This window comes from Nocardia amamiensis (assembly GCF_015477605.1).
Classification (GTDB): domain Bacteria; phylum Actinomycetota; class Actinomycetes; order Mycobacteriales; family Mycobacteriaceae; genus Nocardia; species Nocardia amamiensis_A.
This window is the reverse complement of sequence record NZ_JADLQX010000004.1, coordinates 229,876-286,571: the sequence shown is the minus strand read 5'-3', so window position 1 is coordinate 286,571 and position 56,696 is coordinate 229,876. Positions and strand designations below refer to the sequence as shown.

The following is a 56,696-nucleotide window of genomic DNA, read 5'->3' as shown; positions in this document are numbered from 1 at the left end:
GCAGCACAAACCGCTGTTCGTCGCGACGCTCGTCGTCCTGGTGACCTCGCAGGTGATCTCCTACGCCAAGGCACGCGCCGAAGCCAGCGGGCTGTCCGCGGACGGCGGCCTCATCGAACGGCCGGACCGCCTGATCATCGTGCTGGTCGGCGCCGGATTCACCGGTATCGGCGGGCACTGGGGCATCGAATGGCTCACCTACGCCGTCCACGTGGCCATGTGGATTCTCGCGGTCCTCAGCATCGTCACCGTCGTCCAGCGGGTGCTCGCCGTGCGCAATTCGCCGGGGGCGCGAACCGTGATACCGGCCGCGCAGCCGCGGAATTCGAGCACGGGAACCGCCGACGCCACGGGGCTCCCGTCGTGACCTCACCCGGTGCCGGACGCCGACCTGTCGACGGTGGCGTCCGGGCATCCGTGCCGATGGATCGCGAACGAGGAGCGGGGCAGTGAGCATGAGTGGTCAGGCCCTGAGGCGGCAGCGCAGCGTGACCATGCAGGGCTCCGCTCATGCGCGAGAGGACACAGCATGAGCATCGGGGAGCAGCTCGGTGCCGCCGGATACGCGGCGGGCTGGCGGCTCGTGCGTGCGCTGCCGGAATCGACGGCCCGGCGCTTGTTCGACTGGGGCGGCGACCGGGTGGCCCAGCGCGCCAATCGGGAGTTCCATGCGGGGGGTGCGCCGAATCAATTGCGGCGCAATCTCGCCCGTGTGCTGGGCGTGCTGCCCGCCGACGTGCCGGACGAGCTGATTCGCGCCAGCATGCGGTCCTACGCCCGGTACTGGCGCGAGGCGTTCCGGCTGCCGGCAATGGACCATTCCGCGATCGACTACTTCGTCGACGGATTGTCGTTCCTCGACGCCGCGCTCGCCGAGGGCCGCGGCGTGATCTTCGTGCTGCCACACTCCGGCAACTGGGATATGGCCGGTGTCTGGTTGGTGCAGCACTACGGCAACCTGACCACCGTGGCCGAGCGGCTGAAGCCGGAATCGCTGTTCGAGCGGTTCGTCGCCTACCGGGAGAGCCTCGGCTTCGAGGTATTCCCGTTGACCGGCGGCGAGCAGCCGCCGTTCGGCCGGCTGGCGGCGCGCCTGCGACAGAACAAGATCGTGTGCCTGATGGGCGAACGCGACCTCACCGGCAAAGGGGTTCCCGTTCAGTTCTTCGGTGAGCGCACCTGGATGCCCGCGGGCGCGGCGAAGCTGGCCATCGAGACCGGCGCGGCGCTGATACCGGTGCACGCGTGGTTCGAGGTCGATGCCGACGGGCGCGAGAACTGGGGCTTGAAAACCGAGGCGCCGCTGGACGTTTCCGGTGGTGTCGCCGCGGCTACCCAGCAACTGGCAGACCGCTTCGCGGCGAATATCGCCGAGCATCCGGCGGATTGGCACATGCTGCAACCACTGTGGGAGAGCGACCTGTCGCCGCAGCGGCGCGCCATGATCGCCGCCGCGCAGGCGAGCATCCGGGCCGAGCAGGGGGACATAACCACATGAAGATCGGCATGGTCTGCCCCTATTCGTTCGACGTGCCGGGTGGAGTGCAGGCGCATGTCGTCGAGCTGGCGCGGGTGTTCATCGAACGCGGGCACAAGGTGAGCGTGCTGGCGCCCGCGTCCGACGGCACGCCGCTGCCGGAGTTCGTGGTGTCGGCGGGCCGCGCGGTCGCCATCCCGTACAACGGGTCGGTGGCGCGATTGTCGTTCGGGCCCATGGCCTACACCAGGATTCGCCGATGGATCGACGGCAACGATTTCGACGTGCTGCACATCCACGAGCCGAACGCGCCCAGTCTGTCGATGCTCGCGCTGAAGATCGCCGAGGGGCCGATCGTCGCGACCTTCCACACCTCGACGACGAAATCATTGGTGCTGAGCACTTTCCAGGGCGTTTTGCGGCCGTATCACGAGAAGATCGCCGGCCGCATCGCGGTCTCCGAACTGGCGCGGCGCTGGCAGGTGGAGGCGTTGGGCTCGGACGCGGTGGAGATCCCCAACGGCGTCGATGTTCCCGCGTTCGCCAGGGCGCCGATGCTGCCCCGCTATCCCCGCGCCGGGGGGACGGTGTTGTTCCTGGGCCGTTACGACGAGCCGCGCAAGGGGATGGAGGTCTTGCTCAGCGCGCTGCCCGATCTGGTGCGCAAGCACCCCGATGTCGAGATCCTGATCGTGGGCCGCGGCGACGAAGACCGGCTGCGCCGTGAGGCGGGTGGGCTGTCCGGGCACCTGCGCTTCCTCGGGCAGGTGTCCGACGAGGAGAAGGCTTCGGCGATGCGGAGCGCGGACGTCTACGTCGCGCCCAACCTGGGCGGCGAGAGCTTCGGCATCATCCTGATCGAGGCGATGGCCGCGGGCACCCCCGTGGTGGCCAGCGAACTGGACGCGTTCCGCCGGGTCCTGCGAGATGGCACGGCCGGCATGCTCGTCCCGGTCGGTGACTCGGCCGCACTGGCCGCCGCACTGCACACCGTGCTCACCGACGAGGTGCGCAGGGAGGCCTTGGTGCACACTGCGGCGCAGGTGGTGAGCGAGTACGACTGGCCGGTGGTGGCCGAACAGATCCTGCGCGTGTACGAGACCGTGACCGTCGGCGACATCAGGGTGCGGGCCGCCGGATGATCACCTTCTCCGCGACGACCGTTCTCGTTCTCGCGCTGATCGCCGCGGTGGTCATCGCGATCGGGCTGTGGGCGTACTCCACCGCCAATCGGCTCGACCGACTGCATGTGCGCTCCGATTTGTCCTGGCAGGCCCTCGACTCGGCGTTGGCGCGGCGTGCGGTGGTGGCCAGGGCGGTGGCCATGGCCATCGCGGGCCCGGTGTCCGATCCGAGACTGTCGGAGCAGGCCCGGCAGCTGTCGGCGCTGGCGGACCGGGCCGAGCGGGCCGGTCGCGCCGACCGGGAGACGGTGGAGAACCAGCTGTCGTCGGCGCTGTCGGGCGTCGACATCGACATGCTGCGTCCGCAGCTGGTCGCCGAGCTGGCCGACGCCGAGGCCAGGGTGCTGATCGCCCGCCGCTTCCACAACGACGCCGTGCGCGACACGCTCGCGCTGCGCACCCGCCGCCCGGTCCGCATCCTGCACCTCGGCGGCACCGCCCCGCTGCCGTCCTATTTCGAGATCACCGAACGGGCCACGCCCGCCGCGTCCACCGGCCTGGCGGTCGACACCATCCGCACCACCGCGCGCGTCGTGCTGTTCGACGAGCACGACCGGACCCTGCTCATGCGCGGCAACGACCCCAAGACGCCCGAGGTGTCGTTCTGGTTCACCGTCGGCGGCGGGGTGGAACCGGGGGAAAGCCTGCGCGTCGCGGCGGTGCGGGAACTCTACGAGGAAACCGGCTACCGCGCCGACCCGGACGCCCTGCGCGGCCCGATCTGGCGGCGGGTGGCGGTATTCCCCTTCAATGGTGAGCTGATCCGTTCCGAAGAGTTGTTCTTCGCCCTGCGGGTGCGCGGTTTCGAACCGCACGCCGCGAACCAGACCGCGATCGAACGCCGCTCCATCACCGGTAACAAATGGTGCACGGCCGCCGACATCGTCGCGCTGGACCGCGGCGGTGAGACCGTATACCCGTACCACCTGGATGAACTGCTCGCCGAAGCCGCCCAGGTCGCGTCGGGAACGACCGACCCCGAGGTCCGCTCCATCCGCTGACCGGATGTGTTGTGTTTCACGATCGTGATACCGTCGCGATGAATCAGCGCGCCGGAGGGTAGTGCTGTCGTCGGACGCGGAGGAATTCGGCGTCGTGGTCCCGGCAAGCGGGGCCGTTCCTGCTCGGTTGTGGAGGTAGTTGGTTCATGTCGTATCTGCTGTTCGATTTCCTGTTGCCGCTGCTCGGCCCCGCCGCCGCGGAGTACTGGGCGCAGTTGCTGGTGGTCGGCCCGCTGTGAGAAATACCGCGCCGGGACGGCACGCTCGCTGAGCCCTCCCGGCGTAGGTCACCTTCTGGCTGGATCACACCAGGCCAGTGCACTCCAACTGGCTATCAAGTGGCCTTTCGCGGCCGCCTAGAATCGTGGCGTTCGATTCCGAGCAACCAATTGGCGCACATGCCTGGAGGAGTTTGCCGTGACCACGCCCGAGACCACCCAGACCGTCGGCACCGCCCGCGTGAAGCGCGGCATGGCCGAGATGCTCAAGGGCGGGGTGATCATGGATGTCGTCACGCCGGAGCAGGCCAAGATCGCTGAGGACGCCGGAGCGGTCGCGGTGATGGCACTGGAGCGCGTTCCGGCCGACATCCGTGCGCAGGGCGGCGTGTCCCGGATGAGCGATCCGGACATGATCGAGGGCATCATCTCCGCCGTCTCCATCCCGGTCATGGCAAAGGCCCGCATCGGTCACTTCGTGGAGGCGCAGATCCTGCAGAGTCTCGGCGTCGACTACATCGACGAGTCCGAGGTGCTCACCCCGGCCGACTACGCCAACCACATCGACAAGTGGAATTTCACCGTGCCGTTCGTCTGCGGCGCGACGAATCTGGGTGAGGCGCTGCGCCGGATCACCGAGGGCGCGGCCATGATTCGCTCGAAGGGCGAGGCGGGCACCGGTGACGTGTCCAACGCGACCACGCACATGCGCAAGATCCGTCAGGAGATCCGCAGGCTGTCCTCGCTGCCCGAGGACGAGCTGTTCGTCGCGGCCAAGGAACTGCAGGCGCCGTACGAGCTGGTGCGCGAGATCGCCCAGACCGGCAAGCTGCCGGTCGTGCTGTTCACGGCGGGCGGCATCGCGACCCCGGCCGACGCCGCGATGATGATGCAGCTCGGTGCCGAGGGCGTGTTCGTGGGTTCGGGCATCTTCAAGTCCGGCAACCCCGCGCAGCGCGCCGCCGCGATCGTCAAGGCCACCACGTTCTACGACGATCCGGACGTGCTGGCGAAGGTGTCGCGCGGCCTGGGCGAGGCCATGGTCGGCATCAACGTCGAGGAGATCGCGCAGCCGCACCGGTTGGCCGAGCGCGGTTGGTGATCGCGGGCCGTTAGCTTCTGCCGCGTGGATTGCGGCAGCTGCGGTACTTCGTGGTGTCGGCGGAGGAGTTGTACTTCCGCCGCGCCGCGAAGCGGTTGTTCATTTCGGGACCGACACTCGGTCAGCGGACCGAAGTTCTGGAGCGGGAGCTCGGCGGTCCGCTGCATTCCGGCTTCCCGGGTTGGCCGCCGCACTGACGGCGGGACTGTCGCCGACGTAGCGCGACCCGCGTGTCGGCGTTGACCGTCCAACTCTCACGGCGGCCAGAAAGTAGTCTCAGGGTTCCCATAAACACGCTCAGTAGCTTCGCCATTCGATTGCCCATGGCCGTTTCGTGTCCTCGCATCGTCGGGGATCCTCCGAACGCAAAGGACGAACAGTTGAAGCTTCGTAAGACCGGACGTATTGCCGCCGCGGGGTTGGCTATGGCTGCCGCCCTCAGCCTGGCCGCCTGCGGCAACGATGAAACGAGCGAGTCGGATAAGCCGACGCGCACCACAACCGGCGTCGCGGCGACTGCCACCACACCCGCCCCGCCCACCGTCGACGAACTCAATGCCCTGCTGCAGCGTGCGCTGGATCCCGCGGTGCCGAACGAGGAAAAGCTCGACAGCGTGCAGGGCATCGAGGCCGACCCCGGACTGCCGAACCGCTTGGCGGAGGCGTTCCGGCAGTCCAATGCCACGGTCGTGGTCACCGGAGTCACCGCATTCGGCGACAGCGTCACCGCGCAGGCCAAGTTCACCATCAATGGCCAGGAGAATCTGGTCGACGTGCCCTTCGTGTTGGACGGCGGCAAATGGAAGGTCCAGAAGGCATGGGCTTGCCAGGCGCTGACCAACCTGAACCAGCAGTCCCCGGCCTGCGCCGCCTGACCGTTCCCGGCGCCAGGGCGCAGTGCGCTTCGCTCTACCGGTTTCGGCCCGGCAACGCTTCCGCGATTGCCGGGCCGAAACATTGGAGAGGGCGCCTACCCCGCGTGGTCGTCGTCGACTCGCAGTGCGGGGCGATCAGGGTGGTCCCAGCGGACAAAGTACGTTGGTGTATCAGGGTTTTCGGCATCGTGCCCGAGCAATGCGGGAATGGTCCACTGCGCGTCCGCGGGAGTGATGCGGCGGAGGGCGGCCGCGGACAGGTCCAGGCGCACGGTCAGGTCGGCGTCGAGGCCACGGCCGGACAGCATCGGTCCCGCGACGATGATCGTGGTGGCGGGCGGTGCCGTGCGGATCGCCGCACGTGCCGAGCGGTCGGCGGCTTCGTCCCAGAGAGCGGGCAGCCACCGGCCGTGGTCCCGCAGGGCGACGACGACCTCCCGGCGCACCGCCGCATAGTCGAACCACGCTGTGCGATAGGACATCTCGTCGGTGCGGCCGAACTCCATGCGCAGTGATGCGGGACGCACGTAGTCGTGCAGCGAGACCACGGCGGCGCTGCGTCCCGCGTCGCGCAGCGCGGCGGCGATCCGTGCGGCGAACGCGACGGGCCGCGCGGCGTCGGCGCCGTCGACGGCGATCACCGTGCAGGAGCGTGCGGTCAGGACGGGCCGGATCACCAGCTCGACGAGGCTGTCCACGGTGATCGGCAGAAAACGGGGCACCTGTCCATCTCAGCAAACCGCGACGTGCCGCAGGACGGTGAGGCGTCGCTGTTGCCGGGTGTTCACCGGTGGCCGCGGCGCGCGCCGGGCGGCGGCCGGGTTAGTCTCACCGCATGGCGACAATCGAAGAGGCGCTGGAGATAGAGCGGCTCGAGCGGGACATCTTCCGTGGCGCGTCCACCAAGACCCAGCTCCCGCGCACGTTCGGCGGACAGGTTGCCGGCCAGGCGCTGGTCTCCGCGGTCCGGACCGTGGAACCGCGGTTCCAGGTGCACTCGCTGCATGGATACTTCCTGCGACCGGGCAATCCGCAGGAGCGCACCGTCTATCAGGTCGAGCGCATCCGGGACGGCCGCTCGTTCTGCACCCGCCGGGTGACCGGCATCCAGGACGGCGCCGCCATCTTCACCATGTCGGCCTCCTTCCACGTCGGCGATCAGGGTCCCGTGCACCAGGACGTCATGCCCGAGGTGCAAGCGCCCGATGATCTGCCCGACGCGGAGACGACCATGACCCCCGAGCGGCTGTGGTTGATGCGCGAGTGGGAGCACTGGGATATCCGCATGGTGCCGCAGGAGAACGTGTCCCGCCGCGACGGTGTAGTCTCCCAGCAGCAGGTGTGGTTCCGCTACCGGCACCCGCTGCCCGACGATCCGCTGGTGCACGTATGCACCCTGGCCTACATGAGCGATATGACGCTGCTCGGATCCTCGAAGGTGATTCACCCCGACGAGCCGACCCAGAACGCCTCACTCGACCACGCGATGTGGTTCCTGCGCCCGTTCCGCGCCGACGAGTGGCTGCTGTACGACCAGTCCGCACCTTCGGCCGGTTTCGGCCGGGCCCTGACCGGCGGCAAGATCTTTACCCGCGACGGCACCCTGGTCGCCGCCGTGGTCCAGGAAGGGCTCATCCGCACTTTGCGGGACAGCTGAGCGTCGGTGTCGCCGATGCCTCTTAGACGGCAACCGTGAGCAGGACCACATCGGCACGGCTCGTAAGCTTTCCGGCGTGAACGCTACCTCGGTCGCCGCACCCGCCGCCGACACCGGCCCGGTGCGGTCCGGTCCCACCATCGGTGTGCTCGGGTTGCAGGGCGACGTCCGGGAGCACGTCGCGGCCCTCGAACGGTGCGGTGCGCGACCTGTGCTGGTCCGTCGCGAGTCCGAGCTCGCCGCGGTGGACGCCCTGGTGCTTCCCGGTGGCGAGTCGACTGCGATCAGCAAGCTGCTGGAGGCATTCGAGCTGCTGGAGCCGTTGCGCGCGCGGCTGCGCGACGGGATGCCCGCCTTCGGCTCCTGCGCGGGCATGATCCTGCTCGCCTCGGAGGTGCTCGACACCCGTCCGGACGCGAAGCACCTGTCCGGGATCGATATGACGGTGCGCCGCAATGCCTTCGGCCGGCAAGTCGATTCATTCGAGACCGACCTGCCATTCGCCGGACTCACCGGCGGTCCGGTGCGGGCGGTGTTCATCCGCGCGCCGTGGGTCGAGCGGGTGGGCGAGGGCGTCGAGGTGCTCGCCACCGTGCCGGACGGTCCCGCGGCGGGCCGGATCGTGGCGGTGCGACAGGGCACTGTCCTGGCGACGTCGTTCCATCCCGAGGTGACCGGCGACCTGCGGGTGCACCGGATGTTCGTCGACCTGGTCCGGGCGGCCTGAGCGGAGACCGCTTTGCGCGGTCGTAACGGACGCCCGAGTAGGCTGGGGAAGTTGTCCGCCCGGCCGTGCCGGTACGGTACACACCACCAGACGTGCCATCGACCTGAAGGAAGTAGGGAATGAGCGGCCACTCCAAATGGGCCACCACCAAGCACAAGAAGGCTGCGATCGACGCGAAGCGCGGCAAGCTGTTCGCGAAGCTGATCAAGAACATCGAGGTGGCGGCCCGGACCGGTGGTGGTGACCCGGATGGCAACCCGACGCTGTACGACGCCATCCAGAAGGCGAAGAAGTCGTCGGTCCCCAACGACAACATCGAGCGCGCCCGCAAGCGCGGCGGCGGCGAGGAAGCCGGCGGCGCCGACTGGCAGACGATCATGTACGAGGGCTACGGCCCCAACGGTGTCGCCGTGCTGATCGAGTGCCTCACCGACAACCGCAATCGTGCCGCGGGCGAGGTCCGGGTCGCGATGACCCGCAACGGTGGCAACATGGCCGACCCGGGCTCGGTGGCCTACCTGTTCCACCGCAAGGGCATCGTCACCTTGGAGAAGAACGGTCTTTCCGAGGACGACGTGCTGATGGCGGTGCTCGACGCGGGGGCCGAAGAGGTCAACGACCTCGGCGAGTCGTTCGAGATCGTCAGCGAGCCCGGCGATCTGATCGCCGTGCGCACCGCGTTGCAGGGCGCCGGGATCGACTACGACTCGGCCGAGTCCGGTTTCCAGCCCTCGGTCTCGGTCGCGGTGGACGCAGACGGCGCACGCAAGGTGATCAAGCTGGTCGACGCCCTCGAAGACAGCGATGACGTGCAAAACGTCTACACCAACGTCGACATCCCGGACGAGGTGCTCGCCCAGCTCGACGACTAGTCGATCAACCGCGCGTAGTACTCCTGCATGGCGGGGTAGTACGCGTCGAAAGCGGGGCGGTCGGTCTGCGCACGGGCCGCCCCGAGCATGTCCAGGTAGTACTCCCAGCCAGGGCCGACCTGGGGAAGCTGGGCGATCTCGGCATCGGTGAGCAGGTGATGGGTGAAGCGCAACTCCGTGGTGCCCGCCGACTCGCTCAGCGCCAGGTCCAGCCGCCACGAACCGTGCTCGTCGATCGCTGAGACCGCCAGCCGGTGCGGCGGTTCGCAGGCGTCGATGCGCAACTCCATCCACGGCTGCTCGTCCTCGAACGCCATCTGCACCTTGATCGTTCGTCCCGGTGCCGCCTCGCCTTCCCACGGGCCGAACCAGCGTGCGGTGCGGTCGGATTCGGTGACGCTGGCCCACACGTCCTCGATCGGGGCGCGGTAGGTGCGGACCAACACCAGGTCCTTGCCCGTGCCTACGGGGAAAAGCCGTCCGGTGGGTCGCTTGGTCATGCCGTGTTCTCCTGTGTCGCGTCCTGGCCACCGGAACGGCGCTCGCGCCTGGTCCGGTAGACCTCCGTCTCGAGTGCGTCGAGGTGGTGCGCCCAGTCCGTCGGCTGGTCGAAGCGTGCGAGCCACTCGGTGAGTTCAGACAGCGGTCTGGTGTCGAGCACGTAGAAACGCTGTCTGCCGACGAGTTCGTCGCGCACTAGGCCGCTTTCGCGCAGCACGCGAAGGTGTCGGCTGACGGCAGGGCGGCTGATCGCGAAATGCCCGGCGATCTCACCGGCGGTGCGCCGGGCGCCGAGCAGTAATTCCAGGATTTCCCGCCGAACTGGATCGGCGATCGCTCCGGCCACCTCGTCCACGCACAAAAGCGTAACCAGCCGGTTACGCTTTTGTCCAGCGCCGTGTGCGACGCATGCGATCAGCGCTTCATCGCCGGTCGGCGCGGCGCGCCGCCGACGGGAAGGCGCGTGGTCTACTCCGCGATCTCGGTGCGCTCCCACCACTCGTAGACGGGCAGTTCCCCTTCGGGCGTGACCAGGTGCCGCGAGGTGACTTTGAAATGTTCGTATCCGCCCCGGTACGGGACCTTGAGCTCGACCCCCGGCGGGGTGATCGGCACGATGCGCTGGGGCAAGCCTTCCGGCCCGCCCTCGAGGAAAGCCTTGACCGCATTGCTCATCCTCGGATGGTAGAAGCGGAGCGGCGCGGATCGTGGCAGATTCAGGGCACAGTGAGTACCAATTTGCCCACGGTTCGCCCAGTATCGCCCAAAGCGTGCGCCTTTGCCGCCTCCGAGAGCGGGAATGTTCCGGCGATGGTCGGCCGCAGCGTCCCGGCTTCGACCAGTCCGGCGAGCGCCGCCATGCCCGCGCGGTCGTGTTCCACCAGCATCCGGACCGCCCGGACCCCGAGCGCGTCCGCCTCGGTCGCGAGATCGCGCGGGCCCATGGCGCGCAATGTCACCAGCCGCCCGCCGGGACGCAGGGTGCGCAGCGAGCGAACGCTGTTGTCGTCATCGACCGAGTCCAGCACGACATCGACAGCACTCACCGCCTCGGCGACGTCGGTGCTTCGGTAGTCGATGACTTCGTCGGCGCCGATCCCGTGCAGGAAGGCGTGGTAGGGCGCGCTGGCGGTGCCGATGACGTACGCGCCGCGCGCCTTGGCGATCTGCACCGCGAAGTGGCCGACGCCGCCCGCGGCCGCGTGGATCAGCACACGCTGTCCCGGGCCCAGTGCGGCGACGTCGACCAGTGCCTGCCACGCGGTGAGCGCGGCGAGCGGGATGGCCGCGGCCTGCACATGATCGAGCACTGCCGGTTTGCGTGCGAACGCGCGGGCGGGGCCGACGGTGTATTCCGCGCAGGCGCCGTGGCCGCCCGGGTAGGGGAGCATGCCGAAGACCTCGTCGCCGGGGCGGAACAGGGTGACGCCGATGCCGACGGCGGCGACCTCGCCGGAGACGTCCCAGCCGAGAACGAACGGCGGCTCGGGCAGGAACAGTCCCGGGATGGCGCGGTGGAACCAGTCGGTCGGATTGAGTCCGGCGGCACGCACCCGGACCAGGATCTGGCCCGGACCCGGAACCGGTTGGGGGAGTTGCACTTCGGTGAGCACCTCGGGGCCGCCGAGGACGTGCTGGCTGATCGCGCGCATGGTCGCGGCGCTGTCGATTTCGGTCATGGCTGCCAGCCTGCCGGGCCCGCCAGGCGAAGAAAATGGCACGATTGCCATTCTTCGATATGATCGTGCCATGCTGGCGGATGAAGCCGCACCACATCGAGTGGTGGTGCTGGCATTGGACGGGGTGTACCCCTTCGAACTCGGCATCCCGAATCGCGTATTCGGCAGCGCCGCAGGCAGATACGAGGTGACCACCTGCTCGCTCGACGGTGGCCCGGTGCGCAGTGCCGCGGATTTCGCGATCGCCGTGGCGCACGACAGCCGCGCGTTGGATGCCGCCGAGACGGTCGTGCTGCCCGCCTGTGACATCTCGATGACCTTGTCCGGCGCGCTGCCGCAGCCGGTGCTCGACGCGTTCGCGCGGATTCGGCCTGGCACGAGGATCGTCGGGATCTGCACCGGAGCTTTCGTCGCCGCCGCCGCAGGGGTGCTCGACGGTCGCCCGGCCACCACGCACTGGAATCAGGCCGAACGGTTCCGCCGCACCTTCCCACGGGTTCGCCTCGATCCGGACGTGCTGTACGTCGACGACGGGGACGTCCTCACCTCGGCGGGCGCCGCGGCGGGTATCGACGTGTGTTTGCACTTGGTGCGCCGCGATCACGGCAGCGCCGTGGCGAACGCGGTCGCGCGCCGCTGTGTCGTCCCGCCGTGGCGCGACGGCGGCCAGGCGCAGTACATCGAACAGCCCGTTCCGCCTGCGACGTCGGCCGGCACCGCGGCGGCCCGGCAGTGGGCCCTGGAGAACCTCCGCTCCCCGCTCACCGTCGAGGAGTTGGCCGGACGGGCCCGGATGAGCAAGCGCACCTTCGCTCGGCGCTTTCGCGACGAGGTGGGCATGAGCCCGGGACGCTGGCTGATCCAGCAGCGCGTGTTCCGCGCCAGGCATCTGCTGGAGACCACCGACCTGACCGTCGACCGCATCGCGGGCGAGGTCGGATTCGCCACCGGTACCTCGCTGCGACAGCATCTGGCCGAGTCGATCGGCGTCTCGCCGCAGGCTTATCGGCGCACGTTCCGTGCTGACGCCGCCGCGCCGCGGCGAACGGTGGCCTGATCTGGGCATTCCTCTCGGGATCGGGGCAGAATACCGGCATGGCCGAACTGGTGCTCGTTCGCGGCGACATCACCGAGCAGGAGGTCGACGCGGTGGTCAACGCGGCGAATTCGTCGCTGCTCGGGGGCGGGGGAGTCGATGGGGCGATCCATCGGCGCGGCGGCCCCGAGATCGTGGCCGAATGTCGCCGACTGCGTGCTGCTCGGTACCGCGAGGGACTGCCGACGGGTGCGGCGGTCGCCACAACGGCCGGTCGCCTGCCTGCTCGCTGGGTGATCCACACGGTCGGACCGGTATGGTCGGCGGCCGAGGACCGATCCGCGGTACTGGCTTCCTGCTATCGCGAATCCTTGCGCGTGGCGGACGAATTGGGAGCGCGAACGGTCGCGTTCCCGGCTATCTCCACCGGTATTTACGGCTGGCCCATGGACGACGGCGCCCGGATCGCCGTCGAGACGGTGCGTGCGACCGAGACGGAGGTGGCGGAAGTCCGGTTCGTTCTCTTCGGTGAGCCCGCTTACGCGGCGTTCGCGGGGCGGGCCTCCGCAATCTGACACCGCGACGGAGCCGAACTTGTCGGTGCCCGCTGGCATAGTCGGGCCCGTGTCGTTCAGTACCCGTATCGAAGTCCGTGTGACCGATCTGGATCCGCAATTGCACGTCACCGGCGCGGCCTACCATCAGTTCGCCGACCACGCGCGTTTCGCGTGTGTCCAGGCGGCGGGCATCTCGGTCGACGACCTGATCGCGGCGGGGCTCGGGCCGGTCAACCTGGAGACCGTCCTGCGGTTCCAGCGTGAATTACGCGGCGGCGACGCCGTGGACGTGTCCTGTAGCTGGCAGTGGGGCGAGGGCAAGACCTACCGGGTCGAGCACATTTTCACGCGCTCCGACGGAGTTGTCGCCGCGACGGTGACCCACGTCAGCGGCCTGCTCGATTTGGCCGCGCGGCGCTTGGTCGCCGATCCCGCGCGGCAGTGGGCGGCATGGGCGAGCCGTCCCGAGTTGCTCGGGCTGCCGAATGCGGTGCGGGACATCGCGGCACTCGGTGGGTAGCGGGTCGTGTCGCTGGTCGGCGAAAGATCAAGCCTCCGCTAGACTCTCGAACAGTTGTTCGTGTCTGCGAGAGGGGTTGCCGTGCGGGTGATGGGCGTCGACCCCGGACTCACCCGGTGCGGCCTCAGCATCGTCGAGGGCGGGTCGGGGCGGCAGGTCACCGCCCTGGATGTCGGCGTGGTCCGCACCCCCGGCGACATGGATCTGGCCCAGCGCCTGCTCGCGGTCGCCGACGCCGCCGAACACTGGATGGACGTGCACAAGCCAGGAGCCGTGGCTATCGAACGCGTCTTCGCCCAGCACAATGTCCGTACCGCCATGGGCACCGCACAGGCGGGGGGAGTGATCGCGTTGTCCGCGGCGCGACGCGGGATCCCGGTCGCGTTCCACACCCCCAGCGAGGTGAAGGCGGCGGTCACCGGTAACGGCACCGCCGACAAGAAGCAGGTGACCGCCATGGTCACCCGCATCCTCGGCTTGCCTGCCGCCCCCACGCCGGCGGACGCGGCGGATGCGCTCGCGCTGGCCATCTGCCATTGTTGGCGGGCGCCGCTGCTGGAGCGGATGGCGCAGGCCGAGGCCAAGGCGGCCGCGGCGCAGCGACGATACCGGGAACGGCTGGCCGAACAACGGAAGGCGGTGCACAGGTGATCGCGTCGGTTCGCGGTGAGGTGCTGGAGATCGCCCTCGACCACGCAGTGATCGAGGCGGCGGGAGTCGGCTACCGGCTCAACGCCACCCCGTCCACGCTGGCCGGGCTCACCCGTGGTGCCGAAGCCAGGCTCTACACCGCGATGATCGTGCGCGAGGACTCGATGACGCTCTACGGTTTCGCCGACACCGAGGCACGCGACCTATTCGGTTTGCTGCAAACGGTCTCCGGCGTCGGCCCTCGGCTCGCGATGGCGGTGCTGGCGGTGCTCGAGCCCGAGGCGCTGCGCAAGGCGCTCGCCGAGGGCAACGTGGCAGCGCTGACGAGGGTGCCCGGCATCGGAAAGCGCGGCGCCGAGCGGATGGTGGTCGAACTGCGCGACAAGGTGAACCTCGTTCCGGTGCCGTCCGGCCCGCCCGGATCGACACCGGCCGCGGTGCCCACGCCGGTGCGCGATCAGGTCGTCGAGGCGCTGATCGGCCTCGGCTTCGCCGTCAAGCAGGCCGAGCAGGCGGTCGACGCGGTGCTGGCCGACCAGCCTGCCGCCGATACTTCTGTCGCCCTGCGCGCCGCGCTCGGCCTGCTCGGCAAGAACCGGTAAGGCGTCATGGACCATCCGGACGAACCCACCGAATCCCAAGTCAGCGCGGGTTATTTGAAGTCCGACGGGGAGATCGAGGCGAGTCTGCGCCCGAAGTCGCTGGACGATTTCATCGGCCAACCCCGGGTTCGCGAACAGCTCGCACTGGTGTTGCGCGGCGCCAAACAGCGCGGCGGCACGCCGGATCACGTCCTGCTGTCCGGCCCTCCGGGACTCGGCAAGACGAGCATGGCGATGATCATCGCCGCTGAACTCGGCACCGCTCTGCGGATCACCTCGGGACCCGCGCTGGAACGGGCCGGTGATCTCGCGGCCATGCTGAGCAACCTCGTCGAAGGCGACGTGTTGTTCATCGACGAGATCCACCGCGTGGCACGGCCTGCCGAGGAGATGCTGTACCTGGCGATGGAGGACTTCCGGGTGGACGTGGTCGTCGGCAAAGGTCCCGGCGCAACCTCGATTCCCCTGGATATCGCGCCGTTCACCCTGGTCGGCGCCACCACGAGGTCGGGAGCGCTGACCGGCCCGCTGCGCGACCGCTTCGGTTTCACCGGGCACATGGACTTCTACGAGCCCGGCGAGCTGCTGCGCATTCTGCAGCGTTCGGCCCACATCCTCGGCGTCGGCATCGAGGAGGACGCGGCCGCCGAGATCGCGGGCCGCTCCCGCGGCACGCCCCGGATCGCCAACCGCCTGCTGCGCCGGGTGCGCGACTACGCGGAGGTCCGCGCCGACGGCCGGATCACCCGTCCCATCGCGCAGGCCGCGCTGGAGGTCTACGACGTGGACGTACTCGGCCTCGACCGACTCGACCGCGCGGTGCTCGGCGCGCTGGTCCGCAGTTTCGGCGGCGGCCCGGTCGGCGTGTCCACCCTGGCGGTCGCGGTCGGCGAGGAGGCTGCCACCGTCGAGGAAGTATGCGAACCCTTCCTGGTTCGCGCCGGCATGATCGCCCGAACCCCGCGCGGCCGGGTCGCGACCGCCGCGGCCTGGGAGCACCTCGGCCTGGTTCCTCCCCCCGACCTGGTCTTCGGCTCGATCGAAGTGCGCGGCCGCGAGCCGCATCCCACCCTCGACCTCTTCGAATGACGCCGGGCTCCGCTGTTCGCGCTCGGGGCGATGGGCGCGGGCGTGGTCAGCGGCGGCCGCGCAGGGCGGCGGCGACCAGATCGAGGAATGCGTCGACCTCGTCGGGTTGGTAGCCGCGGGTGCCGAGGCGGGCCTCGGTGAAGCGGACGGCGCACACGTCATCGATGGTGAGGCTGCCGGGCCCGCCGTGCGCGAGGGTCGCGGCGACCAGGTCGAGGAACGCGCCGACCTCTTCCTCGTTGTAACCGCGCTGGCCGACGGGGGCCCGGGTGAAGCGCATCCGGTGCACGTCGTCGGGTGTGAGCAGGGCGTGTCCGTTGCCGTTGGCCGCAGGCACCGGCCGGACACCGCGCTGGCGGAATTCGAGCTCGACCTGGATCTGGTCGAGATACTCGTCCACCTGGTCGGCGTGGTAGCCGCGTTCGCCGAGCCGCGGCGCGTCGAAGCTGATGTGCCGCAGATCGTCGGCGGTGAGGGCACCGTGTCCGGCCAGGGTCGCGGCGACGAGCTCGAGGAAGGCGTCGACCTCGTTCGTGCGGTAGCCGCGATGCCCGAATGGCGGGGTCGCGAAACTGGTCCGGCGCACATCCTCGGGTGTCACGGGCGACATTCTGTCAGGCGGGATGCGCTGCGCCGGTCGAAAGCGAAATTTCGGACTCTGCTGGCCTTTTGCGAACAAGGGCCGTTCCTCTGGTGAAACGTCGGATCGGTGCGCCTCACCCTAACGCCAGTGATCCGGTCAGGGGGATTGGCACGTTGCTCAGTCCTTGCGGACGCCGTCGACGAGCAGGCGGCGGATCGCTTCGTTCAGCCGGGTGATCGACGCTTCGTCGGGTTCGCGCAGCGAGTACACGATGCCGGCGATGAGCATGCCGGTGACCGCCCGTGCGGTGTTGACGGTGTCCAGGTCCGCACGCAGGTAGCCGAGTTCGACACCGTGGTCCAGATACCCAGCCGTCAGCGCGTCGGCGGTGTCGAGCAGGCCGTACAACCGCTGGGTGAGCTCGTCGTCGATGCCGGTGGCGTGGAACAGCAGCAGCTGGGCCACCCGGCGATCGGCGAGCAGGATCTCGGTGAGGGCGACCCCGATGCGGTCGATCTGCGCGCGGTATTCGTCCAGTGTGCTGGCGGCATCCGGGGCGTTCTCGGTGCCGAGGGCGGCGATGATGCGTGCGGACAGGTCGTCGATGACGTGGTCGATGATGTCGCGCTTGTTGCTGAAGTAGCGATAGAAGGTGCCGTGCCCGATGCCCAGCTGGCCTGCGATGTCGGCGATGCCGGTGGCGTGATAGCCCTTCTCCGCGAAACAGACGAAGGCCGTGTCGATGATCTCCTGGCGCAGTTCGGCCTTGCGTCGCTCCGCACGCGTGGGTGGCTTCGTCACCAGGCCGATGATACAGTCGTCCGAAACGGAATGATATGTCATTCCGTGATAAGCGGTTCAGTTAGCAGGAGGTTCGGCGTGGCGCCTCAATACGACGCGGTCGTGGTCGGTGCGGGATTCGGGGGTATGGGGGCGGGTATTCAGCTCGACCGGCTCGGCTCGAGCAATTACGTCATCCTCGAACGCGAGGACGATCTCGGCGGCACCTGGCACGTCAACCACTATCCCGGCCTCGCGGTGGACATCGCCTCGGTCACCTACTCCTACTCGTTCGAGCCGAACCCGCGTTGGTCGCGGCTGTTCGCGCCCGGGGCGGAGCTGAAGAAATACGCCGAGCACGTCGCCGACAAGTACGGTCTGCGCCGCCGGATGCGCTTCGGCACCGTCGTCGACGGCGCGCGGTGGGACTCCGAACACGAGCAGTGGGTGGTCTCGCTGGCGGGCGGCGAAACCGTCACCGGCCGGTACCTGCTCACCGCGACGGGGTTCCTCTCCCAGCCCTACACACCGCCGTTTCCCGGTATCGACTCGTTCGCGGGCAAGATCCTCCACACCACCGCGTGGGAGGACGACTTCGACCTCACCGGCCGCAAGGCCGCGATCATCGGCACCGGCGCCACCGCCGTGCAGCTGGTGCCCGAGGTGGCCAAGAAAGCGCAGGAGCTCACCGTCTTCCAACGCACCCCGATCTGGGTGGTCCCGAAGGTCGACACCGCCATCCCCGCGCCGGTGCGGAAACTGTTCGAGCGGGTGCCCGCGACGCAGAAGGCCGCGCGAGTGATCAACACCAGCCTGCTGGAGGCGCTGATGGTGGTGGGCGTGCTGCACTTCAGGCAGGCCAAACTGATGAACAAGGGCGCGGGCGTGCTGGCCAAGGCGCATCTGCGGGCGTCGGTGCGGGACAAGGAGACACGCAGGCGCCTCACGCCGCACTACGACTTCGGGTGCAAGCGGCCGACCTTCTCCAACCACTACTTCACCACGTTCAATCAGCCGCACGTGCGGTTGGAGACGAACTCGATCGACCACATCGAGCCGGACGGCATCGTCACCGCCGACGGGCACAAGACCGAGATCGACACACTGATCCTGGCCACCGGCTTCAATTTGTGGGACGTGAACTTCCCGGCCATCGAGATCATCGGCCGCGACGGGGTGAACCTCGGAAAGTTCTGGCGGGACAATCGTTTCCAGGCCTACGAGGGCATCACGGTGCCGAAGTTCCCCAACTTCCTCAGCCTCAACAGCCCGTACTCCTACAGCGGCCTGTCCTACTTCACCACCATCGAGGCGCAGATGAAGCACATGGGCAGGCTGTTCGGCGAGCTGCGCCGCCGCGGCGAGACCACCTTCGAGGTCACCGAGCGGGCCAACGCCGAGTTCCTGGACCGGGTCACCGACAAGCTCGGTTCCTCGGTCTTCTACGGCGGCGACTGCGCCACCGCGCGCAGCTACTACTTCAACCCGCACGGCGAGGCCGCCCTGCTGCGCCCGACCAGCACGCTCAACGCGCACCGCGAGGCGGTGAGCTTCCCGCTGGACGACTACGTCTACGGCAAGACCGCCTGAGCCGCGTCTCGTCGCCCGTGTCACACACTCGTCGTCGCCCGCCGGCCGCCTGTTGCGGCGGCGGGTCGCCGTGCGACGAAGCTGTTGTAGCTGCCCAGCGGGTGTGCGGGTGTGGCACCCGCGCAGCGAACTGGCAGACTGTGTGGGTACCTGTCCATCCCACCCACAACACTAGGGACTGACTTCGACGATGGAACTGCTGTTTCCGCTGCTACTGGTAGCCCTGCTCGTGCCGATGTTCCTCGGTGTCCGCCGCCAGAAGCGGGAGGCCGAGAAGGTCGCGAGCATGCAGGACAACCTGAAGATCGGCGATCAGGTCATCACCACGTCGGGTCTGTACGGCACCGTGGTCGAACTCGACGACACCACGGTCGACCTCGAGATCGCCGAAGAGGTGGTCACCACGTGGCTGCGCCAGGCCATCCGTGAGGTGCGCGCCGATGACGCGGTGAGCACCGACGAGACCGACTCGGACGCCACCGGCTCCGAGGGCACGGCCGCCCCCGACGCCATCGAGGAATCCACCGAGCAGACCGAGACCCGGCTGACCAAGGACTGATTCTTCCGGTCCTGCCGCAACTCGCCGGATGTCGCCGCGGCTCGCCGTCCGCGCACCCGGCGTCGCTGCGGCATGCCCGCTTGTTCCATCCTCGACTTCCTGCCTAGGAGATGACCTACTGTGCCACCTTCCCAGGGATCGGCGCACCCGCTGCGGCTGCTCGGCGCCTATACCGCGCTGCTGGCCGTGGTCTATGCGCTGGTGTTCTTCACCGGTGACAAGTCCCCGACACCAAAGCTCGGCATCGACCTGCAGGGTGGTACCCGGGTCACGCTGTCCGCACGCACGCCGGACGGCAGCAAACCGAGCCAGGACAGCCTGAAGAAGGCGCAGGACATCATCGAGAACCGCGTCAACGGGCTCGGCGTCTCCGGGTCCGAGGTCGTCATCGACGGCGACAACATCGTGATCACCGTGCCCGGCGACGACGGACAGCAGGCGCGCGCGCTGGCGACGACGGCCAAGCTGTACATCCGTCCGGTGCTGCAGGCCGTGCCCGCGGCCGGACGCGGCGCGACACCGCAGCCGGCTCCAGGTACGCAACCGCCACCCGCGGCCCAGCCCACCACGCCGGAGGCGCCGGGAACGCCGGAGACGCCGGAGGCCACCCCGGCTCCACAGCAGCGGGTGTTCCCCGCGCAAGCGCCGACCCAGCCGCCGACCGATCCGAACCTGACGCCCACCGAAGCGGCCACCAAGGAGATCCAGGCGGCGAAGGCGCTGCGGCAGAGCACCGACCCGTCGGTGCAGCAGGCCGCGCTGGCCACGCTGGACTGCGCCAAGGCCGATCCCCTCGCGGGCAACGACGACCCGGCCCTTCCGCTGGTGACCTGCGCGACCGACGGCACCGAGGTCTTCCTGCTGGACAAGAGCCGCATCGACGGCCAGGAGATCAAGGACGCCACCTCGGGGCTGAACCAGCAGCAGGCCAGGCACGAGGTCTATCTGGACTTCAAGTCCGGCGGCAGCGACGCGTGGGCCGCGCTCACCGGCGAGTACGTCTACAAGCGGGTCGCTTTCGTGCTCGACTCCAAGGTGGTCAGCGCGCCCGTCGTGCAGCAGGGACCGCAGCAGGGCGGCCGCACCCAGATCTCGGGCAATTTCACCGCGACGACGGCCAAGGAGCTGGCCAACACGCTGAAGTACGGTTCGCTGCCGCTGTCGTTCCAGACCTCCGAGGCCGAGACGGTGTCGGCGACGCTCGGCTTGTCCTCGCTGAAGGCGGGCCTGCTCGCCGGTGCGATCGGCTTGGCGGTCGTGTTGCTCTACTGCCTCGCCTACTACCGCATGCTCGGGTTGGTCACCGGCCTGTCCTTGCTGATGTCCGGCTTGGCGGTCTACGGCATCATGGTGCTGCTGGGCCGCTGGATCGGCTTCACCCTCGACCTCGCCGGTATCGCCGGTCTGATCATCGGTATCGGCATGACCGCCGACTCCTTCGTGGTGTTCTTCGAGCGAATCAAGGACGAGATGCGCGAGGGTCGCAGCTTCCGTTCCGCCGCGCCGCGCGGCTGGCAGCGCGCCCGCCGGACCGTCCTGTCCGGCAACGCGGTCAGCTTCCTCGCCGCAGCTGTGCTTTACGTCCTGGCCGTCGGTCAGGTGAAGGGCTTCGCGTTCACCCTCGGCCTCACCACCATCCTCGACGTCGTCGTGGTCTTCCTGGTGACCTCGCCGCTGGTGCTGCTCGCCTCGCGGACGGCATTCTGGTCCAAACCGTCGGTGAACGGCCTCGGCGCGATCCAGCAGATCGCCCGCGAGCGGAAGGCGGCCGAGGCCGCCCTCGGGAAAGCGTGAGGACGCGATGACCAACAGTCACACCACCCGGTCGCTCGACAAGGCGAGCCCGGCCGAGATCACCGACGTGTTCGAGGCGGTCACCGAGCTGCAGCCGCCGAAGCACGGCTTCTTCAACCGCCTCTACACCGGAACCGGCGCCGTCGACGTCATCGGCAAGCGGCGGATGTGGTATCTCATCACCGCCGTCATCGTGCTGATCTCGTTGGGCAGCATGATCTTCCGCGGCTTCAACTTCGGCATCGACTTCGAGGGCGGTTCGCGCATCCAGTTCCCGGCGGGGAACGCGACCACCAGCCAGGTCGAGGACGTCTACCGCGGTGCGGTGGGCACCGACCCGGTCTCGGTGCAGACCGTGGGCACCGGCGGCTCGGCCACCATGCTGATCCGTTCCGAGGCGCTGAACCAGCAGCAAGTGGAGGCGCTGAACAACGCGCTGTTCGCCGAGTTCCAGCCGAAGGACTCCAGCGGCAAGCCGAGCCTGGCCGCGATCAGCACCTCCGATGTCAGCGAGACCTGGGGCAGCCAGATCACCCGCAAGGCGCTGATCGCGCTGGCGGTGTTCCTCGTGCTCGTGGCCGTCTACATCGCGGTCCGCTTCGAGCCGCACATGGCCATCGCCGCGCTGGCCGCGCTGGTCTTCGACGTCGCCGTCACCGCGGGCGTGTACTCGCTCGTCGGGTTCGAGGTCACCCCGGCCACGGTGATCGGCATCCTGACCATTCTCGGCTTCTCGCTCTACGACTCGGTGGTCGTGTTCGACAAAGTCGAGGAGAACACGCGCGGTATTTTGCACCTGACCAGGCGCACCTACGGGGAGCAGGCGAATCTCGCGGTGAATCAGACGCTGATGCGCTCGATCAACACCGCGCTGATCGGTATTCTGCCGATCGTCGGCCTGATGGTGATCGCGGTCTGGATGCTCGGCGTCGGCACGCTCAAGGACTTGGCGCTGGTGCAGCTGGTCGGCCTGCTGGTCGGCACGTACTCCTCGATCTTCTTCGCGACACCGCTGCTGGTGTCGATCAAGGAGCGCCGGGGACCGGTCGCGGCGCACACGAAGAAGGTCTTGGCCAAGCGCGCCGGGGCGGCCAGTGTCCGCGCCGGCGCCGCGGCCGAGCGCAGGGCGAGCATGGCGGCGGGCCGGAACTTCGAGGAGACGCCGCGCAGAGAGCGTCCGGCCGGGCAGACGCCGCGGCCGGGGGCGCGACCGAGCGGAAAACGGCACAAGAGGCGGCACTGACCACCACGAGGCAGGGGGTTTCATGCGACAGCCACGCACGGCGGTACGACTGATCGGGGCACTCACTGCGGGCACGCTGGCCGCCGGGCTGGTGGCAGGCTGCTCCGGCAAGAGTCAGGTGCCGTCGATCGGCTACGCCACCGACGCCACCATCGCCAGCTACAACGGCGGCAGCACGCTCGGTGCGAGTTCCGGCTCCACCGCGGTGTTCTCCCGGGTGCTGACCGGTTTCTTCTACACCGGTCCGGATGGTCAGCAGGTGGCCGACACCGACCTGGGCACCGCCAAGGAGGTGCCCGGCGAGTCGCAGACCATCCAGTACCGCCTGAATCCCGACGGGGTGTACTCCGATGGCGTGCCGACCTCGTGCGACGACTTGGTGCTGGCCTGGGCCGCCCGCAGCGGGCGGTTCACCAAGCCCGGTGACCGAGGGACGGTCCCGCTGTTCGACGCCGCGAGCACCGCCGGTTACGACGACATCGAGCGGGTCGAGTGCCAGCCCGGCTCGCGGGATGCCACCGTCGTCTTCCGGCCCGGCCGGCACTACCTGCCGTGGCGCACTCTGTTCGCGGCGGGGGAGTTGATGCCCGCGCACGTCGCGGCCCGGGCGGCGAACGTGCCCAACGTGGTGTCGGCGTTGCAGGCCGGCGACCCGAACGCCGTCGGCAGGCTCGCGGAGTTCTGGAACACTGGCTGGACCATCCCGGCCGACGGCCGGCTCGATCCGGCTCGATTCCCGTCGTCGGGGCCCTACCGCATCGAATCCTTCAGCAGGGAGGAGGGTTTGGTGCTGGTCACCAACGAGCGCTGGTGGGGCAACAAGCCGGCGACCGGACGTATCGTGGTGTGGCCCAAGAACTTCGATCTGAAGCAGAAGATCGGCCAGAACGCCGTCGGCGTGGTCGACATCGGCGCCGGCTCGGTGAAAGACGTGAACCTGAGCGGCTTTTCGGTGCACACCGTACCGGGACGCGGCGCCGAGCAGTTGGTGCTGGCGACCGGGGGAGTGTTCTCCTCGGTGCAGGCGCGCCGGGCGTTCGCGCTGTGCCTGCCGCGGCAGGCCCTGTTCGACAAACTCGGGAAGGTCCCGGACGCGCCGAAGTCCGGGCTCGGCTCCGGCCCGCTGAACGCGCATATCGTCCAGCAGGATTCGCTGTTGTATCCGGCGGTCATCGGTGCGGCGGACAAGTACTCCGGCGGCGATGTGGCGAACGCGGCCAAGGCGGTCTCCGCATCCGGCGCGCCGAACCCGACCGTCCGCATCGGCTACCTGGGTCCGGACGACCGCCGCGCCCAGACCGTCACGATGATCGCCGATGCCTGCAAACCGGCGGGGATCACCGTGGTGGACGCCGGTGCGCCCGATTTCACCCCGTCCCGGCTCACCGAGGGGAAGGTCGACGCGGTCCTCGGCGGCACCGCCTCTGCGCCCGGTCCGGCCGGCTCGATCGAGGCGGTGGCCGCGACCAGCGCGTTGCGTACCGGTAACGGGCTCAATGTCGGACGGTTCGGCAACGGCCGTTACGATGCGATCACCGAGCAGCTTGCGGCCGACAACAATTCGGCCACACAGCTGAGTCTGCTCACCGAGGCCGAGAACCTGCTGTGGGCGGAGCTGCCGAGCATCCCGTTGTTCGCCACCCCGCGCACGATCGCCTTCGGCAAGGGGCTGCGCAACGGAATAGCCGGCCCCACCCAGGCCGGGTCGGGCTGGAACATGGACCGGTGGGTGCTCGAGCGGTGACGGATGGTGTGGGTGAAAGTGATCATGGAGAGGTGTCGATGAGCAAGCACGCGGCGATCGAGTCCGAAGACGTAGCCGCCGAACGGACCACCAAAGCCGCCGAGGTGGTCGATCGTTTGACCCGCTGGCACGACGACTTTCCCACCGCCGGAGTGCGTTTCGCGGATCTGACACCGGTGTTCGCCGACGCCGAGGGCTTCCGTGCTGTGATCGACTGCTTGGCGGCGTGCGCACCCGATGCCGATCTCGTGGCCGGTGTCGACGCCCGTGGTTTCCTGCTGGGAGCCGGTGTCGCGGCGAGCCTGGGCACCGGTGTGCTCGCGGTCCGCAAGGCGGGCAAGTTGCCGCCGCCGGTGATCAGCCGGGAATTCAGCCTCGAGTACGGCACGGCCGCGTTGGAGATTCCCGCGAACGGCGTCGAGCTGCGCGGCCGCCGCGTTCTGCTGCTCGACGACGTGCTCGCCACCGGTGGCACCCTCGCCGCCGCGGCCGAGCTGTTCAAGGAGGCGGGGGCCGAGGTCGTCGCCGCGGCGGTGGTGCTGGAGCTGACCTTCCTCGGCGGCCGCGAACGGCAAGGCGACTACTCGCTGACCTCCATCGTGCAGGTCTAGCGGCGCACGGGAATCGACCATGTGATCCGAATTTCACTGGCGCATTCGCCGTCACTGGGTTTAACCTAGGCAGGTCTTGTTCCCGTTGATCGGAGTCACGCCGTTGCTCATCTGAGGTAGCCACTCGGGCGGTCCGCATTCGCGCGCCGCGCATCCGTCGCAACCTCTGGGAGTTGGCATGACCAATCTGTCCTTTTCCGATCTCACGTTCTCCTGGCCGGACGGCACCCCCGTCTTCGACGGGCTCGACGCCGTCCTCGGGCCCGGCCACATCGGCCTGGTCGGCGGAAATGGTGCGGGCAAGTCCACTCTGCTGCGGTTGATCGCCGGTCAGCTGAAGCCCGTGCGCGGGTCCATCACGGTGACCGGGCATCTCGGGTATCTGCGCCAAGACCTCGGTCTGGGCGCCGGGCAGCGAGTGGACACCGTCCTCGGCATCGCGGAAGTTCGAAAAGCGTTGCACCGCATCGAATCAGGCGCTGGCAGCGAGACCGACTTCGACGTGGTCGGCAATCACTGGGACGTCGAGGAACGGGCGCTGGCGCTGCTGGCCAGGCTCGGCCTGCACTACGTCGCCGAGTCGGCGCAGCAGCTCGACCGCACGCTCGACACCCTGTCCGGTGGCGAGACCGTCCTGCTCGGGCTGGTCGCCGAGCTGCTAGCCGAGCCCGACGTGCTGCTGCTGGACGAACCGACGAACAATCTGGACCAGGTGGCCCGCGGACGGCTCTACGACGTGGTCGGGCAGTTCTCCGGCACAGTACTCACGGTCAGTCACGATCGTGAGCTGCTGGAACGGATGTCGGCCATCGCGGAGCTGCGCAACGGCGAATTGCGCTTGTTCGGCGGCAATTTCAGCGAGTACGAGCGCATCATCGCCGCGGAGCAGGAAGCCGCCCGCGCGGCCATCCGGGACGCGCGCAGCGACGTGCGCAAGCAGGCGCGAGAGCTCGTCGAGGCACGCATCAAACTGGATCGCCGACTGCGTTACGGGCAGAAGATGTGGGACCAGAAGCGGGAGCCGAAAATCGTGATGGGCGAACGCAAACGGCAGGCTCAGGTGGCGGCGGGCAAGCTGCGTAACAACCACATCGAGAAGCTGGACACCGCCAAGGATCAGCTCGAGCAGGCCAAGGAGCTGCTGCGTGACGACCGGGAGATCCGGGTGGACCTGCCGGACACGCGGCTGTATCCGGGCCAAGACGTGATCGAGCTGGATCGGGTAGAGCTGGCCTGCGGTCCGACGGTGTCGTTGCGGGTGTCCGGTCCGGAGCGAATCGCGCTGACCGGCCGCAATGGTGTCGGCAAGACGACCCTGCTGCGCCGTATCGCGCAGCAGGGTCCGAGAGTCCCGTGGCGCATGCTGCCGCAGCGGCTGGACGTGTTCGACGAGCGGCGATCGGTGTTCGAGAACGTCGCGTCGACGGCGCCGCACGCATCCGCGGAACGGATCCGGGCCCAGCTGGCCCGCTTCCTGTTCCGCGGAGCGGACGCGGACGTCGCCGCCGCGGCGCTGTCCGGCGGCGAACGGTTGCGCGCCGCGCTGGCCATGCTGTTGCTGGCCGACCCGGCGCCGAAGCTGCTGCTGCTGGACGAGCCGACCAACAACCTCGACCTGCCCAGTCTGGAGCACCTCACCCAGGCGCTGGCGGGCTTCGAGGGCGCGTTGATCGTGGTCAGTCACGACCCGCGCTTCCTCGACGACATCGGGGTGACCCGGCGGCTGGAGCTCACCGCCGACGGACTGTCCGAGACGCTGATGACGTAGGGGTGTCGTCCCAGCCGGGATCGAGATCCTCGGCCGCCAGCGGTGGCCTGGCGTAGAACGGCACGAAGAACCGGGCGTACGCGGCGTCGATCAGTTCGGCCCGTGCGGACGGCGGATCGCTTTCGGCGCATCGCGAGACAGGGTCCGCGTGATGTGCGGGTCGTCGGGCAGGATGGGTCGGCGTGGAGCAATCCGTCGTTTCGGTGGATGTCGTGGCGGTGCGGTTCTGGGACGAGGACGGTGCCGTGCGGATCGGGATCGCGCCCCGGGCTGTGGAGCCGTACGCGGGGGAGTTGGCGTTGCCCGGCGTGTTGCTCGCCCGAGGGGAGCGGCTGGCGGCCGCGGCGCGACGGGCGGTGTGCGTGAAGCTGGGCGTGCCGGATGCCGCAGTCGGTGCGGTCGGGCAGTTGATCACCTTCGACGAGCCGAACCGTGACCCGCGTGGGCCGACACTCTCGATCGCGATGTGGGCGGTGGTGGGGCCGCATGAGGGACCGGCGCGGTGGGTCGAGTTCGACGAGATACCCGAATTGGCGTTCGACCACAACCGGATCACCGAGGTGGCCCGCCGCGTGCTGACGCGGTTGCTGTGGAAGGACCTGACGTTCACCCGGGCACTGCTCGGTGAGGAGTTCCCCGCGACCAGGGCGGTCGAGGCCGCCACGGCGCTGTCGGGCGCGCGGCCCGACGCCGCCAACCTCAACCGCACTCTGGCGGCGATACCCGGCCTGGCGCGCACCGCTGAACGGCGTCGCGTCAAAGCGACTGGGCGACCGGCCGCGGTCTGGGCATTCGGCGCTGAGGAATGAACTGGGCCGTCATCGCCCAGCCCGCCACACCGGCCAGGCACCGCCGATCTCGGCCCGCGCGGCGAGGGTGAACAACAACAGTGAGCGGCGAACGTCATGGCGGGTGCGGTATCTACCCGGCTGTCTCCGGACGGGGCGAGCCGGGGACAACCTCGTAGACGGCGTAAGTCCGGCCGAGCACCGGGTAGGAGACATTGCGGACCGGCGAACCGCCGGGAGTGTGGCCGAACTCGGTTCCGCCGTGGGCATGCCCGTGCATCGCGAGCAGCGCTCCGCCCGCGTCGACGACCTCGGCGAGGGCGTGGCAGCCCAGTCCGGGGTAGATCTTGGGCGGCTCACCGGCCAGGGTGTCAAGGCATGCTCCCGGCATGGGGAGGCTGTCGCGGGCTCGACGGCCGAAACCGGTCGCGTGCCGGAAATCCGGCGTTCACGGGTCGGACACTCCCAGGGGGCCTTGGATATAGCTTTCCGCTATGTCGTGTTTCGGGCATGTTCAGTGGGGCAACGGGCGGTTGGGGCGCCGATGAAACGTCCATGAACACTCCCGCGAACGGCTATCCCGGACCGCGGTCGGAGCCGCATGGTTCGCGGTATGAGCCGCACGCAGCTGCTGTCGAAAGCCGTTGCCGTCCTGGCTGCTACGGTCCTTCCGATGACCGTCGCGGCGGGCGTCGGCGCGGCGGAGGCGCCGGTGGCCAAGGTCGTCGTGATCGGCCTGGACGGGCTGATGTACAGCAAGATCGAACAGGCGCGGGCGCCGAATCTGTTGCGGCTCAGCGGCGAGGGCTTGCTGAGCCGCTCCTCGATCGCGCCGCACATCACCATTTCCGGTCCGTCGTGGGCCAGCGTGCTCACCGGGGTGTGGGACCGTAAGCACGGCATCACGAACAACCAATTCACCGCCGCGCCGTTCACGCGGTATCCGACGGTCTTCACCCAGCTCGAGCGCGCCCGCCCCGGACTGAAGACCCACTCGATCGCGACCTGGGACCAGATCGCCACTATGGCGGGCAGCGGAACCCCGCGTGCCGACGTGGTGGTCTCCACCGCCCCCGCGCCGGACGACCCGGACGAATCCAGGACCGACGCCGCTACCGCCGCCGCCGTGGTCGCCGCCATCGGCAAGTTCGCGCCCGACCTGGTCTTCACACACCTGGACCAAGTGGACCGCGCCGGTCACGAGTCCGGCGGCGCGTCACGCGCCTACCTCGACGCCGTGACGCGCATAGATGCCCTGGTGGGCCGGATCGTCGCCGCCGTCGACGCCCGCGCCGCCGCGCACCCCGCTGAGCGGTGGACCATACTCGTCACGGCCGATCACGGTCACACGCCGAAAGGCGGGCACGGCGGCCAATCGCCGGACGAGACGACCAATTTCGTCATCGCCAGGGGCCCCGATTTCCGGTCCGGCACCACCAGCACCCCAGCAACCCTGGTCGACATCACCCCGACGGTGCTCGACATTCTCGAGGTGACCCAGCCCTCCGACCTGGACGGCCGCTCCTTCCGGCCCGACCAGGCAGCTATCCGGTGGCCGGCGACCGAACCCGAACCCGCCGCGGTTCGTTGATCACACCACCGACCGGACCTGGAATACCACAGTGCTGAGCGCCGGCGCCGTCGCCGAACGCGGCGGATCGCTCCGCCCCGGATGTTCGACACCCGGCGTCGGCACGTCCGGAGCAGGATTCGCCTTCGGCCCGCCGCGTCGCGCCCACGACGTGCCTCGGACCGAATTGCTGGTCCCGGCGTTGACCGCCCCCCGACGCCCGGACCGCGGCGATCCTTGACCCACGCGGCGACCCCGTACCGGCGAACCGTCCTGTTAACACTGGTAGAGCGCAGTTGAACAGCCGCGTTCGCAGCGCACACAGGGGGCGGGCAGCCTCGGGCGTGTCTGTTACGTGACGGTTGGTGGGCGCGGCCGACCTGCGCGGACAGCGTGTCCACCGCTGGTCCGGAGACCGCCGCAGGCGTGCCACGTCAGCTGTGCGGCACGTTCGCCCTTCGGCCGGACTAAAGTGGTGGTCCGGGAGGTTGCACCGGTCGGATAGGGTGTTCCGATCGAGGCGCGGAGAGGTGGTGGCATGACTCAGCATCTGGGCGAGGCGAAGGTCGAGCAATCGACATCGGGCCCGCAGCCGAACGGTGCCTCGGCCGCCTCCGACGGCGCGCAGCCCGCGAAGCAACCGGCAGCCGCGAACACGTCGCCCGTGCGTCAGCCCGGCACCACCGCCGCCGTCCCCACCTCGGCTTCGCGCCGGGTACGTGCGCGCCTGGCCCGCCGCATGACCGGTCAGCGCGGCATCGCGGCGGTCAAACCGGTGCTGGAACCGCTGGCCACCGTGCACCGCGAGCTCTACCCGAAGGCGAACCTGACGCGGCTGCAGCGCGCATTCGACGTGGCCGACGAGCGGCACAAGCATCAGTTCCGCAAATCCGGCGATCCCTACATCACCCATCCGCTCGCCGTGGCCAACATCTTGGCCGAGCTCGGCATGGACACCACCACGCTGGTGGCCGCGCTGCTGCACGACACCGTCGAGGACACCGGCTACAGTCTGGAGCAGCTCACCCAGGATTTCGGCTCCGAGGTCGCACACCTGGTCGACGGCGTGACCAAACTGGACAAGGTCAACCTGGGCGCGGCCGCCGAGGCGGAGACCATCCGCAAGATGATCATCGCGATGGCCCGCGACCCGCGCGTGCTGGTGATCAAGGTCGCCGACCGGCTGCACAACATGCGCACCATGCGTTTCCTGCCGCCGGAGAAACAGGCCAAGAAGGCCAAGGAGACCTTGGAGGTCATCGCGCCGCTTGCCCATCGCCTCGGCATGGCGACGGTGAAGTGGGAGCTGGAGGACCTCGCCTTCGCGATCCTGCATCCGAAGAAGTACGACGAGATCGTCCGTCTGGTCGCCGACCGCGCGCCCTCCCGCGACACCTACCTGGCGAAGGTGCGCGCCGAGATCGTCAACACGCTGGCCGCTTCCCGGATCAACGCGATCGTCGAGGGCCGCCCGAAGCACTACTGGTCGATCTACCAGAAGATGATCGTCAAGGGGAAGGACTTCGACGACATCCACGACTTGGTCGGCATTCGCATCCTCTGCGACGAGGTGCGCGATTGCTACGCGGCCGTCGGCGTCGTGCACTCGCTGTGGCAGCCGATGGCGGGCCGGTTCAAGGACTACATCGCCCAGCCGCGCTACGGCGTCTACCAGTCCCTGCACACCACGGTGGTCGGGCCGGACGGCAAGCCGCTGGAAGTGCAGATTCGCACCCAGGACATGCACCGCACCGCAGAGTTCGGCATCGCCGCGCACTGGCGCTACAAGGAGACCCGCGGTAAGCACTCCAACGACACCGCCGAGGTCGACGACATGGCGTGGATGCGGCAGTTGCTGGACTGGCAGCGTGAGGCCGCCGACCCGGCCGAGTTCCTGGAGTCGTTGCGCTTCGACCTGAAGTCGCCGGAGATCTTCGTCTTCACGCCGAAGGGCGACGTGATCACCCTGCCGCAGAAGTCGACGCCGGTCGACTTCGCCTACGCCGTGCACACCGAGGTCGGGCACCGCTGCATCGGCGCCCGGGTGAACGGCCGCTTGGTCGCGCTGGAGCGCCAGCTGGAGAATGGCGAGGTCGTCGAGGTGTTCACCTCCAAGGCGCAGAACGCCGGACCCAGTCGCGACTGGCAGAACTTCGTGGTGTCCCCACGCGCCAAGGCGAAGATTCGCCAATGGTTCGCCAAGGAGCGGCGCGAGGAGGCCCTGGAGAGCGGCAAGGAGCAGATCTCCAAGGAGGTCCGCCGCGTCGGGCTGCCGTTGCAGCGGTTGATGAGCGTCGACGCGATGACCGCGGTGGCCCATGAACTGCACTACAGCGACATTTCCACGCTCTACACCGCGGTCGGCGAGCACCAGGTCTCCGCGCACCACGTGGTGCAGCGCCTGATGGCCCAGCTCGGCGGCATCGGCGACGTGGAGAACGAGCTGGCCGAGCGCTCCACGCCGTCGACGACGCCGAGCAGGCAGCGGGTCACCGGCGACGCGGGCGTGCTGATCCCCGGTGCGCCCGGCACGGTCGCCAAGCTGGCGAAATGCTGCACCCCGGTGCCCGGTGACGAGATCATGGGCTTCGTGACCCGCGGTGGGGCGGTGAGCGTGCACCGCACCGACTGCACCAACGCCGGTTCGCTGCGTGATCAGGCCGAACGCATCATCGAGGTGTCCTGGGCGCCGTCGCCGTCGTCGGTGTTCCTGGTCGCCATCCAGATCGAGGCGCTCGATCGCACCCGCCTGCTGTCCGACGTGACGAAGGTGCTGGCCGACGAGAAGGTGAACATCCTGTCCGCATCGGTGGCCACGCACGGCGACCGGGTGGCGATCAGCAAGTTCACCTTCGAGATGGGCGACCCGAAACACTTGGGGCACTTGCTGAATGTGGTGCGCAACGTCGAAGGCGTCTACGACGTCTATCGCGTCACGTCGGCGGCCTGACCGGTCGCGGTTCTCTTATCTGCCGTTGCTGTCAATTAGCTGAGGTTCCAAGCGGTTTCGCGTGGCGTGGTCGAGTTTCCCTAGGCTGTCCTAAGCTCCGGTGGCTACGGGCCACCGGAAACTTACCGGGTCGTCTGCCGGGACCCGCTACGGCGTGTCGTGTGCCGATCGGCGTTTCGTGGAAGATTTCCGTCGATGCGGCGGTAATAGCCGGAATCTGTTACGGTCTATGGCGTTTCATGGCGTTGAGGGTAGTTGCGGCAAACGACTTGATTGCGGATCGCTATGACTGGATACACGGCACGAGTCTCGGGGATGCTGGTCGCATTCGCCGTGGCTGTGGCGACCGCCGGAGTCGCAGCGGCACAGCCGCCGAATCCCGCTGGCCCCTCCACGAACATCTCGATCGCGGCCTGTCCTGCCTTGTACGCCTTGGGGATTCAAGGCACCGGTGAATCATCGCCGGACGCTGCGCCCAGTACCGATACCGGCATGCTCTCGACGGTTTTCCGGCCGATGCTGGCCAAGGCCCCTGACACCGGTCTGGTCGACCGCGCTTACGTGCCATACGAATCCGGCTTCGGCGGCGCGACAGCCGGTGGCGCCGTGCCGTACTCGGAGTCGGTGGCGGGTGGGCTCACCCGTTTGCGGACCATGGCCGCGACCGTCGCCGACACCTGTCCGAACACCCGCTTCGCGATAGTCGGCTATTCACAGGGCGCCCACGTCGCGTCGATGTTCGCCCAGGAAATCGGCCACGGCCAAGGCGTGCTGCCCGCCGAGAAGGTCGCCGCGGTGGCCTTGTTCGGCGACCCGACCCGCAACGCGGGCGCGCCGCTGTTCCCCGGCGCACCGGGCAAGGCGACACCGGACGCCGCGCCGGGAACCTCGGGCGATCGGCTCGGGTCCCTCGCGGCTCTGCCGCTGGCGCCGGCCAGCGGCGGCGGGATCGGACCGGAGCGGGACCGAGCCGCCGACTTCGGGGCGCTCACCGGTCGCGTCGCGAGCTTTTGCGCGGCGGGCGATCTCGCCTGCGACGCCCCCGAGGGCGCGCCGGTCCTGAAGGCGGTCGCCAACCTCGTCGGCCAATCCAAGCTCAGCGGCGGCGACCCGATCGCTTCGCTGGTGTCGATCGCGCAGGCGCTGGCGTTCAGCTCGATCAAGACCGTTTCCGAGGTGGTCAACGAGGACGTGCAGGGCAATTCGCTGGCGACCCTGTCGATCTCGCCGAAGAAGTCGATCTCCCAGCGCCTCGCCGACGCCTCGGATCCGCGCACCCCCCTGGATCTGCCCGGCGCGCTGCAGGCCGTGCTCAAGATCGGCATGATCGGGTTGAACGCCGTGGTCACGGTGGTCAGGACGATCATCAATCCGGCGGCCATCTCCGAACTGGCCACCGCGGGCCTGTCCAATCCGCCGGTCGCGCTGCTGTCGCTCGGCGCGAAGCTGCTCGGCGCCATCCCGCAGCTTGTTCCGCCGACCACCGGCGCCCGGTTGGTCACGCAGGCATTCGACGCGGTGGTGCAGAGCATCACCGACAACAGCGAGCTGCTGAACACGACCACGTGGGTGCGCTACTGGGACACCATTCAGCGGCACACCGCCTACAACAGTGCGACCGTCGCGGCGAATGGTGCTGCTCCCACTCACTTCGTCGCCGAGTGGTTCGCGGCCGTCGCGCGCGACATCGCCGACGCTTTCGGCAGCAATGCCACGCCGCGTGCGGTGCTGGAGAAGCAGCCGACCGGATTCTTCGGCGACAGCTCCGGCGCGTCGCCCACGCCGAGTTCGTCCGGTACGGGACAATTTCCGTTCGGGACAGGAGCCGATGGCGCCTCATCCGGCGGCGTGACATCGATTCCGCCCACCGACCGAACCGGCACGCCCAACACCTACCCGTTCTCCACGAACTGATCGCCGAGAGGGTCCGACGATGCGATACTGCGTGCCCTGCTCTGCGGGAATGGGGGAATGTTGAAGTCGTACAAACAACTCTCCCGCTGGTACGGCGCTTTGGAGCCGGAAACCGGTGCCCCGGAAGCCGAAGGCCGGAGTGAGGCGAACACCATCATCCCCGCGGAGGACGACCTCCCCGCTCGGCGCTCCATCCGCGACGACGACGAAACGCGGCAGCGCAGGACCGACGACGTCCCGGCGGACCTACCCGCGCAGCGCAGGACCGACGACATCCCGGCGGACCTACCCGCGCAGCGCAGCGAATTCACCGGCGGCTGGTCGGATTGGGTGGTCAACGGCCGGGCGCCCGGCCCAGACGACGACTACGTCGCGCCGCGGCAGGCCGATCCAGCACGGATCCCATGGGCCGGCGACGAGACCGATCAGGTCGACAGCCCGCGTCCACGCGTGTCGCGGGCGCTGCGCCAGGCCGCCCGCGACCACCCCGCCATGCGCAGGGCCCGCATCCTGATCATCGTGATCGCGGCGGTGCTGGTACTGGCCGCGGCCGCCGTGTGCGTGCTGGTCGTGGTGCGTACGGCGGCCGATCGCGCCGCAGCGTCGCGAGACTCGCGCGGGCCCGCATCAGTGCAGCTCACCGTCGGCAGTGCGCAGGCGGCCGGCGCGGGCGCTTGCCCGACCGAACGCAGCGAGGCGATCGTGCGCAGCGCGGAGGCAGGCGGGACGACCTCCGGGCCGGACGCGGTGCTGTTGTTCCAGCACGCGTACTACGTCGAACGTTCCGGGGAGCGCGCCAGGGCGGCGGTCGCACCGGACGCCGCCGTGCAGCCCGCGTGGGTCATCCAACGGGGTATCGATACCGTCCCGGTCGGCACCACGCATTGCGTACGGATCGTGACGATCGGTGACAACCGGTATTCGGTGGAGGTCACCGAATACCGGCCCGGCGGTGTGCCCGCCACGTACAACAGGCAGATGGTCACCACCGCGGTGATCGACGGCCGCACCCTCATCATGGGGATCGCGGCCGGATAAAAGGAGAGCAGAGGCGATGGGAGAGGACTGGAGCCGCTGGCTCGACGAGGCGCCCGGGGCGGGCGAATCGTCGGGTCGGCCGGTGCGCTCCAAGGCTCCGGTGGTGCGTTTGCGGCGCGACAGGGATGAGGGGTCAGGGGCGGATCATTCCGCGCAACGGTCGATTCTGGTGGTCGGCGGATGCGGTGGCGCGGGCACCACCACGACGGCATTGGGTCTGGCGGGTGAGCTCGGCACGGGCGGGACGCCGACGGTGGCGGTGGACGCGACCTCGGCGGGCAGCGATCTCGCACTGCGTGGGGCGGACGAGCATCTGCACCCGATCAGCCTGCAGTCCTGGTTGTACGGTCGCGGTGGCGACGAGCCCGCGCCGTTGAAGGAATGCCTGTCGCGCGCGACGTCGGGCATCGGACTGCTGTGGCGCGATGCCGCGCCGCTGCGCAGACGTGCGACGTATCTCACGGTCGCCCGCGCGGTACGCGACGCGGGATACACCGCGGTCTACGACGGAGGACATCCGATTGCCGCCAGGCAACTGCTGCCCTTGCTCGACGACTCGGATGTGGCTCTGGTGCTGACGATTCCGGCGCGCAACGACGCGGCCAACCGGTTGCGGGTCGCGCTGGAATGGCTCGACGACCAGTTCGGCGACACCGCCGAGGGAGATGGTGGCGTCGTCGGCGATACGACCATCGTCGTCTCACACCAGTATCCGGACGGGGACTCGCGGGTAGCGGATCATTTGCGCGAGCACCTCTCCGGATGGGTTCGCGACATCAGGGAGATTCCGTACGATCCACACCTGGCCCGTGGTGAACTCGTGCGGCACGCCTCGCTGGCCGCCGAGACGCGCCGGGCATATGGGCGTCTGCTCGCCGGGGTGGCATCATGACCGCCGCCATGATTTTTCCGCGTCAGCCCGACCCCGATCCCGCGCCCGCCGGTGTGATCGCCCCGCCGGAGGCGCGTCGTGCCGCCATCTGGGACCGACCGGTGCCCGGCGTCGGCCGCGCGCCGCTGGTCTGGCTGCTGGGTGTGCACGGCGGGGCTGGAGCCAGTACCCTCGCGCATGTGCTTGCGCCCGCGGCGGATTCGGGCCGCCGCTGGCCCGGCGTCTTCGACCGCGAGAGTCCGTTCGTCGTCCTCGTCGCCAGGGAGACCATCGGCGGGCTGTCCCGCGCGCACGACCTGCTGCGCCAACATCTTTCGGGTTTCGCCGGCCCTTCCGAGGTGCTCGGCCTGATCACGGTCGCCGCGCGTCCCGGCAGGATGGCTCCCGAGATCCGGCGCTACCGCGACGTGGTGGGCTCGCTGGCCGGACAGGTGTGGCAGGTGCCGTGGTACGAGGAATGGACACTGGTCGAACCGGAGCAGCTGCCGGTGTGGTCGCCCGGCGATCCGCTGCCACCGAAGAAGCGCAAGCTCGATCTGCTGGAGGAAGTCCCGCTCGATGTCCGGGAGCTCGGCGCCGACATCGTCGCGGCCGCTCGGACGGCACTGGAGGAGGCCACCTTCGATCGCCGGGGTCCGGATCTGCGGAAGCCGCCCGATCAGTGAACGTACGCATCGAATCGGCGACAACACACCACTATTCGAGAAAGGCACCCGATGAGCATGATCCTCCTCGCCGTGCAGGACACGTACGGCACCGTACTGGCGCAAGTCGGTAATCCGACGCCCGAAGCGCCGCCGGGCTCGGAGAAGATCTTGCAGCTGGTGCGGTATCTCACCTGGTTCGTCCTGCTGTCCGGAATCTGCGGCATCGTCTACGCGGGCGGCAAGTTCGCGTGGGAGAAGTGGACCGGCGGTGGTCTCGAATCGCCGAAGATGGTGGCCGGAGCAATGATCGGCGGCGTGGTCGCCACCAGCGCAGGCACCATCATGAACGCCGTGATCGGCACCTGAGGTCCGCGATGAGTACCGTGCGCATGTCGGCCGCCGAATTGCTGGCCTACAAACGGATGCCCGCCGAAGTCCTCGCACCGCTGATGCAGTTGCTGAACTGGCTGTTGTGGTTCGTGCTGCTGGTGTGCCTGGCCTGGATGATCGTGTCGGCGGGGAAGCTGTGGCTGACCTTCCGCAGCGATCTGGCCATGAACGACGCCTCGCACGGTGTGCTGATGAGCCTGCTGGGTGCGGTGGTGGCGAGCACGGCGTCGGGGATCGCCCTGGCGTTCCTGCCCGCGTGAGCCGCAACGGGATGGGGACGACGCGGGAATGACTTCCACGGTAATGCGGCCGACGGACGGCACCGGGTGGCGGTGCGAGATCCGCCTGCCCGCTGCCGGATTCGTCGGCGCCGCGCTGGTGGCTGCGGCGGTCGGCTGCGGCGGTGGCGACGACATGGGCGGACCTGATCTGGCCGCGTCTCCGACCAACGTGCGCTGGCAGCCGTTCCAAGGCGTGCCGCTGCCGGTCACCGACCAGGGCCCGAAGTCGATGGCTGACGGCGCGGCAACCGGTTTCGAGCATTCCCCGCGCGGCGCAGGCGTCGCCGCGATAACCCATTCCGTGCGGCTGGCGATTGCCGCCGATACCCAGTGGGCGAAAGTGGCCGCGCGGGAAGTCGTTCCGGGCCCGGCCAAGGACGAGTGGGCGATCAATCGGGTGCAGCTGTCGATCACCGGTCCGGCGAGCCCCGAGTTCGCGCCCAGGCTGCTCGGCTACCAGATCACCGGATACACCGAGCAGCACTCCACCGTCGACGTGTACACCGTGTATTCCGACCGGTCCACGGCGGTGCACCACACCGCCGTCGAGTGGTTCGGCGACGACTGGAGATTACGACTGCCCGACCCCGGCTCGACCGCACGACCCATCGACTCGATCGACGCATTACCCACTGGCATCGTGAAATTGGAGGCACCGACGTGAGCGAGCGCCAGCGAGCGAACCGAGGACGCAGCGCGCCTTCGCGCACGACGGAGCTGAGCGCCAGCGAGGCGCAGTCGTGAGCGACAACCAGTCGTACGCGCGTGATCGTGTCTCGTTCGGTGTCGTCGCGTCCGCCGCCGTGCTGGCGCTCATCGTGGTCGTCGGCATCTTCGTCTTCGTCGGCCGCGACGACGAAGGCGTGGGCGGCGCTCCGGCCGTCTCCGAGGGTTCCGGCGGCACCGGTTTCGCCAGCCCCGAAGTGGACATCCTCGGCAGGCGCGTCGATGTGCCGAACAGCGCACCGGGACAACCGCTTCCGCAGGATCCGACGCGGCAGCGCAAGCCGACCGACCCGGACTGGCTGACCGCGGCGCCGGAAGGCACCACCGAGCCGCACGGCTGGCAGCGGGTGTACGGCGCCTCGGTGCCCTTCTCCACCTCCGACGGGCCCACCCGCATCGAGGACGACCTGGCCGTCGGGTACTCGCACACCCCGCAGGGCGCGGTGCTGGCGGCAGCGCAGATCACCTACCGGCTCAACGCTCGTCCCGCTCACCGTGACCTGTATGTGCGTCAGGTCCGGGTCTCCGCGCAGCAGATCGCCGCCTATGACAAGGCGCTGGCCGACGACCGCCTGCCCGAGCAGCAGCCGGAGAAGGTGACCCGCTACTTCGTCGCCTCCGACGCGTTCAAAGTCGACGATTACGCCGACGATCTCGCCATCGTCCGCCTGGCAACCAGGGGACCGGTGGTGGACGGCAAACAGCTGTGGGCGGCGACTCGCCTGGTCATGGTGTGGGACGCGGGTGACTGGCGGTTGAAGCCTTCGACGTCCAACAACGCGCAGACGGAGTATCTCGAGTCGCTGGCGGGGTGGACGAAGTGGTGATCACGCGAGGTTCCGGTCGACCACCACTGGCGCTGCTGGGCGCGGGCGCGGTGCTCAGCGTTGCGATCGCCGCGGTCGTCACGGTTGCCACCGCGCGGGACAACGCATCCGGTGACGACCACGCCGCGAGGTCCGGCACGACGTCGGGGAGCGCTCCGGCACTCGCGTCTGCCGTCCCCGGCGGCACCGCCACGGTATTCGGCAATCCCGAGACCGACATGTTCGGCCGACGCGTCGATGTCCCGGTCGCCGCCGCAGGTGTAGCCCTGCAACAGGATCCCAACCAGCGGCAGCAACCCGGCACGCCGGGATGGACCGCCGCCGCGCCGCCGCCATCGAACGGCGAAGGGGTGTGGCAGCGGATATTCGGCGGTCCCGTCGTGCGTTTCTCGGCATCCGACGGACCGTCCAGGATCGATGGTTCCGCCGCGGTGGGATTCGCGCATACACCGCAGGGCGCCGCATTGGCCGCCGAGCAGATCTACTGGCGGACCAACGCCAATCCCAAGGATCGTGACCTGCTCGTTCGTCTGGTCGAGGTGACGCCGCGGTATCTGGCCGACTACGACCGGCTGGTCGCCGAGGGCAAGGTGTCCGACCGCCTGCCCGACAAGCTCCGACCCCTGTTGTTCGCTTCGGACGCGTTCCGGATCGAAAGCTATGCAGATGATTTCGCGAAAGTGCAGTTTGCGAGAAAGGCTCGAGAAACAGTTGATGGCCAACCAACATGGGTGGGCATGCGCCTGGCGGTCATGTGGCGAGACGGAGATTGGAAGCTCACCACGGTGACAGGCGACGAGCGAGTGCAGATCGAGTCCCTGCGGAGCATCGAGGGGTGGACACAATGGTGAGGCGGATAGTCACGATATTCGCGGTCATCTTCACGGTGATGATCGCGACGCCGACCGTGGCCTACGGGCAAACCTACGGTTTCGACGAAACGTGCAACGAAATCCACGACACGCTCGACAACGTCGGCCTCCCTGGCATCTCCCTCGGTGACGCCGCTTCCGCCGCGTGTAAGGCGGGCAATGCCGCCTCGCATCCGGGGCAGGCGGCGACGGCGGTCAAGGACAAGGCATGGGACTCGACGTTCGGCAAGGTGGTCGACTCATTGATGAACGGCCTCGGCGAGGCCATCATCCTGGCGCTGACCTTCTGGATGAAGGTGCCCAACGAGGCGGTCAGCGATTCGGGCTCGCTGTTCACGAAGATCAACGACTACACCTATCAGGCGCAGATCTTGCTGCTGATCGCGTCGGTGATCATTTCCGGTGCGCGGCTGGCCGAGGCGAGACGCGGAGCCGTGATGAACGAGGCGGCCGAGTCTTTCCGGATGTTCACCCGCGTGGTGTTCAGCTCCTGGATGCTCGGCGCGGTGATCGTGGCGGGCACGCAGGCCTCGGATCGTTTCGCGGAGTGGATCATCCAGGACTCGACCAACGGCAATGCCAAGGATCTTGCCGAGCTGATGGTGAAAACCAGTAAGCTGCAAGCTTTTTCGCCCGGCCTGGTGCTGATCATCGCGATCGTCGGCCTGCTCGGCGCGCTGGCGCAGATCGTGCTCGCCATCGTCCGCCAAGGCCTGCTGGTGATCGCGGCCGGAGTGCTGCCGCTGGCGGCGGCGGCTTCCGGCATGAACGTGGGCAAGCAGTCCTATCAGAAGCTGATCGGCTGGATCATCGCCTTCATGCTGTGGAAACCGGTGGCGGCGATCGTTTACATGATCGCCTTCACCACCGCGGGCCACGTCGACGCGCTCACCCCGACCGGTGGGCTGCCCGACGGCGAGCAGGCCCAGCGCATGCTGGTCGCGATCGTGCTGCTGTGCAGCGTGGCGTTCGTGCTGCCCGCACTGATGAGGCTGGTCACCCCGGCCGTCGCGATCGTCGGCAGCGGTGGTTCCGGTCTGACCGCCACCGGCGGCACGTTGCTCGCGGTGGCGGGCCTGGGTGCCATGGGTACCAAGGCCGTTGGGGTCAAGGGCGCCGCAGCGCCGGGCGCGGCGGGCTACGTGAGCGGCAGCGGAACCGGTCCGCGCCCGGGCGGCGGCGGCAGCCCGCGCGGCGGCGGAGCGCCGCGGCCGACCACGCCCCGGGGTGGCGGCGGCGGTCAAGGCGGCGCGGCCCCGCGCGCCTCCGGACCTGCGGGCGCGGCCGGGGTAGCCTCCGGATCGGCAAGGGCGGCAGGCCGGATCGGCGCGGCGCGCGCCGCGAGCGGCGGACTGAACCGGGCCGAGCAAGCCATGGGTGACGTCGCGGGCGATCGCTGGACCAACCGTTCACCCGACCTCGGGAGGAGCACCATTCCGCGATGACACTCACCGACACCTACGAGCGGCGCTCGTACGGGCTCTGGCAGAAGCCGCGCAGCGCGGGTCTTTTCGGCCTGCGCTGGGAGGAGACCGTGCTCGGCTTCGCGGTCGTGATCACGGCCCTGATCACCGCGATGGTCGGCGGCTTCCAGTGGGGGCTGATCGTCGGCGGCACCGGAGTCGTCGTGATGGTTCCCCTGGTGTGGCGCACCGGAGGTCGTTCGGGCTATGAGACGGGATTGATGATGTTCAACTGGATGCGCTCGCGCAGTCGCGGCGAGCATGTGTACCGCGGGGGCCGCTTCTCCCGGATCCCGGGCGGCGTCACCCGATTGCCCGGTCTGCTGGCGCCCTCCAAGCTCTACGAGGGCATCGACGCGGGCGGCTACAGCTTCGGCATGATCCACCTGCCGCAATTCGCGCAGTACACGGTGGTGCTGCGGGCGTGGCCGCAAGGCCACGAGGCGGTGGACCAGCCCGTCATCGATCGATGGGTCTCGGCGTGGGGCACCTTCCTGGCCTCGGTCGGCCAGACCAGCGACATCGTCGCCGTCGTTCCGGTCATCGACACCGTGCCGGAGACCGGAAACCGGTTGCTGACCGAAGTTTCCACGATCACCAGGCCCGAGGCGCCGGAACTGGCCCAGCAGGTGATGTACGAACTGGCCACCGAGCTGCCGCAGGAGCGGGTGCAGTTGCTGCCACGCGTGGCGATCACGTTCAAGGCCACCACCGCCGAGCGCCGCAAGAACCCGGCGGAGGAGGCCGTCGAGATCGGCCGCCGCCTGCCCGGCATCTGCGCCGCGCTGGCGGAGGCGGGCGTGCGCGCGCAGCCGATGTCGGCCGACGAGGTGATCGCGTTCATCCGGCGCAGCTACGACCCCGCCTCGCAGGCCGATCTGGAGGTCGCCGCAGGCGAACCCGAAGGCCACGGACTGGATTGGGCAGACGCGGGCCCGGTGTCCCATGACGAGAAGTGGGATCACCTGGTGCACGACGGCGGCCGGTCGGTCACCTGGGAGATGGACGCGGCCCCGGAGGGCGCGGTCGACGAGCGGGTGTTGCAGCGGTTGCTCGCGCCGAATCCCGAAGTCCCGCGTAAACGTATCGCGATCGTGTACCGTCCGCACTCAGCCGCCGACGCCGCCGAAATCGTCGACGACGATTTCAAGAACGCGCTGGTGGCCCAACAGAGCGAACGCGGGGTCGTGTCCGCGGCGGCGACGCTGCGGGTAGGTGCGACTCAGCAGGCCCGCGAGGAGCAGGCCAGGGGTCACGGTGTGACCCGCTTCGGGGCGCTGGTGACCATCACCGAGCCACTGCGCGGCGACCTGCCGCGCATCGAAGCCATCACGCGCGACCTGTCGACCCAGGCGCGCTTGAAGATTCGGCGGTGTTACCGCTACCAGGCGGCGGCCTTCGCGGCTTCGCTCGGTTGCGGGGTGATCCTGCCGGAGCACGCCACTATTCCGAAGGCACTGGCGGGGTGAGCGATTCATGGCACGGGACTACGAGCCACCCGTACGGGAACGGGACGAGGACGCGCGCGGCAAACGACTCGAGCAATCCGGCCGGGACGAGTGGGGACAGCGGCCGGCCCGGCCGCGGCACCCCGCACGGGATTCGGCGCGAGTGAACGGCGGCGACCGGCTGGGCGTCGAGACGTCCGATCGGCGCGCGGCGCGTGACGCCGAGCGGCGCGCGCGAGCAGGCGCGGACCGCTCCCACGGCGAGCGCGGCTCCCGCGTGCCTCGCGACGCGGCCACCGAGCGCATCGCCCGGCGCCCGGACCGCAACGGCGCCAGGAACGGCCGGGTGGCACGGCCAACCAAGGTCGACTACACGGCCGACCGTGCCATGGGTACCCCTTACCAGGACAAAGCGGCACGCCGCGCGAAGGCCAAGGCGGATCGGCGCAAACAGTCCGGCCCTCCGCTGCTCGACGATGCCACCCGCGCCAAGCTGGAGATGATCGCCCGCGAGGGCAGCGGTCTTCGGGCGGCGTGGGCGCAGTTCCGGGTCCGCACCGACGACATCCGCCGCCGCAATTACGCGGCCAGGGCTGAGCAGACGATCGAGGACGGATTCGACCGCAGCACAGCGCAACTCACCGACCGCGGTTACGCGGGGCCGGGCGGCGGCCGGATGAACGTGGTGGGCCGCCCGGTCGAATACCGTGCCACCACCGCCCAGGTCGCCGGCTTGTGGCCGTGGTCGGTCGGCGCGGGTGCGCCGCTGATCGGCACCCCGCTCGGTTCGCATCTGCACACCGGGGCCCCGGTCTGCTTCGACCCGATGAACTGGTTCATGCGCGGCAGCTTCATCACCGCACCTAGCCTGTTCGTGCTCGGCCTCAACGGTTTCGGCAAGTCCTCGCTGGTGCGCCGGATCGTGCTCGGCGGCATCGCCCAGGGGATCACGCCGCTGATCCTGGCCGACGTCAAACCGGACTACCGCAAGATGGTGGAGCTGGTCGGCGGTCAGGTGATCGATTTGGGTTACGGGCACGGCAAGCTCAACCCGCTCGCCGCGGGCGTGCTCGGCGCGGTGGTTCCGCGGCTGGAAGAGTTCCCTGCCCTGCAGCTGCAGGTGCTGCAGGACCTGCGTGCCAGGCAGGTGACGCTGATCGCCGGTCTGGTCGAGCTGGTGCGCGGCGATCGCGTCCGCGACTACGAGGAGACACTGATCTCGACCGCTCTGCGCATCCTGTACCGGCCCGGCAGCGGGTATACGCCCGACCAGCCGCCGATCATGGAGAACCTCCTCGACGTGATCGTCAGTGGCGGTGACGAATTGATGCTGGACGCGGGCGCCGACAACCCGGCCGAGTACCAGGAGGCGATCAAGGGCCTGCGCCGCTCGCTGCGCGCGCTCACCCAGGGCCCGTTCGGCGCGGTCTTCAACGGACAGACCACCGTGCCGATCGATACCAGCGCGGTCGCGGTGTGCATGGACGTCTCGCACATCCCGACCGGCGACAAGAAGCTCAAGGCCGCGGTCATGCTGGCCTGCTGGGCCGACGGCTTCGCCTCGGTGGAGGCCGCGCACGTGCTGGCCGACGCGAAGCTCGGCCCGCAGCGCTATTTCCAGGTGGTGATGGACGAGCTGTGGCAGGTGCTCGGTCTCGGCGACTTCATGGTCGACCGCGTCGACGAGCTGACCCGACTACAGCGCGGCATCGCCACCGCGCTGATCATGATCAGCCACACCATCAAGGACCTGCAAGCACTCGGATCGGAAGCCGCGATCGCGAAGGCGCTCGGCTTCCTCGAGCGAGCGCGCGCGAAGATCTTCGGCGCGCTGCCTGCCGAGGAGATCAAACGACTCGACAGCACGGTTCCGTTCACATCGGCCGAGGAGGAGATGGTGACCGGATGGTCCGCACCGCAGGCGTTGACGGGCGAGGCGCTCAAGCCGGGACAGCTGCGGCCGTCACCGCCCGGTACCGGTAAATTCCTGCTGAAGATCGGTGAGGACCGCAGGCCAGGCATCCCGTTCCACATGGAATTCACGCTGTCGGAGAAGGAAAGCGGGATCCACGACACCAACCAGCGGTTCAGCGAATTCACCGAATCGACCTCGCGGGGAACGGACTCGCCGGGGAGTGCCGCATGATGCCGCATCGGTCCTACCGCCGCGTCTCACCCGAGGTGCGCGAGGCGGCGGTCGCGCAGGTCATCGCGCTCACGGGCAAGCTGCGCAGCGAGTCGGAGGCCTGTCGCGTGGTCGCCGAGCAGATCGGTGTGCACACGAATTCGGTGCGGAACTGGGTGCGCGCGGCCGAAGGCCCCGGTCTGGAACGCATGGACGCGACCGCGCTGCGGCGCAAGGTCGCGCTGCTACAACAGCAATTGGCCGCCGCCGCCGAGATGAATCGCACTTTGGCCGACACGCTCAACGAAGCGCGGCGCCGGACGTGAAACACGCCTGCGCGCGGCATTCTGCCGGGGTGCGGCGATGAGCGGAAAATCGGTGTTGTGGACCGCGCTCGGCGCGGTGCTCGGACTGGTGACCGTCGTGCTGGTCATCGTCATGCCCGCGGTGGACGACCCTTGCGAGGGCGGCTCGGTGCTCGGTTCGCAGTCGGCGCTGCCGCCCTTGGGTGGGCACCCGCCGGGCGATCGAGGGGCGGCGGCGACCGCGAATCCCACCGGGACACCGGCCAATCCGGCCGCGACCGCCACGCCCTCGCTGGCTGCCGGTGTCGGTCCGCTGCGCCGCACGCTGCCGCTGGCCATCGGAACCTTCACCGTCTCGGACGTTTTCGGCTCTCGTGGGGGCGCGCACAGAGGTGTCGATATGGCCGCCGCCGACGGTACCCCCATTTTCTCGGTGTCCGACGGCCGTGTCGTCGCCGCCGGCCCGGCGTCGGGTTTCGGCAACTGGGTCGTCGTCGATTCGGTGGACAACAACGGGCGTTCGTATTCCGCGGTCTACGGCCACATGTGGGACTCGGGTGTGCTGGTCCGCGCAGGCGACACGGTGGCCGCGGGTCAGCACATCGGCGCGGTCGGTTCCGCGGGCGAATCCAGCGGTCCGCACCTGCATTTCGAGATCGTGCCGGGCGGCCGGTTCACCGGCGGGCGGCAGATCGACCCGCTGCCCTGGCTGGACGGCGCGCCCACACCGGATATCGGCGGCGCCCACGCCTTTTCCAGCGATCCGCGGTGCAGCCTCGGCTTCGGTACCGCCGGTGGCGCGCTCGCCCCGGGAAAGGTGCCGCAGGAACTGGAGATCTGGTACCGGCGCGCGGGTTCGATCTGCCCGCAAGTCACGCCGTCGCTGCTGGCCGCGCAGGGCAGGCAGGAGTCCGGCTTCCGGCGCGGCGCGGTCTCGCCCGCGGGTGCGCAGGGCTTGGCCCAGTTCCTGCCGGGCACCGCGGCTTCCACCAATCCCGATGACGGCAGGCCGTACGTCATCGACGCCGACGGCAACGGTGTGGCCAGTGTGTGGGACGACGGCGACGCGATCGTCGGCCAGGGCCGCTACATGTGCGCGATCGCGCACAAGATCCTGCGGTGGCAGTCCGAGGGCCGAGTGCAAGGCGACCTCGTCGCGCTGACACTGGCGGCGTACAACGCCGGCGAGGGCGCGGTGCTCGCATCGGGCGGCATGCCCAACCAGGTCGCGGCGCACTACGCCGAGACCCAGCCGTATGTGCGGAACATTCTCGCGATGGAGTCGCAGTACCGCGCGCCGGGCTCGCTCGGCCGGTTCACGCCGGGGGAGAGCGCGACCGGCGACCAGATCGTGGAAGCCGCACACGAATGGCTCGGCACGCCCTATGTCTGGGGCGGTGGCGGGCCGCAGGGGCCCAGCGGTGGCGGTCTGGACGGCCCCGGTCTGACCTCGGCTGCGGTGTTCGCGGCGTCCTCCGGCGCCGTGACGTTGCCGCGCACGGCCGAACAGCAATGGGAGGCAGGTGTGGAGGTGCCGATGAGCCGGGTTCAGCCGGGTGATCTGGTGTTCAGTTCATTCGGGCCGCGCGGACCGGCGCTGGTCGGCATCTACACCGGAAACGGCCGGATGATCCAGTCGGTTCCGGGAGCGGACGCCCGATCGGCGGGCGGCGTCTCGGAAGTCCCGGTACCGGGCGACGGACGAGCGAGGAGGGTGCTGTGAGCGAGCTTGGGAGCGCACCAATGACACAGCGCGCATCGCGCACGGTGGCGCCGAGCGCCAGCGAGGGGACGCCGTGAGCGAGCTTGCGAGCGCACCATCGACACAGCGCGCATCGCGCACGGTGGCATCGAGCGCCAGCGAGGGGACGCCGTGAGCGAGCGAACAATGGACGCAAGCACTCGCTCGTGCCGGGGTCGAGCGTCAGCAAGGCGCGGGCATGAATGAGCGAGTGACAGGTACAGCCGCCTCGACGGTCGTGGCGGCGCCGAACGCGGTAAGTGCGGGCAGCGGTACCCACGGCCCCGAACACGCGGTCGCAAGGCTGCCGCGGCGTGGCGCGCTGCCGCTAGCCTGGAAAGATAAAGCAAGTGCACGCGCGAAACTGGTGGTGATGCTGGTGGTGAGCGTCGCGGTGTTGAGCGCGGCCTGTGGCCGTGCGGACCGCGCGGATCCGGGTTCCGATGCGGCGCATCCGGCTACGTCCACGACCCGCCTGCTCGAGGTCGCTCCCGCGCCGGATCCGGTGAGTCCCGACGGTGTCGCGGTCGCGGCGCTGCGGGAGATCTACAGCTGGGAGCCCGCCACCGAGAGTCCGGGTGCTTCGCTGTCCCGGGCACGGAAGTTTCTCGGCCCCAGCCTGATTCGTATGCTGGACACGGCGACGACCGCGGTGGAGACACCGAAGTCGTCGCTGCAGTGGTCGGATTGGGCGAGAGAAGGGGCGCGTGTGGAGGCGTTCACCTTCGCGTCCGGCGAGAAGGCGCCGATCCACACCGATCCGAACGTCCAGCAGTTCAAGATCGGGATCGAGCAGACCGTCGTCTACCCGAACGGGCGCAAGGAGGCGTTGCCGCCCGCGACGGTGATCGCCACCGTCGTGCGCACACCCGACGGCTGGCGGCTCGACGCGTTCCGCTGACCACCCGCTTTCCCCACCGGACGGCCGAACCAGGAGGCACACATGGCGAAGAAGAAAAAGGTGACGGATCCGGCCGTACCCGGACCAGACGTCAGCCTGCTCCTGATCTACGCCGGCTTCGCGATCTTCGGAACCCTCTGGCTCGCGCTTCATCTGGGCAACATGCTCGCGGGCAGCCCGCAGAAAGTCCCGATCAACCCGATCGCCATCGCCGCAGAGCTGGCCAGGGGAAAGCTGCAGTGGCCCGGCGCGGCCACGGCGATCGTCCTGCTGGTGATCCTCAGCGTGGTCGGCTACCTCATGATTCGCAAGCAGCTGCAGAAGAGCCAGTCCAAGGGCAGGCTGCCGGTGGACGACAAGGCCGACGTGATGGGCAACGGCGGCGCGATCTCGATGCTCACCGAGTCAGGTGTCCGGGAGAAGGCCCAGCAGCTCGGTGTGAAACTTCGCGACGGCGGCGTTCCCGGCGTGCCGATCGGCGTCGGCGTGGCCGACGGCGTCATGCTCTACGGCTCGTACGAGGATCTGCACCTGGACATCTGGGGCCCACGGCAAGGCAAGTCGACCTCCCGGGTGATCCCGGCGATCCTCACCGCGATCGGGCCGGTGCTGGCCACCTCGAACAAGCGCGACGTGGTGGACGCCACCCGAGACGTCCGGGAGGCCAAGGGGAGTCCCACCTTCGTCTTCGACCCGCAGGGAGTCGCGGGCGAACTGCCGACCTGGTTCTGGGATCCGCTGTCCTGGGTGGACGCGAAAAGCGAAGGGTGCGAAATGCGCGCGGCGCGGCTGGCCGGGCACTTCGCCGACGGCGACGACGGCAGCGACAGCACGACCGACTCGTTCTTCGATCCGGAGGCCGAGGACCTGCTGGCCGGACTGTTCCTAGCCGCCGCGGTCGGCGACCGCAACGGCAGCCGTCCGATCGTGCAGGTTTGGGAATGGGTGACCAACCCGCAGGACACCGAGCCCATCGAACTCCTGCGCGCCGCGCGCCACCATTACACGGCCTCCGGCCTGTCCTCGCAGTACAACGCCGACGCGCGCACGCGCAGCGGCATCTTCGGCACCGCCAAGAAGATGATCCGCTGCCTGAAGTTGTCGAACGTGCATCCGTGGATCACCCGCGGCGGCGACCGCAGGGAGTTCGACGAGCTGGAGTTCCTGGACCACAACGGAACGCTGTACAGCTTGTCGCTGGAGGGCCGCGGCTCCGCCGCGCCGCTGGTGAGCGCGCTCACCGAGGCGGTGATCGACGTCGCGATGCGCAAGGCTTCGCAATCGGCCGGTGGGCGACTCGCGGTTCCGTTGCTCGCGGTGCTCGACGAGGCCGCGAACGTGGTGCGCTGGAAGGATCTACCCAAGCAGTACAGTCACTTCGGCTCGCGCGGCATCGTGGTGATGACGGTGCTGCAGTCCTGGGCGCAGGGCGCGCGCTGCTGGGGTGAGTCCGGCATGAACGCCCTGTGGTCGGCGGCCAACATCAAGGTGCTCGGCAGCGGCGTGGACGACACCAAGTTCCTGCAGGAACGTTCGGACGTGCTCGGCGAGTACGACGCGATCTCGCAGTCGGTGTCGGAATCCAAAGGCGGCAAGAGCTATTCGCGCTCGCTGAGTTCGTCCAAGACGTTCACGGTCAACGCGCTGGCGACGTTGCCGCGCGGCCGGGCCATCCTGTTCCCGTCCGGAGCGCCGCCGGTGCTGCTGCGCACGGTGCCATGGTGGGAGGGCGAGTACGCTGCCGACGTGAAGCAGTCCATCTCGCGTCATGATCCGCAGCGCAAGACGGAGATCACGGATTTGGGCGGCGCGCCTTCGCTGACCAAGTCGACGCCGCCGCCGGAGTACGGACCAGCCGAGGAGGTTCGGCCGCTATGACCGAACAGCAGCAACAACCGATGATTCATTCGAACGTAGTCGATTTCGTCGAGAACTACCTCGCCGAGGTCTACCGGCGGCAGGTCACCGATCTCAGCGACACGGTGTGGTGCCCGGAGTGGTGGAAGCACGCCGAGGCGGTCGCTCGGCTGGACGCGTTGTGGCGGGCCTGGGAGCACTACCGCCAAGACGGGGCGACCGGCCTGAGCATCTGGTTCCTGGATCACGCGGACCCGCACATGCAGAAGCTGTTCGACCCCAAGGGGCCGTTCAAATACTGCAGTGTGCGCAACGGCCACAAGGACATGCTCAGCCCGCTGCCGACGAAATCGCCGCAGCACGGCATGTTCGGCGATCCCACCATCGGCGACTTCCGCATGTAACGGTTGCGCGAGAGCTGTTCGCGCGTCGAGCCCGCGAAAGACGAACGCCCGCTGGTCAACTCCAGCGGGCGCTCATTCGCCTGACTATCGCGTGCGCTCCAGGCCGCGGGATTCCTGTTCCCTCGGTCCTCTGGTGGCCGCAGGCGACTCGCCGGGGCGGCTGCGCACCGCCTCGCCCGGTGGCTGCGCCTGCCCTACTTCGATCAGCATCCGCACCGCGGCCAGTTCCGGGGCGACACCCATTTTGGCGAGATGGGCGGCTATCGCCATCCGGCGTTCCTGCGAGTCGTACTGCATCGCCGGCCTGGCGTTGGCGGCGGCCGTGGCGGCCATCCGCGAGGCCTCGGCTTGCGCGGAGAAGCGGTCCTTCTCCAGGGACACACCCCTTTCCGGGACCGGCTTCTCGATCAGCCGAGCCAGCTCCGTGTTCCGCGGATCCTTGGCCTTCGCGTCGCGGGCCTCCCGGACCTGCAGTTCCCTAGCCTCTTTGACGCGGGCCTCGGCGAGCTTGACTCGCGCTTCGATTTCTTTCTGACCACGCTCGCGGGTCTTCAAGGCGACGAGGGTCGCAAGCTGCAACATTGTCCTCATCATGGCCGCGGTTTCCCGGCCGATGTCGTCCAGTTCCTCGGACATGGCTGCTCCCCGATGCTGCAGTGATCACTATGGATGATGGTGGTGCTTCGTCACGGACGCCGCCACGCGAACTGTAGTCCCGTGCAGCGGGTCCCGCCTGCAAACGTGGACACCCGGAGTACTCGCGGCGTGGCGCACACTCTCCATCAGGGCGGTCCTGCCGAGGGGTGACTACGCTGCGGGAACTCCTTGGTTCGAGGTTACCCGACAAAGGTCGGCACAATCGAACGAGCGTGCCGCTTATCAGCATATATCGCACATTTCCGGCGCGTGTCGGAACGCGCCGGATGATCTTCGAAATAAGGCCAACCTAGCCGAATAAAGGTTCGCCTATCCTGACTTGGGCTGGGTACGCTCCGAACACTCGGGCCCGCTGCCGGTTCGGCGGCGGGCCCGGGAGTGCGGCGCTCAGCGGTCGATGCGCACCGACTGTATCGTGACCGGCTGGTTCGGCTTGCCGTCGCCGGGACCGTTGGAGTTGTCCTGGCCCACCTGTGCGATCTTGTCGAGGGTGCCGAGGCTGGTCTCGTCCACCGTGCCGAAGATCGTGTACTGCGGCGGCAACTTGGAATCCGCGTAGACGATGAAGAACTGGCTGCCGTTGGTGCCGGGACCGGCGTTGGCCATGGCGAGGGCGCCGCGCTTGTAGGCGATCGCGTTCTGGGTGGCGTTCGGGTCGTCCGGGGCGTACTGATCGGTCGGGTACTCGTTGTCGAATTCGTAACCAGGGCCGCCCATTCCGGTGCCGGTCGGATCACCGCACTGCAGCACCTTCAAACCCTCGTCCGCGGTCATCCGGTGGCAGTCGGTGCCGTCGAAGAAGTTCTGCGCGGCCAGGCTGACGAAGCTGTTGACCGTGCACGGCGATTCGGCGTTGTTCAGGGTCAGGCCGATCGGGCCCTGGCTGGTCTCCATGCTGACGCTGACCTTGGCATCGACCCCGGTGGTCGGGATGCCGTCGGCCTTCGGCTTGTTCGCGGGCTTGTCCGCGGGCTTGGCGCTGTCGCGGTAGACACAGTCGACCGTCGCCGGCTTGGCCTTCGCCGCGGGCGGCGCGGCGGCGGTGGGGGCGCTGGACAGTGAGGGGTCGGCGGCATCGGAGCCGCTGTCCTCGCCGCGGGTCAGGAAGTACACCCCGGTCACTGCGGCGACCACGACGACGATACCCAGCACCGATCCGGCGATCGTGAGTTGCTTGCGCTTGCGCGCCCGCTCGGCCCGGTTGGCGAGCTGACGCTCCAGCTTGCGTTTCGCCGCTGCTCGTCGCTGTTCGTTGCTCGGCACTACCACGTTCCTCCCGTATCCGGTGACATCGGGATAAGAGTGTGCCATTTCTTCCTGAGACTGCTCCGCATCCTTCCCGGGAGACGGTTCGGCGAACCGGTTGGACTTGCGGGGGCGTAGTGGTGGAAACTGGAGCATCGTGACCAAGACCAGCAGCTTCTCCGCCCCGAAGGGGGTACCGGACTACGTGCCACCCGGCTCGGCCGAGTTCGTCGCGGTGCGCGACGGCCTGCTCCGCGCCGCCCGACTGGCCGGGTACGGACATATCGAGCTGCCGGTCTTCGAGGACACGAACCTGTTCGCCCGCGGTGTCGGCGAGTCGACCGACGTGGTCACCAAGGAGATGTACACCTTCCCCGACCGGGGTGACCGCAGCGTCACACTGCGTCCCGAGGGGACCGCCGGCGTGATGCGCGCGGTCATCGAGCACGGCCTCGACCGCGGTCAGCTACCGGTGAAGCTGTGCTACGCGGGTCCGTTCTTCCGCTACGAGCGGCCGCAGGCCGGCCGGTACCGGCAGCTGCAGCAGGTGGGTATCGAGGCGATCGGCGTCGACGACCCGGCGTTGGACGCCGAGGTGATCGCCATCGCCGATGCCGGATTCCGCGGGCTCGGCCTCGACGGCTTCCGGCTGGAGATCACCTCGCTGGGCGACGAGACCTGTCGCCCGCAGTATCGGGAACTGCTGCAGGAGTTCTTGTTCCAGCTGCCGCTGGACGAGGAGACCAAGCGGCGTGCCCAGCTCAATCCGCTGCGCGTCCTGGACGACAAGCGGCCCGAGGTGCGCGCGATGACCGCGAACGCGCCGTTGATGATCGATCACCTCTCGGAATCGGCCAAGGCGCACTTCGAGCAGGTGCTCGGTCACCTGGAAGCGCTCGGCGTGCCTTACGTGGTGAACCCCCGCATGGTGCGCGGCCTGGACTACTACACCAAGACCACGTTCGAATTCGTGCACGACGGTCTCGGCGCGCAGTCCGGCATCGGCGGCGGGGGTCGCTACGACGGCCTGATGGCCGAACTCGGCGGCCAGCCGCTGTCGGGCATCGGCTTCGGCATCGGTGTGGACCGCACCATGCTGGCCCTGGCGGCCGAGGGCAAGTCGGCGGGCAACCCGGCGCGATGTGAGGTCTTCGGCGTGCCGCTGGGCGACGCAGCCAAACAGCGGCTGGTCGTGCTCGCGGCGCAGCTGCGAGCGGCAGGCGTGCGGGTCGATCTCGCCTACGGCGGGCGCGGCGTGAAAGGCGCGATGAAGGCGGCCGACCGATCGGGGGCGACGTTCACCCTGGTGCTGGGCGACCGTGACATCGCGGAGAACACCATCGGCCTCAAGGACATGGCGACCGGTGAACAGCGGCAGATCCCGCTGGCCGAAGTGGTGGGTGTGATCCGGGAGTCGCTGGCGGGATAGGCGTACCTCCGCCTTCGCTCCGGCCATGCGCGGACTGAGGGCGGACTCCGTCCGGCAGCGCTCATTATGCGTACCTCCGCCTTCGCTCCGGCGGGTCGGCGCGGGCCATCGGTTGCGCGGCATGGGCGCCGCGATCGGGGTACTCTGCGCCGAACCCGCCGCTGCCCGAGCGGCGGGCACGGTAGCGTGACCGGCGCGCATCGATGCCGGGGTCGCGAGAGGGCGGAGCAGTGTCGACGAATTCTGATGACGAGCGGGCGCTCGCGCCGGTTGGGCTCGATTTGGTCGCGCCCGAGCTGTACGCGCCGATGCTGCGCCGCCTCGCGCTGGCCGCATCGGGCATCGGACTCGGCGCCGCGCTGCTGGCGGCGACCGTGGTGAGCTGGCCGATCGCCGTCGCCATCGGCGTGGTCGTCGGCGCGCCGACCGTCTTGTACGCCATCGCGTTGCGGCGGCGGCGAATGTGGCTGGCGGGGACGATCATTCACGCCCGCAGGCTGTTCGGGGAACAGCAGGTGGAGATGTCGTCGGCGACGGGTGTCGAGGTGTTGGTGTTCCCGGCGCGGCTGAGCCGCATCGCCCTGCGGGTCACCGCCGGAGAGATCTCGCAGGTGGTCCCGCTGGCGATGTACACCGACGCGGGCAGCGGCCGGGAGCTGCATCTGCTCGGCCTGCGCAGGCTCGCAGACGCGCTCGCCGCCAGTCGATTGGCCGCGGCGGTCGCCGTTTCCGCCATGCTGGTGCATCAATTGCAGGCCGAGGCGCGCGATGCCGGTCTGGAGGAGCGGCCGCTGTATCGGGCTGTGCAGCTGGCACGGGCCAAGGACATGGTGTCGCCGATCGTTCTCACCGACACCGAGGTCGCCGCGCTCGCCTGACCCGCGGGCAGCGGCCCAGGCTTCACCGAGCGCGGCCGACCCGATCCGCGGGCACGGCGCCGGTGTGTCCCGAGACGCTATCCGACCGTCCAGGTTTCCGGCCCGGTGAGTAGGGACTGGAGCGATTCCGAATCGATCGGTTTTCTTTCCCGTGCGGCCTCGATCTGGTAACGGACGGAGTCGTCGTAGGTCGGCCGCGAGACGCTGCGGAAGACGCCGGTCACGACATGGTCGAGCCCCTGGTCGGACAGCCGCGACAGCGCGTAGGCGTATTCCGGGCTGTCGGCGTACATGTCGTGCACCACGATGTCGGACTCCGCGACACTGTCGGTACGAACTACCTTCAGTCCGAAGCCGCTTCGGACGACCGCGAATTCACCCTCCGCGCCGAACCGGATGGGTTCCCCGTGCCGCAGCGGGATGAGGTGATCCGCGGCGTTCTCCCGGCGCAGGACGTCGAACGAGCCGTCGTTGAAGATCGGGCAGTCCTGCAGGATCTCCACGAACGACGTGCCGCGATGCTCGGCGGCGGCGCGCAGCACCTCGGTGAGGCCCGCACGATCGGAATCCAGGGCACGGGCGGCGAAGGTCGCTTCCGCGCCCAGCGCGACCGACAAAGTGTTGAACGGGTGGTCCACCGAACCCATCGGAGTGGACTTGGTGATCTTGCCTTGCTCCGAGGTCGGGGAGTACTGGCCCTTGGTCAGGCCATAGATCCGGTTGTTGAACAGCAGGATCGTCATGTTCACATTGCGGCGCAACGCGTGGATGAGATGGTTGCCCCCGATGGACAGCGCGTCGCCGTCACCGGTCACCACCCAGACCGACAGATCGGGACGGCTGACCGCAAGGCCGGTCGCGATCGCGGGAGCCCGACCGTGGATCGAGTGGATGCCGTAGGCCTCCAAGTAGTACGGGAAGCGGCTGGAGCAGCCGATCCCGGAGACGAACATCAGGTTCTCCCGGCGCAATCCGAGTTCGGCGAGGAACCCGCGCACCGTTGCCAGGATCACGTAGTCGCCGCAGCCGGGGCACCAGCGGACCTCCTGGTCGGAGGTGAAGTCCTTCACCTTCTGCGGTGCGTCCGCGGACGGCACCCCGGATACCCCGGTCAGTCCCAGGTCCGTGCCGACGAGCGAGGTTTCCACGATGGTCATGCGTTACCCCCAACGGTGGTGCGGTCAGCGGCCGACTCGCCTGCGCTCGGCCCGGCGCCGGGCTGTGGACGGACGTCGTCCGGCAATGTCCGGTACGTGGCCCGCGCTCGCGCGGCGAAGACCTTGCTCTGTTCCATTTCCTCGATCGACCCGTCCAGCGCCGCGTCGATGACGCCGACCAGTTCCTGGGCGGAGAACGCGGTGCCCGCGACTTTCGTCCACGGCCGCACGTCCACCAGATACCTCGCGCGCAGCAGCATGGCCAGCTGGCCGCCGTTCATCTCCGGCGCCACCACGATGCGGTAACGGCGCAGGACCTCGTCCAGATTGGCCGGCAAGGGATTCAGATGTCGCAAGTGCGCTTGGGCGACCGGAACGCCGCGGCGGCGGGCGCGCCTGCAGGCCTCGCCGATCGGGCCGTAGGAGCTGCCCCAGCCGATCAGCAGCAGCTCGGCCGTGCCGTCGGGGTCGTCCACCTCGACATCCGGCACGGCGATGCCGTCGATCTTTGCCTGACGCAATCGCACCATGAGTTCGTGGTTGGCCGGATCGTAGGAGATGTTGCCGCTGCCGTCCGCCTTCTCGAGTCCGCCGATGCGGTGCGCGCGTCCCTTGGTGCCGGGCACCGCGAGCGGACGCGCCAGCGTGTCAGGGTCGCGGGTGTAGGGCTGGAACGGGTCGCCGTCGTCGCCCTCCGGCTCGAATGCCGGGTCGATCGGGTCCAGCTCCGCCACCCGGGGAATCGACCAGGGTTCCGAACCGTTGGCGATCGCGCCGTCGGACAGCAACAGCACCGGGGTGCGGTAGGTGAGGGCGATCCGTGCGGCGTCCACCGCGGCGGCGAAGCAGTCGGCGGGGGAGCGGGGGGCGACCACTGCCACCGGCGATTCGCCGTTGCGGCCGTAAAGGGCTTGCAGCAGGTCGGCCTGCTCGGTTTTGGTCGGCAGGCCGGTGGACGGGCCGCCCCGCTGCACGTCGATGACGACCAGTGGCAGCTCCGTCATCACCGCGAGGCCGACGGTCTCGCTCTTGAGCGCGAGGCCGGGCCCGGAGGTGCTGGTGACGCCCAGCGCGCCGCCGAGCGAAGCGCCCAGGGCCGCTCCGATCCCGGCGATCTCGTCCTCGGCCTGGAAGGTAGTGACGCCGAAGTTCTTGTGCTTGCTCAGCTCGTGCAGGATGTCGGAGGCCGGCGTGATGGGGTAGGTGCCGAGGAAGACGGGCAGCCCCGCTAGCTGACCGGCGGTGATCAAGCCGTAGGCGAGCGCGGTGTTGCCGGTGATCTGCCGGTAGGTGCCCGGCGGCAGCTTCGCCGGCGCGATCTCGTAGGTGGTGGCGAAGCTCTCGGTGGTCTCGCCGTAGTTCCACCCCGCGCGGAACGCCAGCACGTTGGCCTCGGCGATGTCCGGCTTCGTGGCGAATTTCTCCCGCATGAACTGCTCGGTTCCGCCGATCGGGCGCCCGTACATCCAGGACAGCAGGCCGAGGGCGAACATGTTCTTGGCGCGCTGGGCGTCCTTCTTGCCGACCCCGGTCGATTCGGTGGCGCCCAGGGTCAGCGACGTCATCGGGACCCGGTGGACCACGAAATCCGACAGAGTGTCGTCGGCCAGCGGGTCGGCGGCGTAACCCACCTTGGCGAGGGTGCGCTTGGTGAACTCGTCGGTGTTGACGATGACGGTGGCGCCGCGCGGAAGGTCCTCCAGATTCGCCTTGAGCGCGGCGGGGTTCATCGCGACCAGCACGTCGGGCTGGTCGCCCGCGGTGAGAATGT

General features: G+C 68.8%; 57 protein-coding genes (2 of these 57 only partly in view). 45 read left to right on the top strand and 12 right to left on the bottom strand.

Going from position 1 to position 56,696, the window contains the following annotated elements:
• From pgsA to IU459_RS07855, 7 genes are all read left to right on the top strand, one after another.
• Positions 1–367, top strand: the 3' portion of a protein-coding gene (gene pgsA, locus IU459_RS07885) for a phosphatidylinositol phosphate synthase (RefSeq protein WP_195128801.1). The gene continues 329 nt to the left of window position 1, outside the view; 367 of the gene's 696 nt are visible here — the last part of the coding sequence; its start codon lies beyond the left edge, outside the window; it ends in the stop codon at positions 365–367.
• A gap of 162 nt (positions 368–529) precedes the next feature.
• Positions 530–1,498 carry a phosphatidylinositol mannoside acyltransferase gene (locus IU459_RS07880; RefSeq protein ID WP_195128800.1) on the top strand — a complete coding sequence of 323 codons (969 nt, stop codon included), beginning with the start codon at positions 530–532 and terminating at the stop codon, positions 1,496–1,498.
• On the top strand, positions 1,495–2,619 hold the full coding sequence (locus IU459_RS07875; RefSeq protein WP_195128799.1) for a glycosyltransferase family 4 protein: 1,125 nt from the start codon (positions 1,495–1,497) through the stop codon (positions 2,617–2,619). The genes IU459_RS07880 and IU459_RS07875 overlap by 4 nt, the downstream gene beginning before the upstream one ends.
• Positions 2,619–3,662, top strand: coding sequence for an NUDIX hydrolase (locus IU459_RS07870; protein ID WP_195128880.1), 1,044 nt, complete (start codon positions 2,619–2,621; stop codon positions 3,660–3,662). Before IU459_RS07875 ends, IU459_RS07870 begins: the two co-directional genes overlap by 1 nt.
• 417 nt (positions 3,663–4,079) lie before the next feature.
• Positions 4,080–4,982: a pyridoxal 5'-phosphate synthase lyase subunit PdxS gene (gene pdxS, locus IU459_RS07865; protein ID WP_195128798.1), complete on the top strand. Its 903-nt coding sequence runs from the start codon at positions 4,080–4,082 to the stop codon at positions 4,980–4,982.
• 29 nt (positions 4,983–5,011) lie between these two features.
• Positions 5,012–5,179, top strand: coding sequence for a LysR family transcriptional regulator (locus tag IU459_RS07860; RefSeq protein ID WP_195128797.1), 168 nt, complete (start codon positions 5,012–5,014; stop codon positions 5,177–5,179).
• 183 nt (positions 5,180–5,362) lie between these two features.
• Positions 5,363–5,857, top strand: a complete 495-nt coding sequence (locus IU459_RS07855; RefSeq protein ID WP_195128796.1) for a hypothetical protein — start codon at positions 5,363–5,365, stop codon at positions 5,855–5,857.
• A 95-nt stretch (positions 5,858–5,952) separates the two neighbouring features.
• Here the strand turns inward: IU459_RS07855 and IU459_RS07850 are convergent, their stop codons facing one another.
• Positions 5,953–6,579, bottom strand: a complete 627-nt coding sequence (locus tag IU459_RS07850) for a hypothetical protein (protein ID WP_195128795.1) — start codon at positions 6,577–6,579, stop codon at positions 5,953–5,955.
• Positions 6,580–6,692: 113 nt separating this feature from the next.
• Here IU459_RS07850 and IU459_RS07845 point away from each other — a divergent pair, with 113 nt between their 5' ends.
• The 3 genes from IU459_RS07845 to IU459_RS07835 all read left to right on the top strand — a co-directional run bounded on the left by IU459_RS07845 (position 6,693) and on the right by IU459_RS07835 (position 9,113).
• Entirely contained in the window at positions 6,693–7,514 is an 822-nt protein-coding gene (locus IU459_RS07845) for an acyl-CoA thioesterase (RefSeq protein ID WP_195128794.1), read from the top strand.
• 76 nt (positions 7,515–7,590) lie between these two features.
• Positions 7,591–8,241, top strand: coding sequence for a pyridoxal 5'-phosphate synthase glutaminase subunit PdxT (gene pdxT / locus IU459_RS07840; protein ID WP_324198786.1), 651 nt, complete (start codon positions 7,591–7,593; stop codon positions 8,239–8,241).
• 119 nt (positions 8,242–8,360) lie between these two features.
• Positions 8,361–9,113 (top strand): YebC/PmpR family DNA-binding transcriptional regulator, encoded by a 753-nt coding sequence (locus IU459_RS07835; RefSeq protein WP_195128793.1) that lies wholly within the window; start codon positions 8,361–8,363, stop codon positions 9,111–9,113.
• Here the strand turns inward: IU459_RS07835 and IU459_RS07830 are convergent.
• The 4 genes from IU459_RS07830 to IU459_RS07815 all read right to left on the bottom strand — a co-directional run bounded on the left by IU459_RS07830 (position 9,110) and on the right by IU459_RS07815 (position 11,293).
• On the bottom strand, positions 9,110–9,613 hold the full coding sequence (locus IU459_RS07830; RefSeq protein WP_195128792.1) for an SRPBCC family protein: 504 nt from the start codon (positions 9,611–9,613) through the stop codon (positions 9,110–9,112). The two genes, IU459_RS07835 and IU459_RS07830, sit on opposite strands and share 4 nt — an antisense overlap.
• On the bottom strand, positions 9,610–9,969 hold the full coding sequence (locus IU459_RS07825) for a metalloregulator ArsR/SmtB family transcription factor (RefSeq protein WP_195128791.1): 360 nt from the start codon (positions 9,967–9,969) through the stop codon (positions 9,610–9,612). Before IU459_RS07825 ends, IU459_RS07830 begins: the two co-directional genes overlap by 4 nt.
• 113 nt (positions 9,970–10,082) lie before the next feature.
• A complete protein-coding gene (locus IU459_RS07820) occupies positions 10,083–10,289 on the bottom strand; it encodes a DUF5988 family protein (RefSeq protein ID WP_195128790.1) in 207 nt (68 codons plus the stop codon).
• 41 nt (positions 10,290–10,330) lie between these two features.
• A complete protein-coding gene (locus IU459_RS07815; RefSeq protein WP_195128789.1) occupies positions 10,331–11,293 on the bottom strand; it encodes an NADP-dependent oxidoreductase in 963 nt (320 codons plus the stop codon).
• Positions 11,294–11,363: 70 nt separating this feature from the next.
• On the opposite strand from IU459_RS07815, the gene IU459_RS07810 reads away from it, so the two are divergent.
• From IU459_RS07810 to ruvB, 6 genes are all read left to right on the top strand, one after another.
• Positions 11,364–12,350, top strand: coding sequence for a GlxA family transcriptional regulator (locus IU459_RS07810; protein WP_228837529.1), 987 nt, complete (start codon positions 11,364–11,366; stop codon positions 12,348–12,350).
• Between the two features lie 38 nt (positions 12,351–12,388).
• On the top strand, positions 12,389–12,904 hold the full coding sequence (locus IU459_RS07805; RefSeq protein ID WP_195128787.1) for an O-acetyl-ADP-ribose deacetylase: 516 nt from the start codon (positions 12,389–12,391) through the stop codon (positions 12,902–12,904).
• 49 nt (positions 12,905–12,953) lie between these two features.
• Positions 12,954–13,406 (top strand): acyl-CoA thioesterase, encoded by a 453-nt coding sequence (locus tag IU459_RS07800; protein ID WP_195128786.1) that lies wholly within the window; start codon positions 12,954–12,956, stop codon positions 13,404–13,406.
• An 81-nt stretch (positions 13,407–13,487) separates the two neighbouring features.
• On the top strand, positions 13,488–14,057 hold the full coding sequence (gene ruvC / locus IU459_RS07795; RefSeq protein ID WP_195128878.1) for a crossover junction endodeoxyribonuclease RuvC: 570 nt from the start codon (positions 13,488–13,490) through the stop codon (positions 14,055–14,057).
• Positions 14,054–14,659 (top strand): Holliday junction branch migration protein RuvA, encoded by a 606-nt coding sequence (gene ruvA / locus IU459_RS07790; RefSeq protein ID WP_195128785.1) that lies wholly within the window; start codon positions 14,054–14,056, stop codon positions 14,657–14,659. The genes ruvC and ruvA overlap by 4 nt, the downstream gene beginning before the upstream one ends.
• A gap of 6 nt (positions 14,660–14,665) precedes the next feature.
• On the top strand, positions 14,666–15,748 hold the full coding sequence (ruvB, locus tag IU459_RS07785; protein WP_195128784.1) for a Holliday junction branch migration DNA helicase RuvB: 1,083 nt from the start codon (positions 14,666–14,668) through the stop codon (positions 15,746–15,748).
• Positions 15,749–15,794: 46 nt separating this feature from the next.
• Here the strand turns inward: ruvB and IU459_RS39620 are convergent, their stop codons facing one another.
• A complete protein-coding gene (locus IU459_RS39620; protein ID WP_195128783.1) occupies positions 15,795–16,358 on the bottom strand; it encodes a DivIVA domain-containing protein in 564 nt (187 codons plus the stop codon).
• A 150-nt stretch (positions 16,359–16,508) separates the two neighbouring features.
• A complete protein-coding gene (locus tag IU459_RS07775; RefSeq protein ID WP_195128782.1) occupies positions 16,509–17,174 on the bottom strand; it encodes a TetR/AcrR family transcriptional regulator in 666 nt (221 codons plus the stop codon).
• Positions 17,175–17,210: 36 nt separating this feature from the next.
• Here IU459_RS07775 and IU459_RS07770 point away from each other — a divergent pair, with 36 nt between their 5' ends.
• The 8 genes from IU459_RS07770 (at position 17,211) to IU459_RS07735 (ending at position 27,229) form a co-directional block, all read left to right on the top strand.
• Entirely contained in the window at positions 17,211–18,701 is a 1,491-nt protein-coding gene (locus IU459_RS07770; protein WP_195128781.1) for a flavin-containing monooxygenase, read from the top strand.
• Between the two features lie 190 nt (positions 18,702–18,891).
• Positions 18,892–19,260: a preprotein translocase subunit YajC gene (yajC, locus tag IU459_RS07765; RefSeq protein WP_195128780.1), complete on the top strand. Its 369-nt coding sequence runs from the start codon at positions 18,892–18,894 to the stop codon at positions 19,258–19,260.
• A gap of 120 nt (positions 19,261–19,380) precedes the next feature.
• Positions 19,381–21,054, top strand: a complete 1,674-nt coding sequence (gene secD / locus IU459_RS07760) for a protein translocase subunit SecD (RefSeq protein ID WP_195128779.1) — start codon at positions 19,381–19,383, stop codon at positions 21,052–21,054.
• 7 nt (positions 21,055–21,061) lie between these two features.
• Positions 21,062–22,297, top strand: a complete 1,236-nt coding sequence (gene secF / locus IU459_RS07755; RefSeq protein WP_195128778.1) for a protein translocase subunit SecF — start codon at positions 21,062–21,064, stop codon at positions 22,295–22,297.
• A 22-nt stretch (positions 22,298–22,319) separates the two neighbouring features.
• Positions 22,320–24,041, top strand: coding sequence for an ABC transporter substrate-binding protein (locus IU459_RS07750; RefSeq protein WP_195128777.1), 1,722 nt, complete (start codon positions 22,320–22,322; stop codon positions 24,039–24,041).
• 38 nt (positions 24,042–24,079) lie between these two features.
• Positions 24,080–24,652, top strand: a complete 573-nt coding sequence (locus IU459_RS07745; RefSeq protein WP_195128776.1) for an adenine phosphoribosyltransferase — start codon at positions 24,080–24,082, stop codon at positions 24,650–24,652.
• 178 nt (positions 24,653–24,830) lie between these two features.
• Entirely contained in the window at positions 24,831–26,420 is a 1,590-nt protein-coding gene (locus tag IU459_RS07740; RefSeq protein WP_195128775.1) for an ATP-binding cassette domain-containing protein, read from the top strand.
• Between the two features lie 182 nt (positions 26,421–26,602).
• Complete coding sequence (locus IU459_RS07735; RefSeq protein WP_195128774.1) at positions 26,603–27,229, top strand: NUDIX hydrolase; 627 nt, start codon at positions 26,603–26,605, stop codon at positions 27,227–27,229.
• A 112-nt stretch (positions 27,230–27,341) separates the two neighbouring features.
• Here the strand turns inward: IU459_RS07735 and IU459_RS07730 are convergent, their stop codons facing one another.
• Positions 27,342–27,599, bottom strand: coding sequence for a hypothetical protein (locus IU459_RS07730; protein WP_228837527.1), 258 nt, complete (start codon positions 27,597–27,599; stop codon positions 27,342–27,344).
• A gap of 222 nt (positions 27,600–27,821) precedes the next feature.
• Here IU459_RS07730 and IU459_RS07725 point away from each other — a divergent pair, with 222 nt between their 5' ends.
• The 19 genes from IU459_RS07725 (at position 27,822) to IU459_RS07635 (ending at position 49,559) form a co-directional block, all read left to right on the top strand.
• Positions 27,822–28,799 carry an alkaline phosphatase family protein gene (locus tag IU459_RS07725; RefSeq protein ID WP_195128773.1) on the top strand — a complete coding sequence of 326 codons (978 nt, stop codon included), beginning with the start codon at positions 27,822–27,824 and terminating at the stop codon, positions 28,797–28,799.
• Positions 28,800–29,316: 517 nt separating this feature from the next.
• On the top strand, positions 29,317–31,728 hold the full coding sequence (locus tag IU459_RS07720) for a RelA/SpoT family protein (RefSeq protein WP_195128772.1): 2,412 nt from the start codon (positions 29,317–29,319) through the stop codon (positions 31,726–31,728).
• Positions 31,729–32,043: 315 nt separating this feature from the next.
• Positions 32,044–33,642, top strand: a complete 1,599-nt coding sequence (locus IU459_RS07715; RefSeq protein ID WP_195128877.1) for a cutinase family protein — start codon at positions 32,044–32,046, stop codon at positions 33,640–33,642.
• 57 nt (positions 33,643–33,699) lie between these two features.
• A complete protein-coding gene (locus IU459_RS07710) occupies positions 33,700–34,680 on the top strand; it encodes a hypothetical protein (RefSeq protein WP_195128771.1) in 981 nt (326 codons plus the stop codon).
• Between the two features lie 16 nt (positions 34,681–34,696).
• Positions 34,697–35,572 (top strand): MinD/ParA family ATP-binding protein, encoded by an 876-nt coding sequence (locus IU459_RS07705; RefSeq protein ID WP_195128770.1) that lies wholly within the window; start codon positions 34,697–34,699, stop codon positions 35,570–35,572.
• Positions 35,569–36,237, top strand: a complete 669-nt coding sequence (locus IU459_RS07700) for a hypothetical protein (RefSeq protein ID WP_195128769.1) — start codon at positions 35,569–35,571, stop codon at positions 36,235–36,237. Before IU459_RS07705 ends, IU459_RS07700 begins: the two co-directional genes overlap by 4 nt.
• A gap of 51 nt (positions 36,238–36,288) precedes the next feature.
• Positions 36,289–36,585 (top strand): hypothetical protein, encoded by a 297-nt coding sequence (locus tag IU459_RS07695; protein WP_195128768.1) that lies wholly within the window; start codon positions 36,289–36,291, stop codon positions 36,583–36,585.
• 8 nt (positions 36,586–36,593) lie between these two features.
• A complete protein-coding gene (locus IU459_RS07690; RefSeq protein WP_195128767.1) occupies positions 36,594–36,869 on the top strand; it encodes a hypothetical protein in 276 nt (91 codons plus the stop codon).
• Between the two features lie 28 nt (positions 36,870–36,897).
• Positions 36,898–37,554, top strand: a complete 657-nt coding sequence (locus IU459_RS07685) for a hypothetical protein (RefSeq protein ID WP_228837526.1) — start codon at positions 36,898–36,900, stop codon at positions 37,552–37,554.
• Positions 37,555–37,630: 76 nt separating this feature from the next.
• The gene (locus IU459_RS07680; protein ID WP_195128766.1) at positions 37,631–38,443 is read left to right on the top strand and encodes a hypothetical protein; all 813 of its coding nucleotides are present in this window, start codon (positions 37,631–37,633) and stop codon (positions 38,441–38,443) included.
• Positions 38,437–39,294 (top strand): hypothetical protein, encoded by an 858-nt coding sequence (locus tag IU459_RS07675; protein ID WP_195128765.1) that lies wholly within the window; start codon positions 38,437–38,439, stop codon positions 39,292–39,294. The genes IU459_RS07680 and IU459_RS07675 overlap by 7 nt, the downstream gene beginning before the upstream one ends.
• Positions 39,288–40,760: a hypothetical protein gene (locus IU459_RS07670; RefSeq protein WP_195128875.1), complete on the top strand. Its 1,473-nt coding sequence runs from the start codon at positions 39,288–39,290 to the stop codon at positions 40,758–40,760. The genes IU459_RS07675 and IU459_RS07670 overlap by 7 nt, the downstream gene beginning before the upstream one ends.
• A complete protein-coding gene (locus IU459_RS07665; protein WP_195128764.1) occupies positions 40,757–42,247 on the top strand; it encodes an SCO6880 family protein in 1,491 nt (496 codons plus the stop codon). The genes IU459_RS07670 and IU459_RS07665 overlap by 4 nt, the downstream gene beginning before the upstream one ends.
• 7 nt (positions 42,248–42,254) lie before the next feature.
• Complete coding sequence (locus tag IU459_RS07660; RefSeq protein WP_195128763.1) at positions 42,255–44,372, top strand: hypothetical protein; 2,118 nt, start codon at positions 42,255–42,257, stop codon at positions 44,370–44,372.
• Positions 44,369–44,677, top strand: a complete 309-nt coding sequence (locus tag IU459_RS07655) for a transposase (protein WP_067475294.1) — start codon at positions 44,369–44,371, stop codon at positions 44,675–44,677. Before IU459_RS07660 ends, IU459_RS07655 begins: the two co-directional genes overlap by 4 nt.
• A 37-nt stretch (positions 44,678–44,714) precedes the next feature.
• Complete coding sequence (locus IU459_RS07650) at positions 44,715–46,379, top strand: peptidoglycan DD-metalloendopeptidase family protein (RefSeq protein ID WP_195128762.1); 1,665 nt, start codon at positions 44,715–44,717, stop codon at positions 46,377–46,379.
• A 229-nt stretch (positions 46,380–46,608) separates the two neighbouring features.
• Positions 46,609–47,298 (top strand): hypothetical protein, encoded by a 690-nt coding sequence (locus IU459_RS07645; protein ID WP_324198784.1) that lies wholly within the window; start codon positions 46,609–46,611, stop codon positions 47,296–47,298.
• 42 nt (positions 47,299–47,340) lie between these two features.
• Positions 47,341–49,176 carry a type IV secretory system conjugative DNA transfer family protein gene (locus IU459_RS07640; RefSeq protein ID WP_195128761.1) on the top strand — a complete coding sequence of 612 codons (1,836 nt, stop codon included), beginning with the start codon at positions 47,341–47,343 and terminating at the stop codon, positions 49,174–49,176.
• A complete protein-coding gene (locus IU459_RS07635) occupies positions 49,173–49,559 on the top strand; it encodes a DUF4913 domain-containing protein (protein WP_228837525.1) in 387 nt (128 codons plus the stop codon). Before IU459_RS07640 ends, IU459_RS07635 begins: the two co-directional genes overlap by 4 nt.
• 84 nt (positions 49,560–49,643) lie before the next feature.
• Here the strand turns inward: IU459_RS07635 and IU459_RS07630 are convergent, their stop codons facing one another.
• Positions 49,644–50,195, bottom strand: coding sequence for a hypothetical protein (locus IU459_RS07630; RefSeq protein ID WP_195128760.1), 552 nt, complete (start codon positions 50,193–50,195; stop codon positions 49,644–49,646).
• Between the two features lie 408 nt (positions 50,196–50,603).
• Positions 50,604–51,479 carry a peptidylprolyl isomerase gene (locus tag IU459_RS07625; RefSeq protein ID WP_195128759.1) on the bottom strand — a complete coding sequence of 292 codons (876 nt, stop codon included), beginning with the start codon at positions 51,477–51,479 and terminating at the stop codon, positions 50,604–50,606.
• Between the two features lie 139 nt (positions 51,480–51,618).
• Here IU459_RS07625 and hisS point away from each other — a divergent pair, with 139 nt between their 5' ends.
• Positions 51,619–52,890: a histidine--tRNA ligase gene (hisS, locus tag IU459_RS07620; RefSeq protein ID WP_195128758.1), complete on the top strand. Its 1,272-nt coding sequence runs from the start codon at positions 51,619–51,621 to the stop codon at positions 52,888–52,890.
• Positions 52,891–53,120: 230 nt separating this feature from the next.
• Complete coding sequence (locus tag IU459_RS07615; protein ID WP_195128757.1) at positions 53,121–53,768, top strand: hypothetical protein; 648 nt, start codon at positions 53,121–53,123, stop codon at positions 53,766–53,768.
• Between the two features lie 77 nt (positions 53,769–53,845).
• On the opposite strand, the gene IU459_RS07610 is transcribed toward IU459_RS07615, so the two are convergent.
• Positions 53,846–54,925, bottom strand: a complete 1,080-nt coding sequence (locus IU459_RS07610) for a 2-oxoacid:ferredoxin oxidoreductase subunit beta (RefSeq protein WP_195128756.1) — start codon at positions 54,923–54,925, stop codon at positions 53,846–53,848.
• Positions 54,922–56,696 carry the 3' portion of a 2-oxoacid:acceptor oxidoreductase subunit alpha gene (locus IU459_RS07605; protein WP_228837523.1) on the bottom strand. It continues 229 nt past the right edge of the window, so the window shows 1,775 of its 2,004 coding nt (coding positions 230–2,004); its start codon lies beyond the right edge, outside the window; its stop codon occupies positions 54,922–54,924. Before IU459_RS07605 ends, IU459_RS07610 begins: the two co-directional genes overlap by 4 nt.

Bases quoted from the DNA above. Each gene is read 5' to 3' on its own strand.
- IU459_RS07880 (WP_195128800.1), top strand. From the start codon at position 530: ATGAGCATCGGGGAGCAGCTCGGTGCCGCCGGATACGCGGCGGGCTGG.
- IU459_RS07875 (WP_195128799.1), top strand. From the start codon at position 1,495: ATGAAGATCGGCATGGTCTGCCCCTATTCGTTCGACGTGCCGGGTGGA.
- IU459_RS07845 (WP_195128794.1), top strand. From the start codon at position 6,693: ATGGCGACAATCGAAGAGGCGCTGGAGATAGAGCGGCTCGAGCGGGAC.
- IU459_RS07835 (WP_195128793.1), top strand. From the start codon at position 8,361: ATGAGCGGCCACTCCAAATGGGCCACCACCAAGCACAAGAAGGCTGCG.
- IU459_RS07830 (WP_195128792.1), bottom strand. From the start codon at position 9,613: ATGACCAAGCGACCCACCGGACGGCTTTTCCCCGTAGGCACGGGCAAG.
- IU459_RS07820 (WP_195128790.1), bottom strand. From the start codon at position 10,289: ATGAGCAATGCGGTCAAGGCTTTCCTCGAGGGCGGGCCGGAAGGCTTG.
- IU459_RS07815 (WP_195128789.1), bottom strand. From the start codon at position 11,293: ATGACCGAAATCGACAGCGCCGCGACCATGCGCGCGATCAGCCAGCAC.
- IU459_RS07810 (WP_228837529.1), top strand. From the start codon at position 11,364: ATGCTGGCGGATGAAGCCGCACCACATCGAGTGGTGGTGCTGGCATTG.
- IU459_RS07805 (WP_195128787.1), top strand. From the start codon at position 12,389: ATGGCCGAACTGGTGCTCGTTCGCGGCGACATCACCGAGCAGGAGGTC.
- ruvB (WP_195128784.1), top strand. From the start codon at position 14,666: ATGGACCATCCGGACGAACCCACCGAATCCCAAGTCAGCGCGGGTTAT.
- IU459_RS39620 (WP_195128783.1), bottom strand. From the start codon at position 16,358: ATGTCGCCCGTGACACCCGAGGATGTGCGCCGGACCAGTTTCGCGACC.
- IU459_RS07775 (WP_195128782.1), bottom strand. From the start codon at position 17,174: ATGACATATCATTCCGTTTCGGACGACTGTATCATCGGCCTGGTGACG.
- yajC (WP_195128780.1), top strand. From the start codon at position 18,892: ATGGAACTGCTGTTTCCGCTGCTACTGGTAGCCCTGCTCGTGCCGATG.
- secF (WP_195128778.1), top strand. From the start codon at position 21,062: ATGACCAACAGTCACACCACCCGGTCGCTCGACAAGGCGAGCCCGGCC.
- IU459_RS07750 (WP_195128777.1), top strand. From the start codon at position 22,320: ATGCGACAGCCACGCACGGCGGTACGACTGATCGGGGCACTCACTGCG.
- IU459_RS07745 (WP_195128776.1), top strand. From the start codon at position 24,080: ATGAGCAAGCACGCGGCGATCGAGTCCGAAGACGTAGCCGCCGAACGG.
- IU459_RS07740 (WP_195128775.1), top strand. From the start codon at position 24,831: ATGACCAATCTGTCCTTTTCCGATCTCACGTTCTCCTGGCCGGACGGC.
- IU459_RS07730 (WP_228837527.1), bottom strand. From the start codon at position 27,599: ATGCCGGGAGCATGCCTTGACACCCTGGCCGGTGAGCCGCCCAAGATC.
- IU459_RS07725 (WP_195128773.1), top strand. From the start codon at position 27,822: ATGAGCCGCACGCAGCTGCTGTCGAAAGCCGTTGCCGTCCTGGCTGCT.
- IU459_RS07720 (WP_195128772.1), top strand. From the start codon at position 29,317: ATGACTCAGCATCTGGGCGAGGCGAAGGTCGAGCAATCGACATCGGGC.
- IU459_RS07715 (WP_195128877.1), top strand. From the start codon at position 32,044: ATGCTGGTCGCATTCGCCGTGGCTGTGGCGACCGCCGGAGTCGCAGCG.
- IU459_RS07710 (WP_195128771.1), top strand. From the start codon at position 33,700: ATGTTGAAGTCGTACAAACAACTCTCCCGCTGGTACGGCGCTTTGGAG.
- IU459_RS07705 (WP_195128770.1), top strand. From the start codon at position 34,697: ATGGGAGAGGACTGGAGCCGCTGGCTCGACGAGGCGCCCGGGGCGGGC.
- IU459_RS07700 (WP_195128769.1), top strand. From the start codon at position 35,569: ATGACCGCCGCCATGATTTTTCCGCGTCAGCCCGACCCCGATCCCGCG.
- IU459_RS07695 (WP_195128768.1), top strand. From the start codon at position 36,289: ATGAGCATGATCCTCCTCGCCGTGCAGGACACGTACGGCACCGTACTG.
- IU459_RS07690 (WP_195128767.1), top strand. From the start codon at position 36,594: ATGAGTACCGTGCGCATGTCGGCCGCCGAATTGCTGGCCTACAAACGG.
- IU459_RS07685 (WP_228837526.1), top strand. From the start codon at position 36,898: ATGACTTCCACGGTAATGCGGCCGACGGACGGCACCGGGTGGCGGTGC.
- IU459_RS07670 (WP_195128875.1), top strand. From the start codon at position 39,288: ATGGTGAGGCGGATAGTCACGATATTCGCGGTCATCTTCACGGTGATG.
- IU459_RS07665 (WP_195128764.1), top strand. From the start codon at position 40,757: ATGACACTCACCGACACCTACGAGCGGCGCTCGTACGGGCTCTGGCAG.
- IU459_RS07660 (WP_195128763.1), top strand. From the start codon at position 42,255: ATGGCACGGGACTACGAGCCACCCGTACGGGAACGGGACGAGGACGCG.
- IU459_RS07655 (WP_067475294.1), top strand. From the start codon at position 44,369: ATGATGCCGCATCGGTCCTACCGCCGCGTCTCACCCGAGGTGCGCGAG.
- IU459_RS07650 (WP_195128762.1), top strand. From the start codon at position 44,715: ATGAGCGGAAAATCGGTGTTGTGGACCGCGCTCGGCGCGGTGCTCGGA.
- IU459_RS07640 (WP_195128761.1), top strand. From the start codon at position 47,341: ATGGCGAAGAAGAAAAAGGTGACGGATCCGGCCGTACCCGGACCAGAC.
- IU459_RS07635 (WP_228837525.1), top strand. From the start codon at position 49,173: ATGACCGAACAGCAGCAACAACCGATGATTCATTCGAACGTAGTCGAT.
- IU459_RS07630 (WP_195128760.1), bottom strand. From the start codon at position 50,195: ATGTCCGAGGAACTGGACGACATCGGCCGGGAAACCGCGGCCATGATG.
- IU459_RS07610 (WP_195128756.1), bottom strand. From the start codon at position 54,925: ATGACCATCGTGGAAACCTCGCTCGTCGGCACGGACCTGGGACTGACC.